Origin of the sequence: Aeromonas sp. HMWF016, from assembly GCF_963878195.1 — a bacterium.
Classification (GTDB): Bacteria; Pseudomonadota; Gammaproteobacteria; order Enterobacterales; family Aeromonadaceae; genus Aeromonas; species Aeromonas lacus.
Genome location: NZ_CAWNWX010000082.1, coordinates 139352 through 193271, shown reverse-complemented (window position 1 = coordinate 193271; position 53920 = coordinate 139352). Strand labels below are relative to the sequence as shown.

The following is a 53920-nucleotide window of genomic DNA, read 5'->3' as shown; positions in this document are numbered from 1 at the left end:
GGCACCTGCTGTGCCGGGATCTCCATCAAGGGATTGGTTGGGCGGGCTCTGTTATTGCCCGCTTTGGCGCAGTTTACCGAGGGGGCCCAGCACCAGCTTGGGGTTGGCATCGAACTTCAGGGCAATATCCTGCAGCGGGATGCCCTGCTGGTTGAGGTGGATAATATCGGCGGCCATCTTGCCCAGCAGTTTGTAGCTGCTGATGGTACCGACAGTGCAGCCGTGCTGGACGAAGAGCTCGGCGCTGCAGATGGTGGGGATGCCCGCTTCGTTCAGGGCGCTCAGCAGACGGGGAGCGATGGAGAGCAGGTAGCTGTCTGCCGCCAGAAAGACGATGTCGTTTTTGGCATCTCCTTGCAGTCGCTTCAGCTCGCTGTCGAGCCGCTTGGGATCCGGGGCAATCCGCCAGGGGACCACCTGCCAGTCGTAGCGTCTGGCCTCGGAGATGAGCATGTCGGTGACGAGGCGGGTGTTCTGCTCCCGCGGGTTGAAGGGGACGAGGAGCCGTTTACCGGCGGGCAGGTACTTGCTGGCATTGGCCAGCTGCAGCGCCATCGGCACCATGTTGCTGGTGCCTGCCACCATCTTGTTCAGGTTTTTGTCCTTTGCCAGAAAACCGGCACCTGCCGGATCCGAGACCACGCTGAAGATGAGGGGTTTGCGATCGGCCAGCAGACTCTTGGTCATGGCGGTGGCAGTGGTGCCGAAGGTATAGATGTAGTCGTAGCTGGCCAGCTTGGGCTCAATTTGCTGGCGCAGCATGGCCGCCAGAGTGGCGCGATCCTGCGTTGCATCGAAGGTGGTGAAGGTGGGTTGATAGCCAAGGCGCAGCAGCTCTTCGCGAAAACCGGCTTCGGCCGCAGTCTCGCCGCGCCAGAGCACCATGGCGATCGAGAGTGCATGTGCCGGCAGAGCCAGCAAAAGCAGGAGTGCTGCAAGCTGTTTTAACATCATCCAGCCTCGTTTCGTACAAACATCACCTGTTGAGCCTAGGCCAGTTTGCCGCTGCGTGAACAAAGCAAAAAGCGCGATGGCATGCCATCGCGCTTTTGGTATCCATCCTGACCCGATTAGAAGTCGTAACGGGCAGCCAGCTGGAAGTCATCCTTGTTGGCGGTCGCAGAACCGGCCACGCTGTCCAGATTGTTGATGCGGTACTCGCCGATGACGCGCAGGTTCTTGTTGAACTTGTACTGGGCGCCCAGGGTGTAGTAGTCCACGTTGTCCTTCTTGACGCCCGCCTTGTCCTGCTCCTGCTTGTTCCACAGTGCCATCAGACCGAAGCCGTTCTCGAAGTTGTAGCCCAGCGCGGCTTCCCAGCCGGTGTGGTCGGTGCCGGTGGCCAGGAAGTCGCTGCCGTCGGCATAGCTGAGGGCGGCGTAGGCGGCCTTGTTGTCGTACTTGGCAGAGATGATCCACAGTTTGGCGTCACTCTCGCCGCTCTTGTCGCGGATGCCGACGTTGTAGGCAGTACCCAGCGACAGATTGAACGGGAAGGTATAGGCCACGGCAGCACCGTAGGCGGCGTCGCTATCCTTGCTGGTGGTCTGTTCGGTATCGCCGCCGTCGAACTTGTAGCTGGTGTCGAGCTGGAAGCCGTTGAACAGACCGGAGTATTTCAGCACGGAACCGGCACGGTTGGTGGCGAAGGTGTCGGTCTTGGCACCCAGCGCATCGTTGCCGTAGCCATCGGAGAGGGATACGTCGGTCCAGTCAGCCAGGAAGCCGGGAGCCCCTTTCTGACGGCCGAAGGTGACGCTACCCCAGTCTGCACCCACACCGGCAAAGGCCAGACGGGTACGCAGGTTGTCGGAGTTCTCGCTGATGGTCTTCTCGCTGTCGTTGATATACATCTGCACTTCGTACTGGGCCAGCGCTTTCAGACCGCTCTGGATCTGGGTTTCGGCCTTGGCCCCGAAGCGGACAAACTGGTTGGCGCCCTGCTTGGCACTGTAATCCTGAGTGCCGTTAGGGTGGGTGGCATCGACGCCTTCTTTCTTGTCACCGAAGAACTGACCGGCATAGATGCGGCCATAGAGATCCAGCAAAGAGGTGTCGTTTTTATACACTTCAACGGCTTGAGCCTGGAAGGCGGCAGTCAGCGCTAGTGCCACTACAGTCAGCTTTTTCATCTTAATCCCTTGTGTTGCAAGCTTTTGTTTGGAAGACGGGGCCATCCTAGGGAGGGGGGATGACAGCGGGGTGACAGTTGGATGAAGAGTCGATGGCAGTTGGATTGCAATTGGATGAATTGGCTACATTTATGCACCTGTCAGCTACTTTTGTGCGCAAAGGTTTGCCCTTGTGGTAGAATGCCGCCCGTTTTCGAGCTCCATAGGTTGGATATGCGATGAGACGTGAACTGGCAATCGAGTTTTCCCGAGTGACGGAAGCGGCTGCACTGGCTGGCTACAAGTGGCTCGGACGTGGTGACAAGAATATCGCCGATGGGGCGGCCGTTGCGGCCATGCGCCACATTCTCAACCAGATCGAGATCGATGGTGAGATTGTGATCGGCGAAGGTGAAATTGATGAAGCGCCGATGCTCTACATCGGCGAGAAGGTCGGTACCGGGCATGGCGACGCGGTGGATATCGCGGTCGATCCCATCGAGGGTACCCGCATGACCGCCATGGGTCAGGCCAATGCGCTGGCTGTGCTGGCGGTGGGCGACAAGGGCTCCTTCCTGAAAGCGCCAGACATGTACATGGAAAAGCTGATCGTCGGCCCCAAAGCCAAAGGCGCCATCGACTTGAATCAGGCTCTCGAGCTGAACCTCAAGGCCGTGGCCAAGGTGCTGGGCAAGCCGCTCTCCCGTCTGACCGTCATTACCCTGGCCAAGCCGCGTCATGACAAGGCGATCAAGGAGATGCAGGGGCTGGGCGTGCGCGTTTTCGCCATTCCCGATGGTGACGTTGCCGCCTCCATCCTCACCTGTCTGCCGGACAGCGAAGTGGACATGCTGTACGGCATTGGCGGCGCACCGGAAGGGGTAATCTCCGCTGCGGTGATCCGCGCGCTGGATGGCGACATGCAGGCCCGTCTGGTGCCGCGTCACCGGGTCAAGGGCGACAGCCCCGAGGTGATCGCGCTGGGCGAGCAGGAGATTGCTCGCTGCGAAGCGCTCGGCATCGACGTCAACAAGGTGCTCAAGTTGGAAGACATGGCGAAGAATGACAACGTCATCTTCTCCGCCACCGGCATCACCAAGGGTGATTTGCTGGACGGCATCACCAGCGATGGCGTGATGGCGACCACCGAGACCCTGCTGATCCGTGGTAAATCCCGCACCATCCGCCGTATCAAGTCGATCCATTACCTTGAGCGCAAAGACAGCGTGGTTCGCGACATCATCCTGTGATGATGGCTCTGCCCGCGATGCGGTAGTGAATCAAGCCCGATCGCCTCGCGGTCGGGCTTTTTGCTGCTTGCCCTCTACGTTTGTCATCTGGCCTGGGCTATGGTGGCAGAGAGTCCGACAGTGCAGGTTGAGCCTGTGACAGGAGTGGGTTGTATGGAGTGTCGTTCCGGTTGCGGTGCCTGTTGCATCGCTCCCAGTATCAGCAGTGCCATCCCCGGCATGCCTGATGGCAAACCGGCTGGCGTCCCCTGCATCCAGCTTGATGCGCGACTTGGCTGCAAGATCTTCGGCCAGCCAGAGCGGCCGGCGGTATGTGGCGGCTTTCGTCCGATGGTGGATGTGTGCGGTAGCCACCGCGCCGAGGCCATCTGGCTGATTGGCGAGCTGGAGCGGCTCACCACCTGACGAGGGCTGGGCAAAGAGATAAAAAAGAGGCCGCATTGTGCGGCCTCTTTGTCTTTTTGCTGTTTGCAGTCTGAGGATCAGATCCCCGCCAGATCCAGCGCCTGACGGTAGTACTCGTTGGCCTTGTTGGTAAGGCGGCGCTTGTCCATCACCTGACCGAGCGCGTGGTAGACGGCGGCACTGGGCGCCTTCTCCACCTGCTGTTCCAGCAACTTCTGGGCCTCGTCCAGCTGGCCGGCCAGCAGATAGAGTTGGGCCAGCGCGTTGTCGACCTCCGGCTGCCCCTGCTGTTTTTGCAGCAGTGCCAGCAGCGGCTGGTAGTTGTCGAGTTTCAGCTTGGGCAGACGGCTCAGCAGCTGCGGAATGACCTGCTTGCGCAGCGCCTCCTGCCAGAGGCTGGCCGCTTCGCTGTCGGCACCCAGCCCGCGCAGCAGATCGCCGTAGCTGGCCAGCAGCTCAGGTTCGAGGCGCAGTTTGCGCGGCAGCTCCTGCCACACCGCCTTGAGGGTCTCCAGATTGCTCGCTGCCTGCTGCAGACGGCCATTCCACGCCTGTTGCAGCAGCTCCTCTTCCTGTTTCGGGGTCAGCTTGCCCACCTTGTGCAGGATGGGGATAAGGTCGCACAGGGCCGCCCAGTCGTGGCGGGCCAGATGCACCTGACGCAGCTGATCCAGCACCATGGGATGGCGCGGGTTGAGGGCGTAGACCGACTCCAGCATCGCCAGCGCCGTGTCATACTGGCCCTGTTCGATCTGCAGCTGGGTCTGGGTCAGGGTGAGCGCGAGCTCGGCCTTGGGATTCTCCTCCTGCGCTTTTTGCAGGTATTGATCACGGCGGACATCGTCACCGCGCGCTTGGGCCGCTTTGGCAGCGCTCAGGTAGTTGAGCAGCGGGGTGTCGCTGTTGCTGGCGCCCTTGAGCATCAGCTTTTCGGCCTGGCTGTAGTGACCTTCGGCCATGGCCAGGGTGGCGGCCACGGTTTGTTGGTTGGCCTTGCGACGACGACGGGAGCCGTACCAGCCGAGGGTCTTGCGGCGCAGGCCGAACACCCTGCCCAGCAGCCACTCGACGATAAGCAGCGCGCCGTAGAACAGCACAGCCAGGATCACCGCGCTGGTGACGGAAGATTCGATGGTGTAGTTGCCGAGTGCAATCAGGACATAGCCCTTGTTGCCTGACGCCTGCGGGCCGAAGATCAGCCCTGCGACCATGACGGCAACCAGAATGATAATGCGGATCATAGTGCCCCCTTAGCTGCTGGCCAGAATGCGTTGCAGGCGTTCGGTCAGCACCTGCTCCAGCATCGCCTGGGTCTTGAACTGCTCCGGATAGCTGATCTGGATCTGCTCGCCCTTGAGCTTGTCGAGCTCACCCTGCATGTAGTGGGTGGCGCTGTTGTCGGTATCGAAGTACTGGGTCAGCCAGCGCTGAGCCTTGTCGATGCTGTCCTCATAGAGGGACTGCTGTTCGCGGTAGACGGCGAGTTGCGCCTGCAGCAGCTTGGTCTTGAGGTTCTCGCGCAGGAAAAATTCCTGCTGTGGCGAGAGCAGGGCCTCCACGGCGCCATCGCGGCGACGGATGGTGATGAAGTTTTCGGTGAACTTGACCCAGTTCTTCTTCAGGTTGCTCTCCCACTCGTCAGGATTGGTGCTGACCGCCTGATCCTGCTCTTGTTTGGCTTCCGGCATGTTGACGGCGGAGAGCGGGAGCAGCTCGATCTGGTCTTCGAGGGCGGCAAGCTTGAGAGTAAGCCCTTCACGGTCGATGCGCGGCATCCCCTTGAGCTTGGTGATATCTTCGGCCAGTGCCTTGCGGATCGGCATCAGGCTGGGGTCGTTGAGGGCGGCAATGCGCTCGTCGGCGTTACCGAGTAGGGTGATGGCAGAGACGAGGTCATGTTCCAGCCAGAGCTTGCGGCCCGCCATGCGTACCAGATACTCGGATTCGGCCAGCATCCAGTCGTTGGGGCGCTTGTCGTTCAGATCCAGTACCCGGTTCTGCAGCCCCTGCATCTCGCCCTGCAGCCGTTGCTGGGTCTGGCCCAGAGCGGCCAGTTGTTCGGCATCCTTGCTGTTGCTCTGGTCAATCTTGCTCATGGCGCTGGCCAGCTGCTGCTTGAGCTGGGCCAGTTCGGCCTGCTGGGCCACCGCATTCTGGTGACCATGCAGATAGAGACCACCGGTCAGGCCAAGGGCCAGCAGGATGGCGACCCCTCCCAGAACGGCACCGGAGCGGCTCTTGCTGCCATTGACCACCGCGGTCGGCTGGGGGGTGACCTGGGATTCTTGTTGTGCTGTCATTCCATCTTCCTCAGTTCCAGTGCGGCCATCAGGGCCTGGTTGGATGCACCTTGGGCAATCGTGATATGGATAAAGCCCGCAGCGCTGGCCATCTCGGCCACGCGCGGACTGGGGACCACCAGCAGGCGGTCAAAAAGCCAGGGCTGCTGGCTGGCGGGAACCAGCTCCAGCAGGCGTTGCAACAGTTCACCACTGGTGATGAGCAGGCTGTCGAGTCCGGCTGCCTGCCAGTGGCTGGTCAATGCTTCCCCGTCAAACTCGGGGTAGTGGCGCTCGTAGGCGGCACAATAGTGCACCAGAGCACCGCGTGAGGCCAGCGTGCTGGCGATGAGATCCCGCCCTCCATTGCCGCGCAGGATCACTACCCGCTTACCGCTCACCTGTTGCAGTTCGGGCAGGGCCAGCAGTCCCTCGCTGCGCGGGTCGTCAGGACAGATCGCCTGCACGCCCACCTCGGCAAAGGCATCGGCACTCGCCTGACCCACTGCGAAGTACTCAATATGTGGCCAGGTCAGACCAGTTTGCAACAGAAAATCGTGTGCAAAATGAACGGCATGGATGCTGACGGCGATAACGATGTCAGCGTCTTGCAGCATGTCGGCCAAGCGGGGGAGGTCGCTGCCCGCGACCGTTTCCAGCAGCGGGCAGCAGAGTGGTGCATGACCGTGCCGGCGCAGCAACTGCGCCAGCTCGGTGGCCTGGGCGGCCGGACGCACCACCAGCGGGATCATGTGCGGTAGACCTCGGCCAGGATTTCGTCGGCGCCAGCTGCCAGCAGGCGCTGTGCCAGCGTCTCTCCCAGCGTTTCGCCTTCGCTCACCGGGCCGCGTATTTCGTCGCGGATGACGCGGGTGCCATCCGGGCTGCCCACCAGACCGCGCAGCCAGATCTGCTCGCCCTCGACCAGTGCATAGGCACCGATAGGAACCTGACACCCCCCTTGCAGGGCGCGGTTCATGGCTCGCTCGGTCAGCACCCGGGCGCGGGTCTCGGCGTGCTCCAGCGGCGCCAGCAGGGCGTGTAGCTCATGATCGTCGAGGCGGCATTCGATGCCGACAGCCCCCTGACCGTTGGCTGGCAGGCTCTGCTCCGGCTCGATAAAGGCGGTGATGCGGTGCGCCATCTCCAGTCGTTTCAGACCGGCGGCCGCCAGAATGATGGCGTCGTATTCACCGGCATCGAGCTTGGCGAGGCGGGTGTTGACGTTGCCGCGCAGATCCCGGATCACCAGATCAGGGCGGGCTGCGCGCAGCTGGCACTGGCGGCGCAGGCTGGAGGTGCCGACCACGGCCCCTTGCGGCAGCTCGGTAATGGCTTTGAAGCGGTTGGAGACGAAGGCATCGCGCGGATCTTCCCGCACGCAGATGGTGTGCAGACCGAGCCCCTCGGGGAACTCCACCGGCACGTCTTTCATTGAGTGGACGGCGATGTCGGCACGTCCTTCCAGCATGGCGGTCTCCAGCTCCTTGACGAACAACCCCTTGCCGCCCACTTTGGCCAGCGGAGTATCGAGGATCTTGTCACCCTGAGTGCTCATCGGTACCAGTTCGACCTGCAACTCTGGATGCAGGGCTTCAAGCTGGTCTTTTACAAAGTTGGCCTGCCACAGGGCCAGCGGGCTCTTGCGAGTGGCAATTTTCAGGGTTCGGGCTGCCATATCAATCAGTTGTTTCATTTTTAGAAGGAAATCGATATTACCACCCTTTGCCCGGGCTTTCATGGCGGAGCCGGCAAAAGCGGGCTCAAGCTCAAAAATGGAGGCTGAAAATGATTTTCATTAAGTTGAAGCGATTGATTAATTCATTGAAATTATTGAAATTTAACCGTTTCTCCTGATACTTCCTGTGGTCGTACCAGAAATAATCCGGTGATTCGCTGTCGGCTTGTTTACCACTGCTGTTTGCATTGTTAACATGATCACACTTTTTTGACGTATCCCGCTTTTGGTGCGTCATTTTCACCTTGGTGATAGGCAGGGCATTGCTGGAAAAACTCGACACGCTGGTTGCGCGTTATGACGGGATTACCCGTCTCAAGACGCAACGGGCGCTGGGCCTCATGAGTCGCTACGGGCAGCAGGTATTTCAACTGCTGCCGGTCATGCTGCACTTCAATCATCCCCTGTTGCCTGGCTATGTCTCCGGTGATGTCCCTCATGGCATCTGGAGTTTCAGCACCACCCCGGAACAGCAAGCCTTCATCGATGACCTCTGCCAGAATGCCAATTGCCTGAACGGGCTTGCGACCCATGATCGAGCCATTCAAGGGCTCTACTCCATGGGCAGTACCTCCTCCATCGGTCAGTGCTGTCACTCGGATCTCGATATCTGGGTCTGCCACGTAGCCGGCTTGTCGCAGGCGCGGCTCGATCTGCTGGAGCAGAAGTGCCAGCAACTCTCCAAGTGGGCGGAACAGCGCGGGGTCGATCTCAACTTCTTCCTGATTCCGGAAGACAAGTTCCGCCAGACCAATGATGCCGAGATGCAGGGGGAGAGCTGTGGCAGCGCCCAGCACCTGCTGCTGCTCGACGAGTTCTACCGCAGCGCCATGCACATCGCCGGCAAGCGGCTTATCTGGTATCTGGTGCCCGTCGAATATGACGACCACTACGACGAGTATGTGAACGGGCTGTTCGAGAGCGGCCAGCTCGATCAGGATGACTGGCTCGATCTGGGCAGTTTTAACCGGATCCCGGCCGAGGAGTATTTCGGCTCGGCCCTGTGGCAGCTCTACAAGGGGATCGACTCTCCCTATAAAGCCGTGCTCAAGTCGGTACTGATGGAAGCCTACTCCCACGAGTACCCCAATACCCGCCTGCTCTCGATGATTGGCCGCGACTGGTTCCAGCACAACGAGGGGATGCACTACCGGCTCGACAACTACTGCCTGATGCTGGACAAGGTGACCAACTACCTCAAGTCCATCGGCGACATGGCGCGGCTCGATCTGGTGCGTCGCTGCTTCTACCTCAAGGTGTGCGATGGCCTAAGCCACCCGAAGGACGATCATTCTCCCGAGTGGCGTCGCGAGCAGATGAGCCAGCTGGTCTCTTACTGGGGCTGGAGTCAGGAGAAGTTATACCACCTCGATCACCGCCATGAGTGGAAGGTCGAAGAGGTGAAGATCGCCCATGCCGAGTTGCTGGAAGCCCTGATGCAGAGCTACCGCAACCTGATCCAGTTCGCCCGCCGCAACAACATCAGCGAGTCGATCAACCCGGAAGATATCGGCATCCTGTCGCGCAAGCTCTATGCCGCTTTCGAGAGCCTGCCGGGCAAGGTGCAGCGGGTGAACCTCAAGATCGCGCCGGATCTGAGCGAGCCGGATCTCAGCTTCGTGCAGGTGCCGCACGGTCGGCTCAACCGCGCTGGCTGGTATCTCTACAAGCATTCGCTGGAGCCGGTGGACATCATTGGCCGCGCGCCGCTCGAGTTTAACGGTTACATCAGCAAGCTGGTCTCCTGGGCCTATTTCAACGATCTGCTGACGCCCCAGTCGCGGGTGCACCTGTTCAATCAGGGGTCGGATCTGCACATCGACAATCTGCACCAGTTCTGTCGCGATCTCTCAGGCTGCTTCCCCGAGAAGTACCCGCTTGCTACCAACCTGGCGCTCAGTCGGCCGTGCGAGATCCGTCAGCTCTCCATCTTCCTCAACCTGGAGATGGATCCGACCAGCCACTGGGTTGGGCAGGTAATCGAGTTCGATGCCAACACCGTGGATGTCTTCTCGTTTGGTCGTAATCAGGAGTGTCTGGTCGGCTCGGTGGACCTGGTCTATCGCAACTCCTGGAGCGAGATCCGTACCCTCCATTTTCAGGGGGATGAGGCGGTGGTCGATGCCCTCACCACCATTCTCGGCAAGATGCATCAGGATGCCGCCGCTCCCGAGATGATCGAGGTGTTCTGCTACAGCCAGCACTTCCGCTCTCTGGTGCGCTCCCGCTTCCAGACGCTGGTGGCGGAGTGTATCGACCTGCGCCTGGCCCGCGACAAGCAGCAGTTGGTCAAGACCATGGCGCTCGGCCGCGAGAAGTACGGCATCTTCTTCGAACGGCGCGGGGTGTCGGTGAAGAAGCTGGAGAACGCCATCGACTTCTACCGCCACATCTCCCACAACAAGCTGGATCACCTGCCGCTGCGGCTCGACAAGACCCACAGCCAGCATTTGCCGAGTATCGTCGATGCCTATGCCAGCGAGGGGTTGGTGCAGTTCTTCTTCGATACCCGGGATGCGGGCACCAACATCTATATCCTCGATGAGGCGAACCGGGTCGAGATCTACCAGCACTTTGCCGGCAACAAGGATGAGCTGGTCTCCGGCGTAAACCGCTTCTACACCTCCAATCACGAGCGCTTCAGCGACGACGGTCAGTTCATCAACTTCAACCTGCCCCAGTACTACGAGATAGTGCAGCACAATGGCGAGCTGGCGGTTATTCCCTACCGCAGCCAGGGGGCGGGGCGTGAACAGATACCGCCGACCCGCGATGTGGGTTAGCCGCTGCGGATTGAGAGCCCAGCAATAAAAAAGGCCTGCAGTTGCAGGCCGTTTGCTTTTGCGCTTGCTCAGGCGCCGAGGCGGGCCAGCAGCCAGCAGCGAATATCGCCCAGCTGCGGGCGGCAGATCTCGTGGCGCATCGGGTACTCGTGCCACTCCGGGGCGAGCCCCATCTCTTCCAGCTGGTTCTTGGCATCCCAACCGAGCGACAGGCTCACCACATCGTCGTAGATGCCGTGCATGTAGCAGATGGGCAGGGTGCGAGCGGCCTCGCTCATTTCGTCTGCCAGCTTGTCGGGGGCGGCCAGATAGGTGGACATGCAGAGCAGGCCCGCCAGCGGCGCCGGATAGCGCAGCGCGGTGAAAGAGGCAATCACTCCGCCTTGGGAGAAACCGGCCAGTACGATCTGTTCGGGAGCAAACCCTTCGGCGACCAGCTGATCCAGCAGAGCGCTGATCTGGCTGGCTGATTCACGGACATGGGACTCCACGGCCCGCTCGGCGGGATCCTCGAAGCTTTTGATGTCGTACCAGCCGCGCATCTTGTAGTCCATGTTGATGGTGATTGGGCGCTCCGGCGCATCCGGCAGCAGGTGACGCACCGGTAAGTTGGCGGGCAGATCCAGCGCATCCACCAGCGGGGCGAGGCCGGCACCGGAATCACCCAGCCCGTGCAGCCAGATCACCGCATAGCGGGCGCCTTGCGGATGGATATCAATCATGGGAACACCACGGGTTCACCAGCCTGAGCGGTGCAGGATTTGCTCAGCAGTGCCTTGAGCTCATGGCCGAAACGGTTGTCGATCCAGGTTGCCCCCTGCAGTTCGAAGTGGAAGCCGTTCTCGCGAGTAGCGACCCAAATCTGGTGCAGCGGCTCCTGCTTGTTGATGATGACCTTGGTCTTGTTCTCGAACACGAGGGTCAGGACACCCCCGTTGCGCTCGCAGTCGATATCCGGATACCCCTCGTCGAGCGTGTCCTCCACATACTGGAAAAAGGCGTCGGTCAGGGCGTGATACTCGTGATCCTTCATCGGTTTATCCTGTTGCTTTTAACAATGTGAGTGCGATTATAGAGGGCCAAAATTTTTTTCGCAGCGAACCATTATGATTACCCAGTTCACCAAGTGTCTGCTTGCTACTCTTCTTTCCCTCGGGTTGGCCGCCTGCGGTCTGAAGGGGCCGCTCTACATGCCGCCTCCCGAGCAACCCCAGAGCCAGAGTACACCGCAAGCGGCACAGCCTGCGACCCCTGCGGCAACCAACGAGGCCGCGCCGCAATAATGCCGCACCCATTCTAGGAAGGAACCGCCCCCTTGGATCACTTTAACTACGATGCCTATGGCCAGCTTCAGGCCGAGCAAACCTCGCTGCAACAGCTTGCCGAGCAGTACGGTACCCCGCTTTATGTCTACTCCCGCGCCACCCTTGAACGTCACTGGCACGCTTTTGACAAGGCCGCGGGCGATATTCCCCATCTGATCTGCTATGCGGTCAAGGCCAACTCCAACCTGGCGTTGCTCAACCTGCTGGCCCGACTGGGGTCAGGGTTTGACATCGTCTCCGGTGGCGAGTTGTCACGGGTGCTGGCGGCGGGCGGCGATCCGCGCAAAGTAGTCTTCTCCGGGGTGGCCAAGAGCGAGGCCGAGATGCGCCTCGCGCTGGAAAAAGAGATCCTCTGCTTCAATCTGGAGTCGGAAGCCGAGCTGGAGCGCCTCAACCGGGTGGCGGGCAGCATGGGCAAAAAGGCGCCAGTATCGGTGCGGGTCAATCCGGATATCGATGCCGGTACCCACCCCTATATCTCGACCGGCCTCAAGCAGAACAAGTTCGGCATCCCCATCGAGCTCGCCCCTGCCATCTATCGCAAGGCGGCTGCGATGGAACATATCGAGATCGTCGGGGTAGATTGCCATATCGGCTCGCAACTCACTGAATTGAATCCCTTTATGGAGGCGGCGGACAAGCTGCTGCGGCTCATCGACGGGCTGGCGGCGGAAGGTATTCATATCCACCATCTGGATGTGGGTGGCGGCCTTGGAGTCAACTACGGTTCCGAGCAGCCACCGCACCCGACCGAGTATGCCGAAGCGCTCAAGCAGAAGCTGGCGGGGCGGGATCTGACCCTGCTGTTCGAGCCGGGCCGCGCCATCGTCGCCAATGCCGGCGTATTGCTGACCCGGGTTGAGTATCTGAAACCGGGCGAGACCCGCAACTTCGCGCTGATTGATGCCGGCATGAACGACATGCTGCGTCCCTCGCTCTATGGCGCCTGGATGAACATCATCGAGGTGGATAGTCGTGCCGGCCATCCCCCTGCGCTCTATGACGTGGTGGGGCCGGTGTGCGAGACCGGTGACTTCCTCGGCAAGGAGCGCACCTTGGCCATCGCCGAGGGTTCGCTGCTGGCGGTGCGCTCGGCCGGTGCCTACGGCTTTACCATGTCATCCAACTACAACACCCGTCCCCGTGCCGCCGAAGTGCTGGTGGACGGTACGCAATCGTTCCTCATCAGAGAGCGCGAGCAGTTGACCGATCTCTGGCGCGGTGAGCACTTGCTGCCTTAAGCTGCTTTTAAAAGTGCCTTGAGCGCGCGCCCAAAAACAGGAACGCACGATGTTGATAGATTTTTCCAAGATGCACGGGCTGGGAAACGACTTCATGGTGGTGGACGGTGTCACCCAGAAGATCTTTTTCAGCAACGACGTCATCAAGAAGCTGGCGGATCGCCACTTCGGGGTCGGTTTTGACCAGCTGCTGCTGGTGGAGCCCCCCTATGACCCCGAGCTCGATTTTCACTACCGTATCTTCAATGCCGATGGCAGCGAGGTGGAGCAGTGCGGCAATGGTGCTCGCTGTTTCGCCCGTTTCGTGCGTCTCAAGGGGTTGATCAACCGGGATCGCATCGCGGTCAGCACGGCGCGCGGTCGCATTGTGTTGCAGCTGGAGGGGGAGAATCAGGTCACGGTCAACATGGGAGTGCCCCAGTTCGAGCCGGGCAAGATCCCGTTTCGGGCCCAGAAGGCGGAGAAGACCTATCTGCTGCGGGCACAGGAGCATACGGTGATGTGCGGTGCCGTCTCCATGGGCAACCCCCACTGCGTCATCGAGGTGCCTTCGGTGGCCGATGCGCCGGTGGCGACTCTGGGGCCCATCATGGAGCGTCACGAGCGTTTTCCCGAGCGGGTCAACGTCGGCTTCATGGAGATGGTCAACGCCACCGAGATCAAGCTGCGGGTGTTCGAGCGCGGGGTGGGGGAGACTCTCGCCTGCGGTACCGGAGCCTGTGCGGCCGCGGTCATCGGCATGAGCCAGGGCAAGCTCAAGGAGCGGGTCACCGTCAGCCTGCCGGGCGGCAAACTGACCATCGCCTGGAAGGGGCCGGGCCAGCCGGTCTATATGACCGGGCCGGCCGAGCATGTCTTTGACGGCCAGATCGACGTATAAAGCAGTTATTCCGATTGATAGCGGTTCAGGCGGCAGGAGCCATACTCCCGCTGCCCATGATGTCGGGGCCAGTCCCCTTTCTCTGATGGATCAACCAAGTTATGAGTGAACTCAAACGGCAGGAGCAACTGGTGGACGAAGCCGCCGTGCTGGAGTACCTGGCCCGTTACCCCGAGTTTTTCCAGCGCCACGGTGCCGTGCTGGACAGGATCCGCATTCCCCACGAGCGCAAGGGATCGGTCTCGCTGGTCGAACGCCAGCTGGATCGCCAGCGCGAGCGGATCGAACAGCTGGAGCAGGAGATCACCGAACTGATGGGGATCGCCAGCGAGAACGAGCGGATCTTCCGGGTCTATGCCGATCTCTATGGCGAGCTCTATGGCTGCCAGACCCTGTTCGAGGTGAGTGCCGTGATGGGCAAGGCCTTCGTCCAGCGGCTGCGGCTGACCGGTCTGCGGCTCTGGCTCAACCCGAAAAAGTTTCAGTTAAGCGGCCCTGAGGCGCGCTTTCTGGCCGAGGGCAAACAGCTGGAACAGCTGCTGGGTCAACGTTTGCCGGGGCAGGATTACTACTTCGGCCGTCTGAACCAGAGCGAGAAGCAGGCGCTGTTTGGTCACGACGTGCTGGTCAACTCGGTCGCTCTGATGCGGCTCGGCGATCTCGGTGTGTTGGCCTTTGCCAGCTCGGATCCCAGCCACTTCACTCCGCACAACGACACCCTGTTGCTGGGCCAGCTGGGCCGACTGCTGCAACTGCGGCTGCCAGAGCTGGCGCATGGCTAGGGCGCCCGCCAAGGCGCCTCCTGTTGCCGAGCCACTGCCGTCCGGATTGGCTGACGATCTGGCGGCATTCATCGAATATCTGAGGGTGGAGCGCCAGCTCAGCCCTCACACCCGCAGCAACTATCAGGCCCATCTGGAGGCGATGACCGCCGCGCTGGTGAAGCTGGGGCTCGAAACGTGGAGCCGGCTCGAGGCGGGTCAGGTTCGGACTCTGGTGACCCGGATGCACAAAGAGGGGCTGGCGCCCCGTTCGCTCGCTACCAAGGTCTCCGCTCTGCGCAGCTTCTGTGACTGGCTGGTGCGGCAGGGGCGGCTGGTGGCCAATCCGGCCCGCGGCATTGTGACCCCCAAGCAGGGGCGGCCACTGCCGAAAAACCTCGATGTGGACGAGATGCACCAGCTGCTCAACATTACTGACGAGCAGGATCCGCTGGCGGTGCGGGATCGCGCCATCATGGAGCTGATGTACTCCTCCGGCTTGCGCCTCGCCGAGCTGGTCGGGCTCAATCTGGTGGATGTGAAACTCGACGACCGTCAGCTCAGGGTGACCGGTAAGGGCTCCCGCGAACGGGTGCTGCCCATCGGCCGGATGGCGGTGGAGTGGCTGCACAAGTGGCTCAAGGTGCGACCGCTGCTGGCGGGCACCGAGAGTGAGGCGCTGTTTGTCTCCAGCCGTCAGCAGCGGCTGTCGGCCCGTTCGGTACAGGCCCGCCTCGATGGCTGGGGCAACAAGCAGGCGCTCAATGCCCATGTCCATCCCCACAAGCTGCGCCACAGCTTTGCTACCCATATGCTGGAGTCCTCCGGCGATCTGCGGGCGGTGCAGGAGCTGCTGGGCCATGCCGATCTCTCAACTACCCAGATCTACACCCACCTCGACTTCCAGCATCTGGCCAAGGTCTACGACAACGCTCACCCGAGGGCCAAGCGGGATCCCGAATCGCAGGAAGATGAATAACGGGCCGTGCGCCCCCGTTGCAGAGGAGAGTCCATGCACTTCTATCGCCGCTGGCAGCCGGTTGCCGCCATCTCGTTTGATCTCGACGATACCCTCTATGACAACGGCCCTGCCATCGAGCGGGCCGAGCAGTGGATGCTGAGCCACCTGCGCAGCGAATATCTGGCCACCGCCATGCTCGACAAGCCGCGTTGGTTGGAGCTCAAACGCGCTGTGCTACTGGCTCGACCAGAGCTGCGCCACGATGTCAGTCTGGCGCGCCAGCAGACCATCTGTACCGCCATGATTGAGGGGGGGATGCCGGTTGCGCAGGCCGGGCGCGCGGCCGAAGAGGTATTTGCCGCCTTTCTGGCCGAGCGCTCGAAAATCGAGGTGAGCGATGCGACTCATGACCTGCTGGCCCGGCTGGCGGCACGCTATCCGCTGGTGGTCATCACCAATGGCAATCTGGATCTGGCTCAGGCAGGGCTTGAACCCTATTTCACTCTGGTCTGCAAGGCGGGGATGAATGCCAGAATGAAGCCGGCATCGGATATGTTTGAGCAGACCCGCAGCGCCCTCAAGCTGCCTGCGGAGCGGATCCTCCATGTGGGGGATCATCCCGAGACCGATGTGCTGGGGGCTCGTCTGCACGGTTTTCGCGCTGCCTGGCTCAACGAGCGGCAGCAGCCATGGCAGCAGTTGCTGCAGCTGCCGGACGTGGAGCTGAGTGTGTTGGGAGAGCTGGCTGAGCTGCTGTTGTGATGGTTGCCGCGCTGGTGGAAGAGGGAAAGGGAAGTAGTATGGCGGAGCTGTCGTCACAACTCCGCCCGAGGTTGCCTTATCTGCCGCCAAACAGTTTCATCAGTTTGTCGAGCAGATCCAGCTGTTGTGGTGGATGCTTCATGGACTCCGCCTCCCGCGCCAGCAGCGCCTGCTGCTCCTGCTGACGATCGCTCAGCACCCGATAAAGGGGCTCGACCAGCGATTCGCGTTGAGCAACCAGCGCCTGGAACATCGCTTGGTTTATGCGATAGGTCTCCACCGTGGCGAGCGCCCGTACCGTAAAGGTGCTGGGCTCGCCGGTGAGCAGGCTCAGCTCGCCAAAGAAGTCACCCGCCCCGAGCGTGCCGAGTTTCAACTCTTTTCCCTCCGCATTGACCAGCATCTCGGCCTCGCCCTTGACCAGCACGAAGAGCCAGCTTGACACCTCTCCCTGCTCCAGCATGACGTCACCGCTGACGAAGGGGGCGAATTTCACCTGATCGGCCAGCTGAAGCAGCTCGTTCTCCTGCAACATGGCAAACAGCGGTAGCTTGCGCAACGTGTCGGTACGCTCGGCGGTATGGCGTTTGTGGCGCGCATCCAGGTGTTGTTTCTCCTTGGCCATAAAGACGTTGAATATCGGCGGAGTGAGGCGCCTGTCATTGCGACGCAAGGCGGCATCGATGAGGCTGCGTACCATGGAGTCGGTAGGATCGTCGCGGGCCAGGTCGGTCAGCCAGTAGCGCACCGCATAGCGGGCGATCCCCCCTTCGACGTTCATCAGCAGGCAGTCCGGTTGCGGGTGCTTGGCGACGCAGGGCAGCTTGGTCTCCCGCAGGGACTTCTCGATCAGGGCGATGATCTGGGTCGGCAGGGTATCCAGCGTCAGATCGAACCAGACCCAGCGTCGCCACTGGAGCGGTTCGCCACGGCGACGGCCGAGCACAGTGAAACGCTGCTTGAGCAGGTGACTGTTGGGGATGACCACTGTCTCCCAGTTGCGGGTCTCGATGGTGGTGGCGCGCCAGTTGATCTCGACGACGCGCCCCTGGGTGGTGTCCACCTGCAGCCAGTCACCGATGGAGATGGAGCTGTCGAGCTGGATCGAGACACCAGCCAGCAGGTTGCCAAGGGTGTCCTGCATGGCAAAGGCGATGACGGCGGTGATCACCGCCGAGGTGGTGACTATCTCCCCGAGCGCCATGCCGGAAGCGTAGAGGCGAAACAGCCCCCAACCGATGTAGCCGATGGTGATGACGATGTCGGCGATGATCCGCGGGATCTTCACGTGGCAGAGCGGCAGCAGGAATTCGAACAGCAGGATCCCCCAGATCTTCACCATCACCAGCCCTGCCAGCAGGGTGGAGATTTCAACCAGCAGATGGTGGGGGAGCGGCAGCTTGAACCAGCCACCTTCCAGCTGGATCAGGACGATGACCACAATGCTCATCATCACGAAACCAAGCTCGGAGAGCAGCTCCCGTCGTTCGCCGGGGCGGCGCCAGAAGTGCACCAGCATCAGCGACAGGGTGAGCAGGGTCCAAAACGGGTGTTCACCGATCCAGAGCAGGGTCGGTAGCGCAGTGAGGTTATCGCCAAACATAGCAGCCCCTTGGCATTGTTTACCTCCAGCATAGCTGTTCCATGGCGGAGAAATGGTGCGCCGATGCGCCATTTTATTTATGCTGCACTCAATTGCTTCAGGGAGGTCTTCCAGTGCAATTTTCAAAGAAAATCATCTGCTTGATGGCGCTCTTGCCGTTGGCAGGCTGTGACCTGCTGGTGGAGCGCTATCGGGTTGAGTTCAGGGATGGATCCTGGCGCGAGATTGCTATTACCCCCTTCTCCAGCGAGGCGCGCTGGCGCGAGGGGTGTGCGACCGGCGAAGTGCTGAGCGACATGACGGTGCCCATCAAGCGTGGCGACAAGGTGAATGGTCGTGAGCAGCTGTTGATTGGAGGGGAGAAATTCGAGCTGGATGACAGCAATCTCTATCGCAGCAATGGCATGGTATTCGGCCAGTCGCCGGACCATATCCAGCGCGGCCTGAAAGGGCTGGATGCCTGTCGTGGCCTGCGCCTCGAACGAGGGGGGATGCCCAAGCTCAAGGCGCGCGGGTTTGGCGAGTGATTACGTCTTGCTGGTGACCGCCTGGCGCTTGCGGCAGGCATCGCCAAAAGCCTCGAAGATCTTGATGGAGTAGGGGTTTTCCCTCGCTCTCCACTCCGGATGCCACTGCACTGCCAGCAGGAAGGGGGAGATGACGGGGGCGTGGATCGCCTCGATCAGACCATCCTCGGCATGGGCCAGCGGTTCCAGCCCGCTGCCCAGCGTCTTGATCCCCTGTCCGTGCAACGAGTTGACCGCAATGCTCTCTTCGCCCATCAGGTCGGCAAACCAGCTGCCGGAGACCAGATGAATCTGGTGGCTCTCGCCATACTGCTCATCTACCGGATCGTCCGAATCTTCCCGATGATCGTCATATCCCGGCTCGCTATAGACTTTCTGGTGGATATCCCCACCCAGCGCCACGTTGATCTCCTGCATGCCGCGACAGATGCCGAGGATCGGTAGTCCACGCGCCAGCGCCCCCTTGATGAGCGGCAGATCGAACAGATCGCGATCCCTGTCCTGCTGTTTCTCCGGAGTGAGATTCTCCTGACCATAGAGGGCGGGGTCTATATTGGAGCCCGCGCCGCTCAGGTAGACGCCATCCGACAGATCCAGATACTGCTCCAGGTCGGCTGTGCCGCAGCAGGTGGGCACCAGCAGCGGGACGCAGTTGCTGATCTCCACCAGCGGCGTGATGTATTTGTGGGTCATCACCTGATAGGCGTGGCCGTTGCGGGGCTGGGCGCCCATGGTCATCAATACGACGGGTTTACGGTTGGGAGGGAGTGAAGGCGTTGGCATAGGGCACCTGAGTTATCCTTGGCGTTGAATTCGCATCCTGCGCCTTGGGCAGACCCTTGCACATAAACCGGACAAGGGCATGCCTCAAAGCATGGTCAAGGGATCCCGTGTCGGCCCGGGGGCAGAATCGTCGGTCAGCCTCGGCAACGACAGCCTGGATCCTGCTTCCAGTCTGCCAAGGCCGTTCAATATGTCAAACAAAATGATGCGAAAATGTTAATGGCCATGGCTTGCATCTTCGCCAAATAGCCTATTTGTGGCCATTCCAAGCCATCGCTTTGCATAAAACTGCTGCATTGTGGTGGATATATTAAACGAGGTGTGTGTTGTGATGCGGGCGGGAGTAGCGGGGCGTGCATAAAAAAACGCCTCCACAAGGGGAGGCGTTTTTCGGGGATCACAGCAGGTCTTCGATCTCGCCGCGCAGATACTGGTACATCTCGCGATAGGCGACCGGCGGCTTGTTCAGCTCCCGCTCCTTGTTGGCATTGCGGATCAGCTGGCGCAGCTTCTGGCGATCCAGTTCGTGGAACTGGGACATCAGCTCGTTGAGGGCGCTGTCTCCCTCGCTGATCAGCCGCTCGCGCCACTGCTCCAGGCGATGCAGACGTGCATTCACGGTGGAGTGACGGTTCTTGATGATGGAGAGCGCTTCGGCAATCGGCTCTACATCCCGGCTGCGCATCAGGCGGCCGATGAACTGCAGGTGACGGCGGAAGGACTCATCCTTCTTCGGCTTGAGCTTGCGGCCCAGCTCGACCGCTTCTGCCAGCTCTTCATCCAGCGGGATCTTCTCCAGCTCGCTGTGGCTGAGGGAGACAATCTCTTCCCCCATCTTCTGCAGGGCTTCGGCATCGCGCTTGAGCTGGCTCTTGCTGGGGCCCCAATCTTCCCACTCGTTGTCGTCTTGATGGTGACTCATCGGTCTCTTGATTCCTGTCATTCACGTTTGGTGGATATGTTACCAGCTTCTCCCGCTGGGCGCAGGGGTCTGATATGCTTAGCCCCTTTCCTTCCTTCATACAGATGTGAGTTATGGATCAGCAAGACCAAATCCGCCAGGATCAAGCCCATCTCGAGGCCGTGGTTGCCGAGGCTCTGGATATTGCCAAAGGACTGGGCGCTTCGCTGGCCGAAGTCTCCATCAGCAAGCAGACCGGACTGTCGGTCAACACCCGCGGTTGTGAACTGGAAAGCATTGAATTCAACAAGGACGGCGCGCTCGGTATCGCCGTCTATCGCGATGGCTGCAAAGGTTCCTCTTCCACCACAGACCTGAGCCGTCCCGCCATCCGTGCCGCCGTTGAAGCGGCGATGGAGATTGCCCTCCATACATCACCCGATGCCTGTGCCGGTCTGGCAGATGCCGAACTGCTGGCCTGGGATGCGCCCGATCTGCAGCTGTGCCACCCGGTGGCGTTGGATCCCCAATACGGTATCGAGCTGGCTACCGAGTGCGAGCGCTTGGCGCTGGGTCGCGATGCCCGCATCAAGCACTCCGACGGGGCCGGTTTCTCCAGCCACCTCGGAATCAAGGTCTATGGCAACAGCCACGGTTTCGTCAAAGGCTACGCGGCGTCGCGCAACTCCCTGAGCTGCGTGCTGATTGGCGAGCAGGATGGCGACATGCAGCGCGATTATGGCTACTCCTCCAGCCGAACCCTCGACGGGCTCTGGAGCCCGCAGCGTATCGCCGACGAGGCGGTGGAGCGTACCCTCTCCCGCCTTGGCTCCCGCAAGATTGCGACCTGCCAGGCTCCGGTCATGTTCCATCCCGATACCGCCTCCGGTCTGTGGGGTCATCTGGTGATGGCGATCAGCGGGGGCAACCTCTATCGCAAGTCGAGTTTTCTGCTCGACAAATTGGGCAAGCAGATCCTGCCCGAGTGGCTCACCATCCAGGAGTTCCCCCACCTGCTGGGCGGCCTGGCCAGTACCCCGTTTGATGGGGAAGGGGTGCGCACCCGCGATATGGACATAGTGCGCAATGGCGAGCTGATGAGCTGGCTGCTCACCTCCTACTCCGCCCGCAAGCTGGGGCTGACCAGCACCGGCCACGCCGGTGGCATCCACAACTGGCAGGTCTCCAGCACAGGTCAGGACTTCAATAGCATGCTCAAGGAGATGGGCACCGGTCTGCTGGTGACTGAGCTGATGGGGCAGGGGGTCAACATCGTCAATGGCGACTACTCCCGCGGCGCCGCCGGCTTCTGGGTCGAGAATGGCGAGATCGCCTATCCGGTCGAGGAGATCACCATTGCCGGCAATCTGGCCGAGATGTTCAGCCACATAGTGGCGGTGGGTAGCGACGAAGATGAGCGTTCCAGCCTCAAGACCGGCTCGGTACTGGTGGAGAGCATGAAGCTGGCGGGTCACTGAACCCCGATTTCTGCCGAGCTGAAACAATGAAAAAGGCCCCTCGCAATGCGAGGGGCCTTTTTGTTAGCCAGTGCTCAGGGGCGGCAATCAGCCCTTGATGCGCTCGATGCGACCACCCAGACCTTGCAGCTTCTGCTCGATGTTCTCGTAGCCACGGTCGATGTGGTAGATGCGGTCGACGATGGTGGAACCTTCAGCGACGAAGCCGGCCAGAACCAGGCTGGCAGAGGCGCGCAGATCGGTTGCCATCACCTGGGCACCCTTGAGCTGAGCGGTGTCGCGGCAGATGGCCACGTTGCCCTGCAACTCGATGTCGGCACCCATCCGTACCAGCTCGGGAACGTGCATAAAGCGGTTCTCGAAGATGGTCTCGGTGATCATGCCGGTGCCTTGGGCCACCGCGTTCAGCACGGTGAACTGGGCCTGCATGTCGGTCGGGAATGCCGGGTAGGGGGCAGTCTTGATGGTGACCGGCTTGAGAGTGCGGCCAGTCATGTCGAGGGTGATCCAGTCTTCACCCTTCTCAATCAGGGCGCCAGCCTCTTCCAGCTTGACCAGAACGGCTTCCAGCAGGGTCGGGTCGGTGTTGCGACAGGTGATCTTGCCGCCGGTAACCGCAGCGCCCACCAGGAAGGTACCGGTTTCGATACGGTCAGGCTGGACGCTGTAGCTGCCGCCGTGCAGACGCTCGACGCCGTCGATGATCAGGGTGTCGGTGCCTGCGCCCTGGATCTTCGCGCCCAGCGCGTTGAGGAAGTGGGCCAGATCGACCACTTCCGGCTCGCGCGCGGCGTTTTCGATCACGGTACGGCCTTCAGCCAGGGTGGCGGCCATCATCAGGTTTTCAGTACCGGTGACGGAGACCATGTCCATCAGGATGTGGGCACCTTTCAGGCGACCGTCGACACGGGCCTTGATGTAGCCATCCTCGATGGTGATCTTGGCGCCCATCAGCTCCAGACCGTGGACGTGCAGGTTGACCGGACGGGCACCGATGGCGCAGCCACCGGGCAGGGAGACATCGGCAGCACCGAAACGGGCGGCCAGCGGGCCCAGCGCCAGAATGGAGGCGCGCATGGTCTTCACCAGCTCGTAGGGGGCAACGTGGTTGTTCACAGCACCGGTCAGCACGGTCACATTGCCGTTGACCTTGGTGGTTGCTCCCAGCATCTCCAGCAGCTTGATGGTGGTACCCACGTCTTTCAGGCGCGGCACGTTGGAGAGGTGCACCTCTTCATCACAGAGCAGGGTTGCGAACAGGATCGGCAGCGCGGCGTTTTTGGCGCCGGAGATGGTCACTTCGCCGTTGAGAGTACAACGACCATCGATTTTGAATTTGTCCATTTTCTACTTGGTTACCAAATCAGGAGGGCATTAGGAATTTACGTTCGCGTTTCCACTCGGCGTCGGTGAACGCCTTGATGGAGAGGGCGTGAATGGCATTGCTGGCGATCTTGTCCATCAGCGGGGCATAGATGGCCTGCTGTTTCTTGACCCGGCTCATGCCGTCAAACATGTCACCAACGGCGATCACCTGATAGTGACTACCATCCCCTTTGACATGGACTTCGGACAATGGCAGAGCCTCGAGGAGTATCGCTTCAATTTCAGAGACTTGCATTATGCGTCCTCAGTTGTGAGCGGAGTTGACTGAAACAAACCGGCCACCCCATAGAGGTTGGCCAGGGTATAGAAATCACTGGAGGCGCCCACCAGTTGCGGTGTGGCGCCTCGTGCGAAAGCGGCTTTAGCCCATTTGACCAGCAGTGCCAGCCCGGCGGAGTCGAGGGTGGTAACCCCGCCCAACTCGAGCCGGTCATCCTGCCACCACTCGTCGCGGCGTTGCCACAGGTCTTTGACCTGTGGCGCTTGCAGATCACCGCTCAGGATCATTTCTTGAGCACCAGCGGCTTGGCATTGTGCTCGTTGAGCTGCTTGATCACGGCATCGATGCCGTTCTGGCGGATGAGGCCGCCCAGCTCGCTCTGCTTGGCGGAGAGCAGGCTGATCCCCTCGGCCACCATGTCGAAGGCTTTCCACTCGCCGGTCTTGTTGTTCTTGCGCAGCTTGAACTCGAGGAAGATGTCCGGCTTGCCGGCCTCTTTCACACTGACGTTGACTGCGGTGATGTTGCTGGTGCCCGGTGCCTTGCCCGGCTCGACCTTGACGGTCTGCTTGTCGAAGTGGGCCAGCGCGTCGGCGTAGGAGCTCACCATGTACTCGGTAAAGGCGGCGACGAAGGCGTCACGCTGGGCCGGAGTGGTCTCCTTGATCTGGTTGCCCAGCACCTTGTAGGCGGCAAAGCGGTTGTCCACATAGGGCAGCAGCTCTTCGCGGATGATCACTCGCAGGTGGTCCGGATTGCTTTTGACCTGAGCCTGATCGGCTTTCAGGCGGGCAAAGGTCTGTTTGGCCGCCTGATCCACCAGCGCGTAGGGATCGGTGGCATCAACCGCCTGAGCGGACAGGGAAAAGAACATGCTGGTCATCAGACCCAGCAGCAGGGCAATTTTCTTGAACATGGTTACTCCTTCTTGCTGTCTGACTTGCTGTCGGAGGACTGGCTGCTATAGAGGAACTTGCCAATCAGATCTTCCAGCACGATGGCGGATTTGGTGTCTTCAATCAGGTCGCCATCCTTGAGCATGGTGGTCCCCATCTCCTCATCGGTAAAGCCGGGGGCCAGACCGATGTACTGCTCGCCGAGCAGACCGGAAGTGAGGATGGAGAGGGTGCTGGTCTCGGAGAACTCGCCGGCACTCTTTTCCATCTGCAGGGTGACTTCGGGAACCTGGGTTTTCGGGTCGAGCACGATGTCGCTGACCCGGCCAACTACCACGCCACCTACCTTGACCGGCGAACGGACTTTCAGGCCGCCGATATTATCGAAATGCGCGCGCAGGGTATAGGTTTCTCCTTCCGGTTTGAAGCTCAAACCGGCCACTTGCAGTGCCAACGCCAGAATGGCACCGATGCCGGCCAGCATGAAGGTGCCAACCAGGAATTCTACTTTGCTGAACTTCATCTTTACCTTATCCAAACATGACTGCAGTGAGAATAAAATCCAGGCCGAGTACGGCGAGGGACGAGTGAACCACGGTACGAGTCGTGGCCTGACTGATCCCGGCCGAGGTCGGCTTGGCATCATAGCCGTTGAAGAGGGCTATCCAGGTAACCACCAGAGCGAAGATCAGGCTCTTGATGGCACCCTGCATGATATCTTCATGCCAGTCGACAGAGGCCTGCATGGCAGACCAGAAGCCCCCTTCGTCGACGCCAAGCCAGTCAACCCCGACCAGCTTGCCGCCAAAGATACCGATCAGGCTGAACATGAAGGCCAGCAGCGGCATGCTGATGACCCCGGCCCAGAAGCGGGGTGCCACCACCCGGCGCAGCGGATCGACAGCCATCATTTCGAGGCTTGAAAGCTGTTCGGTCGCTTTCATCAGACCTATTTCAGCGGTCAGAGCCGAGCCGGCGCGACCGGCAAACAGCAGCGCGGTTACCACGGGGCCCAGCTCCCGCAACAGGGAGAGAGAGACCAGCGGGCCCAGGCTCTGCTCGGCACCGAAATCCTTCAATACGTTGTAGCCCTGCAGCGACAGCACCATGCCGATGAAGAGCCCCGACACCAGAATGATGGCGACGGACTGCACCCCGACCACATAGAGCTGCTGCACCAGCAGCGGGAAGTGCTTGCGTGGCTCGGGTTTGCCTGCCAGCGCATGGAACAGCATGATGGCTGCCCGACCCAGAGAGGTGATGGCGCGAATGCCGACCCGCCCCAGCTTGCTTATTTGACTTATCAACATCAGAGATCCTGTAGCAGGTCGCCTGCCGGAAAGTGAAACGGAACAGGACCATCGGGCAATCCTTTAAGGAACTGCTCGACTTCGGGATTGTGCTCCTCGCGCAGCTGTTCCGGCGTACCGTGCGCCACCACCTTGCGGTTAGCGATGATGTAGGCGTAATCGGCGATGCTGAGCACCTCTTTCACATCGTGTGTGACGATGACGGAGGTGATACCAAGGGCATCGTTCAAATCCTTTATCAGCTTGACCAGCACCGCCATGGTGATGGGATCCTGCCCGACAAACGGCTCGTCATACATGATGAGGTCGGGATCGAGGGCGATCGCCCGAGCCAGTGCTGCCCGGCGGGCCATGCCGCCGGAGAGCTCGGAAGGCATCAATTTTGCCGCGCCGCGCAGACCTACAGCCTGCAGCTTCATCATGACAATGGTGTGGATCAGCTCTTCCGGCAGACCGGAGTGTTCCCGCAACGGGAAGGCCACGTTGTCGTAGACCGTCATGCCGGTAAAGAGGGCGCCGCTCTGGAACAGCATGCTCATCCGCTTGCGCACCTCGTAGAGGCGCGAGCGGGAGAGGGCGGGGATATCTTCCCCGTCAAACAGGATATGACCGGACTCGGGTTTGAGCTGGCCACCGATCAGCCGCAGCAGGGTCGTTTTGCCGATGCCGCTCGGGCCCATGACGGCGGTGACCTTGCCACGGGGAATGGTCAGGTTTATCCCGTCATATAGCAGCCTATCTCCGTGACTGAAGGTCAGATCGGAGATGGTGATCAGGTCATTGTTCAAACAATTGTCCATTCGGTGTAAATGAGGTGCGAATTTTATGGGCTAGTCTAGGTCTAAGCAACAGCAAGGAACAACTATTGAGCAGCCTTCAGCGCGGTTTGCGCGACAGTTTTATGTAACAAACTGCGTCATGTGTTACGGGATTTGCCATCCGATTCGCTTATCAGAGCAGACTTTTTTATAATCCCGCAGCTAAATTCGCCCCGGAGCTGTCTCTTTATGTCTGCAACCCCCGAGAAAGTGTCTGAACTGTTCGATTTCCGTCGCAGTGCCCGTGCGGTGCTGGACACAGAAAAGCAAGCCATTGATGGACTCTATCAGTATCTGAACGACGCCTTCGACAAGGCGTGCGAGATGGTGCTCCGTTGCGGTGGCAAGATAGTGGTCACCGGGATGGGCAAGTCGGGCCATATCGGCAGCAAGATTGCCGCCACCCTGGCCAGTACCGGTACGCCGGCCTTTTTTCTGCATCCGGGTGAGGCCAGCCACGGCGATCTGGGGATGATTTCGGCAGGTGATCTCATCATCGCCATCTCCAATTCCGGCGAGAGCGACGAGATCCTGGCCCTGCTGCCGGTGCTCAAGCGTCGCGGTATCCCGCTCATCTGCATGACCGGCAACCCAGCTTCCACCATGGCCAAAGAGGCTAACGTGCACCTGTGCATCAAGGTGGAGAAAGAGGCCTGTCCGCTCGGGTTGGCGCCCACCTCCAGCACCACGGCGACACTGGTGATGGGTGATGCGTTGGCGGTTGCCCTGCTGGAAGCGCGCGGCTTTACCGCCGATGATTTCGCTCTTTCTCACCCGGGTGGTTCGCTCGGCAAGCGGTTGCTGTTGCGAGTGGGCGATCTGATGCACAGTGGCGAGCTGTTGCCCCGGGTGGGGATCGATGCCACCATCAGCGAAGCGCTGCTGGAAGTTAGCCGCAAAGGGCTCGGTATGACCGCAGTGGTCGACCAGCGCGGGCTGCTGGCGGGACTCTTCACTGATGGTGACCTGCGCCGCATTCTCGACCAGCAGGTCGATATTCATCGCACCCCCATCAGCCGCGTCATGACGGCCAACTGTGTTACCGTAGGGCCGGAGATGATGGCGGCAGAAGCCGTCAAACTGATGGAAACGAGAAAAATCAACGGATTACTGGTTGTGGATGGCGACAAGCGCCCGCTGGGTGCCTTCAACATGCATGACCTGCTGAAAGCCGGAGTTATTTGATGCAAAACGTACCGACCCTCTATGGTCCGGTGACGCGCAGCCAGTTCGACAAGGCGGCGCAAATTCGCTTGCTGGTGTGCGATGTGGACGGGGTGCTCTCCAATGGCCTCATCTACATGGGAAACAACGGCGAAGAGTTGAAAACCTTCTGTACCCGCGATGGCGCCGGCATGCGGGCACTGCTCAATGCCGGGATCGAGATCGCCATCATTACCGGGCGCAACTCCCGTATCGTCAGCGATCGGATGAAGAGCCTGGGGGTGGCCCATGTGGTACAGGGTGCGGACGAGAAGCTGCCTCATTTTGAAGCGCTGCTGGCCAAGCTGGGACTGACACCCGAACAGGCCGCCTATATGGGAGATGACACCATCGACCTGCCGGTGATGGAGGCCTGTGGTCTCGGCATTGCCGTTGCCGATGCCCATCCGCTGGTACTGAGCCGTGCCGATATGGTGACCCGGCTTGGCGGTGGTATGGGGGCGGTGCGCGAAGTATGCGATCTCATCCTGCAGGCGCAGGGCCATGACGATTATCAGCCCGAGGTATCGGCATGAGCAGACAGACCCTGTTGTTTGGCCTGCTGTTTCTGGTCGCTCTGGTGGCCTGGCAGCTTGGCAAGGTGGAGCTGGTGCCCGAGGCCAAGGTCAAAACCGAGCACTATCAGCCGGATTTTGTCGCCAGAGATCTGGTGACCACCCGGTTCGATGTCAACGGCAAGCGTACCGAGCGGCTGGAGTCCCAGTATGCGGAGTATTTCCAGATCCTCGAGCAGGCGACCTTCGAAAAACCGGTGGTCTACATGTTTGACGAGCAGGGACAGGCCGAGTGGAAGGTGACGGCCGAGACCGGCGTACTCAATACCGATGACAACGTGATCCTGCGGGACAAGGTGCATCTGGACGGGTTGCTGCCGGACTCCTTTATCTCCAAGCTGGATACGCCCTATATGGAGCTGGATCTGGTGACACAGGACGTACGCAGCAATCGGCAAGTGAACATTTTGGGTCAGGATTTCCAGACCGAAGGGGTTGGCCTCAAGGGCCATCTGGACCGCAAATATTTTGAGCTACTGGATCAAGGTCATGCCATCTATTTCAATGAAAAACGTTAATCTGGCTCTCGCCGCCCTGATGCTCTGCGGCACAGTCAACGCCAAGGAGTCCGACTTCACCGAGAAGGTCTATGTCGACGCCATCAAGCAGGTGGCCGAGATGCAGGACAACCGCATCACCTTCGAGCAGGATGTGACCATCAATCAGGGCACCATCAGGATCAAGGCTGACAAGGTTGTGGTAACCCGTTCCGGCGAGAAAGGGGCCGAGGTAATGACTGCCTATGGCAAACCCGCTACCTTCTTTCAGATCCTGGATAACGGCAAGCCGGTCAACGCCCATGGCGACAGCATTCGCTACGAGCTGAAGAAGCGCCTGGTGACCATCACCGGCAACGGTCAGCTCAAACAGGAAGATAGTCAGGTCAACGGCGACCTGATCCGCTACGACATCGTCAAACAGAAGATGATTGCCGAGAGCAAGACCCCGAACCAGCGGGTCAAGACGGTATTCCTGCCCGACCAGGTCGAGAATTTCGACAAGCCCGCCGACCAGAAGAAGCAGGGAAAATAAGCCATGGCAGTATTGAAAGCAGTCGGCCTGCAGAAGAGTTACAAGCGTCGCATGGTGGTTAGCGACGTGAGCCTTGAGGTGGGTACCGGCCAGATAGTCGGCCTGCTTGGCCCCAACGGTGCCGGCAAAACCACGTCGTTTTACATGATCGTCGGGTTGGTACAGCGCGATGCCGGTCTCATCACCATTGACGATCAGGACATCAGCCTGCAGCCCATGCACGTGCGCGCCCGCAACGGCATCGGTTACCTGCCGCAGGAAGCCTCTATCTTCCGCCGCCTCACGGTGTATGAAAACCTGATGGGAGTGATGCAGACGCGCAAGGAGTTGAGTCGCGAAGAGCGGGAGGACAAGGTTCAGCAGCTGCTGGAAGAGTTCAATATCACCCATATCCGCGACAACCTGGGGCAAAGCCTCTCCGGTGGCGAGCGGCGGCGGGTCGAGATTGCCCGGGCGCTGGCAGCGGAACCGCGCTTTATCCTGCTGGATGAGCCTTTCGCAGGGGTTGACCCGATTTCTGTGATAGACATCAAGAAGATCATCCAGCACCTGAAAGATAGGGGGCTTGGCGTCTTGATTACCGACCACAACGTCAGAGAGACTCTGGACGTATGCGAGAAGGCCTATATCGTCAGCCACGGCCAGATGATTGCCGAGGGTGCACCGGCCGATATCCTCGCCGATGAACAGGTCAAGCGCGTCTATTTGGGCGATCAATTCAGTCTATAGTAAGGGGGCAGCCTTCATTCTCTGTGACAGTGCCTCGCTGAACATAAGGATATCCCGACGTAGATGAAGCCGACATTACAGTTGCGTCTCGGTCAGTCCCTGACCATGACGCCGCAATTACAACAAGCGATTCGTCTGCTCCAGCTCTCCTCTCTGGAACTCCAGCAGGAAATTCAGCAAGCGCTCGAAAGCAATCCTCTGCTGGAGCAGGAAGAGAGCGAAGTGCAGGAGACGGCCCCGCAAGAGGCTGTCGATGCCAGCCAGCTCGACTCCAGCGATGCCATGGCTCAGGAGCAGATGCCTGACGAGTTGCCGGTAGATACCACTTGGGATGAGGTTTACTCCGCCGGTACCGCCCAGAGTGCAGGCCCGATCCACGACGGTGAAGACAGCGTCTATCAGGGTGAGACCACCGAAAACCTGCAGGACTATCTGCTGTGGCAGATGCGTCTAACACCATTCAGCGATGTGGATGCCGCCATCGCGCTTGCCATCATCGATGCCATCGACGAATCCGGGTATCTGACCGTTGCACTGGAGGATATCCAGGCCGCCGTCAGCAGTGACGAAGTAGAGGTCGAGCTCGACGAGGTGGAGGCTGTTCTCAAGCGGGTGCAGCATTTTGACCCGGTCGGTATCGCCGCTCGCTCGGTGCAGGAGTGTCTGCTTATCCAGCTGGAACAGTATGCCCCCGAAACTCCCTGGCTCAACGAAGCCAAAGAGGTGATCCTCGAGCACATGGATCTGCTCGGCAACCGCGATTATCGCACTCTGGCCCGCAAAACTCGCCTCAAGGAGAGCGACCTCAAGGAGGTGCTGGATCTGATCCAGCTGCTGGAGCCCCGCCCCGGTAACGGCATCATCCAGAGCGACTCCCAGTATGTGATCCCCGATGTTTCGGTGGTAAAGCGCCAGAACCGCTGGGTGGTGGAGCTCAACCCCGATTCCGCCCCGCGCATCCGGGTCAACGAGACCTATGCCGCCATGGCCCGCAACGCCCGCAGCAGCACGGATACCCAATTCATCCGCTCCCACCTGCAGGAGGCCAAGTGGTTCATCAAGAGCCTTGAGAGCCGCAACGATACCCTGCTGAAAGTAGCCAGCTGTATTGTCGAGCAGCAGCAGGGCTTTTTCGAGTATGGTGAAGAGGCGATGAAGCCAATGGTGCTCAACGACATTGCCGAAGCGGTGGAGATGCATGAGTCGACCATCTCCCGGGTGACGACCCAGAAGTACATGCATACCCCCCGCGGTATCTTCGAATTGAAGTTTTTTTTCTCCAGCCATGTGAACACCGAAGGAGGAGGAGAGTGCTCATCGACCGCAATTCGCGCGCTCATCAAAAAGCTGGTAACGGCAGAGAATCCTGCCAAGCCGTTAAGTGATAGCAAGATCGCGGATTTGCTGGCCGAACAGGGTATTATGGTGGCTAGACGCACGATCGCTAAGTACCGCGAATCCTTGTTTATCCCACCTTCCAATCAGCGCAAACGCCTGGTTTAGGCAAAACAAAAGGATGATGTTATGCAAATTAACCTGACCGGACACCATGTCGAGATCACCGAAGCTCTGCGTGATTATGTGAATAACAAATTTGCCAAACTCGAGCGTCATTTCGACCACATCAACAACGTGCATGTGGTGCTTAGCGTAGAGAAACTGAACCAGATTGCCGAAGCCAAACTGCACGTCAGCGGTGGCGAGGTATTCGCCAACTCCGAGCATGCCGATATGTATGCCGCGATTGATACCTTGCTCGACAAGCTGGACAGGCAGATCATCAAGCACAAAGATAAGTTAAATAAAAAATAACTATGCAACTTGAACACATACTGAGTCGGGACTGCACCAAGAGTGCAGTCCCATGCACCAGCAAGAAACGTGCCCTTGAAATCATCAGCGAGCTGGCCGCCGAACGCCTCGGCACCTCCCGCCAGGCGCTGTTTGAATGCTTGCTGGCCCGCGAGAAAATGGGTAGTACCGGGATCGGTGCCGGTATTGCGATCCCCCACGGTCGAATTGACGATGAGTTCCCGCCAACCGCGATCCTGATGACCTTTGCCGAACCCATCCCTTTCGACTCCATCGACAATCAACCGGTTGACCTGCTGTTTGCCTTGCTGGTACCGGAGAGCGAGTGCAAACAGCATCTCAAGACCCTTTCCCTGATGGCTTCCAAGCTGGGCGACAAGGCGGTCTGCCGCCAGTTGCGTCAGGCTACCAGTGACGAAGAGCTCTATCAGATCATGACCTCGGCCTGATGTGCAGGCCCTGATGACACACCCGTTTTGGCGTGAGGGAACAAGATGCAGTTAATCGTGGTGAGTGGACGTTCGGGCTCCGGCAAGACGGTAGCCCTGCGGGTGCTGGAAGATCTGGGCTACTACTGCGTAGATAACCTGCCGGTCAACCTGCTGCCCCAGCTGATCGTCTCGGTCGAGAGCCAGTATGACAAGCTGGCGGTCAGCATCGACGTGCGCAACCTGCCCGGTGACCCGGAAAAACTGGAGAACCTGCTGGCTCAGGTTCGCAACGAAGGGCGGGTGGAATTTGCCAGCTTCTTCTTCGATGCCGATAACGGCACCCTGCTCAAGCGCTACGGCGAGAGCCGCCGTCTGCACCCCCTGTCGCGCAACAAGCTGTCGCTGGATGAGGCGATCCGTCAGGAGACCCACCTGCTGGCGCCGCTCTCCTCTACTGCCGACCTGCGTATCGATACCACCAACCTCAGCATTCACGACCTGAGCGAGCTCATCAAGACCCGGGTGCTCGGCAAGAAAGAGAACGAGCTGGTGCTGGTGTTCGAATCTTTCGGCTTCAAGTACGGCATTCCCAAGGATGCCGACTTCGTGTTCGATGCCCGTTTCCTGCCCAACCCGCACTGGATCCCGGAACTCAAGCCTTTTACCGGCAAGGATGAACCAGTCGCCAACTACCTCGCGGCGCAAGCTGATGTGATGCTGTTTACCCAGCAGATCGAAAACATGCTGGCGACCTGGTTGCCTCATCTTGAGCGCAACAATCGCAGCTATGTGACGGTCGGCATCGGTTGCACCGGCGGTCAGCACCGTTCGGTCTTTATCGCAGAGCGGCTGGCTGCGGCCTTCAGAGCGCTGGGCAAGAACGTGCAACTTCGCCACCGTACCCTCGACAAGAACCCATCCCACTCCTGATGACGCAATAGGACGGCCAAATGACAGTCTCTGCTTCGGTTGAAGTGAAAAACAAGCTGGGCATTCACGCCAGACCGGCCATGATGCTGTTCGAGCTGGTACAGGGATTCGATGCCCATGTGTTGCTGCGTAATGAAGATGGGGTCGAGGCCGATGCCGACAGCGTGATTGGCTTGCTGATGCTGGACTCCGCTCAGGGCAAGCAGGTGGAAGTGCAGGTTGAGGGCCCCGAAGAGGTTGAGGCCCTTGCCGCCGTAGTGGAGCTGTTCACCTCGGGTTTCAACGAGGAGTAGTGGCGACGCTCAGGGCGCTACTCTTGCCAGCGCCTTGAAATCGGCAAAATCGCGACAAGCCAGCAGACTCCTGCTGGCTTTTTCGTTCATCAGCGCCAGGAACAGATCATAGAGCCCCATCGCCTCCTCATAGTCTGCCTTGCTGATGGCCAGCACGAAGATGAGGGTGGCGTTTTCGCCATTGCCCCAGTCGATACCCTGTGGTGCCAGTACGGTATAGACCAGCGTCCGATGTGCCAGCAGGCCAAGGGAGTGGGGCAGGGCGATACCCTCACCCAGCATGGTGGAGACTATTCGCTCCCGCTCCTGCAGGGAAGCCCTGAATCCGCTCTCCACCAGATCCTCAGCCTCCAGCTGGCTGCAAATGCGATCAAATAGTTCCGCCTGGGTAATCGGCTCGTTGACCACCATGAAATGGTCTGCATCGAAGTACTTGTCGAGCATATAGGGGCGGGTACGGTCGATCAGCACCAGCTTGCCAAGTTGCTCCAGTTGGTACTGGGTCGGGAAGGGGTCGACCTGCACCACCGGCACATCCTTTTCGCTCACCTTGACGGTATTGATGACAAAATCCTGCTCGATCCGCTCCAGCCCTTCGTAATCCCGCACCGATTCAAGCGTGGTCAGCTGCAACTGGGGATACTCTCGCTTGATGCGGGCCTCCAGTACCCTGAAAGTGGCATTGCCCGCATCGCACAGCAGCAGTGCCTGCGGGCGTCTGGTGTAGCCGATATCGTAGTGGCGCTCCAGCCCGACCCCGATATGGATCACCAGATAGCCGATCTCGTGGTGGGTCAGCCGGTAAGGGGTCTGCCTGATCCACTCCGAGATGGCTGCCAGCGTGATGTCGTAGGCGAGGGGGTAGTACTGCTTGATGTGGTCTGCCAGCGGATTGTGGCTGCCGATCTGGTACTTGACCCGCAGCAGCATGGCGCTGATGTGGGTCTGCAGGTCGGCTCGCAGCTGCAGGTCGCCCCGCAGATCATAGGGGTAGTGCTGGTGGATGTACGTGAGCAGATGTTCCACCAGCTGTTCGCTCTCGGCCGCCATGGCCGGGCTAAGCTGAGGCGCTTCGGCAATCAGGCGCGCCTGGATCTGGATAGCGAGGCAGGCTATCTCCTCTTCTCCCGGCGGGGTGAGGGTCGGCAGTTCGCCATAGATGTCACGAGCGACTGCCAGCAGGGGGGCAGTGAGATCCTCGCTGGCGAATTGGCGCAGCTCGTGGCCAGCGGCCTGGCGCAGCAGAGCGACGGCGCAATAGATGGCAAGCTGCTGCAAACTCTCGTCGGCCAGACGCAGCTGATGACGGCTCAGCTGGGCGTGAATGTGGTTGCCCACTACCTCCAGGGTTTTGCTGGGGCAGAGGTTGGGTAGCAGGGTTTGCAACTGATTGTTGTGCAGCAACTCCTGATAGAGCAGCTGGGTCAGGCAGGCACGGATTGCCGTCTCGCTCCCCTGTATCCGCATACCCACCCGTGGTTTGCTCTCGACCGCGAGGCCAAAGTGAGCAAGCTGTTCCCGCACTTCCGCCATATCGCCCTGCAGCGCCGTCCGGCTCAGGTACCAGGTATCGGCCAGCTCATCGAGCTTGATCCCCTGCTCTGCCGTCAGCAGCAGGATCTGCAGATGCAGCACCCGTTCGCGACTGGTGCGCGGCAAGGTACTCTCCTGTCCCTGCGCTGCCAGCAATGCCTCAAACAGCGTCTGATTGTAGATCTTCAGCTGGTAGCCGCTGCCACGCTGGTGGATCAGGTGGGCGCCGTGCGTGGCAATCAGTTCGTTGAGGGTCGCCACATCGGTGCGTACGGTGCGGGTGGAGACATTGAGGCGCCGTGCCAGCTCCTCCTGCGGCAGCGGTTCGGCATGAAGTTGGGTCAGCAGCTGGTGCAGTCTCGGGTGGGGCAGCTTGATCATGTGGGGATGAGCGTCTCCTGTCGCACGATAAAAGGGCCGATGTTAACAAGCATGTCACCAGCAGGCCAGGCACCGGTCAGTGATTAAACCGGTGCCCGTGACTGCCATCACGCCAACAGTCGTTTCACCATGGCCAGCAGAGTCCGTACATCATCAGGACGGGTCTGACCGCTCACGCTGTCGATGATGGAACTGTAGACGTGAGGGATCACCTTCTCGACCCCGGCATCCAGCGCGATTCGCACAATCTCTTCAAAGTTGTCCAGATCGATGCCGCCGGTGGGCTCCAGCCAGAAGCCGTGGCGGGCACACGCCTCAGCCACCGCCTGATACTCGTCGCGGCAGGCCAGCCCGCCCATGGGGAAGAACTTGACCGAGCTGCCACCCATGTCCTTGAGCAGGGCGATGGCGGTATCGATGGGGACAATACCGTCCGGCTGCCCGGCGCTGAGCGGGCCGGTGGAGATCTTCACCATGCCCGGCATGCCGGTGGGGGAGATCAGGCCGTTGACCAGCGTCTCTGACTGGCCGAGCAGCGCCCGGCTGGCGCCAACGCCAGTGAACACCTGGTTGACGTGCTGGGGCTGCAGCTGGCAGGCCAGCTCGGCCACCATGGCGGATTGGCGTGGATCACCGGCTCCCAGTCCGATGGAGAGGGCGTTGTCGATAAGCTTGGCGTAAGCCCGCATGTCGGCCACCGCGGAGGGGATATCCGGGTAGTTTTTGGAGAGCACTCCGACCAGCACGTGGCCTTCGGCTGCGTCGTACACCTCGACGGCATTCTCTTTGGAACCTGCCAGCACGTTGAGACAGATCCGATCACGGTAGTAGTTGGGGGTAAGGGACATCAGCGATTCTCCTGAACGAGGTTGGCAATGGCAAAGTGGATTTGGTCGAGCTGGGGCACAGTGACGCTGCGCACATCGATCTCGATGTGCCCCTCGTTGGCCTTGTAGCCGCGGCAGTAGATGGCAGGCGTGCCCTGTTGCAGACGGGTGACGACCTGCACCGTGGTCATGCCGATCTGCTGGTGGTTGAAGGCGATATCGGTGCGGGCGATATCGCGCCCTGCGCTGTCCCACACCACTTTGGCTGTGACGCCGGGCAGCTGGTTGAGGCGCTCGATGAAGGGGGTCATCTTGGCGACCATGGCGGCGCCGCTCTCTTTCTCTTTGGCCAGATAGCGCTCGATGGCATGGGTCAGGCCGAGGATCCCCTCCTTGCCCACCTTCATGGCGCGGCCGATGCCGTTGGCTTGCTGCTTGACCCACTCCACGTACTGACGCTTGCCAAGTACCAGCCCGCTGGTGGGGCCTTCAATGGCCTTGGCGCCGCTGTAGATGACCAGATCCGCCCCCTGGTTGTAGTAGAGGCGCAGATCCTCTTCGGCGGCTGCATCAACGATGAGCGGGAGCCCGTGGGCCTTGGCGACCTCGGCGGCTTCGGCCACCGACAGAATGCTCTTCTGCACGCAGTGGTGGGACTTGATATAGAGGATGGCTGCAGTGTTGGCATTGATGGCAGCGGCCAGCTGGGCGGGGGAGCACTCGTTGGCGTAACCGGCTTCCGCTACCTTGCCGCCACCCAGATTGACCATGGTACCGACCGGGGCGCCGAAGTTGACGTTGTGTCCCTTGGCCAGCACGATTTCGCTTGGCACATCGTGGGTATGGGCGTGCAACTGCTCGAGGCGGTAGGGGTCGCCGCGTACGATCACGGCGGCCACCGACTGGGCGATGCCGGCGCTGGCGCAGGAGACCACCACCGCATCTTCCACTCCCAGCAGGCCAGCCAGATAGGCGCCGGTCTTGTTGACCAGATCCTTGACCTCGAAGTAGTGGCCGAGGCCGAAGTTGACCGCATCGACCACCTCCTGCTCGGGGGTAGATACGCCGAGAATGGTCATGCGCCCGGAGGCGTTGATCACCGGTTTGAGCTGATATTTCTCATAAACAGAAGGCATGGTGTGATTTCCCATAGTGAGTCAGAACCAGTTCGCCCCCTACCAGGGCGGCGAGAGGCTGCAGTTGTTGGTCACCGCTGCGGGACTGGGCTTCGGTATCCATAAACAGGGTCGGGCCGCTGGCGACCTCGAACAGGGTCAGATCGGCATCGGCGCCCACCTCAAGCCGCCCCTTGCCGGAAAGGTGCAGGGCATCGGCGGCCTGATGGGTGACACAGGCGAGCACCTGCTCCAGCGTCATGCCGATGGCGAGAAACTTCGACATCACGTGAGCCAGACTGTAGACCGGCCCCTTGATGCGGTTCTTGCAGTAGATGTCGGAGCTGATGGTGCGGGGCAGGATCCCCTGCCGGATAGCCAGCTCCGCCACCTCGAAGCTGAAGCTGGCGCCGCCGTGGCCGATGTCTAGCAAGAGGCCCCGCTGCATCGCCTCGCGCACAGCTTGGCGCAGCTCGCCAGCCGGGGTCAGGATGCGGTTGGGCTTACCATTGAAGCAGTGGGTCAGCAGATCGCCATCTCCCAGCAGGGCGACGATCTCGTCCAGATCCGGCGGCGTGTTACCCACATGCACCATCAGCGGTAGCTGGCCGTGGGCCTGTTGCAGCGCCTTGGCCATGCGCAGCGGTTGCAGACCGTTTTCTCCGACTACGCTGCCGCTCATCCGCGCCTTGATGCCGACGATAAAGTCGGGGTGGCGGCGAATGGCTGCCGAGGCGAGATCCATATCGAGGTCTCTGCTATCCGCCAGCTCGTTCTGGCGTAGCAGACCAATACGGGAGATGTTGAGCAGGGCATGCACCCGGGTCTTGCAACCTGCAGCGATCTGCTGGAAGTCATCCACATCGTCGGCTCCGGTGCTGCCGGCATCGATGACGGTGGTGACGCCTGATTCGACTCCAACCTTGTCCGGTTCATCGTGATAGATGGGGGAGGCGGGGTAGCAGTGGGTGTGGCCATCGATCCAGCCGGCGCTGACGTGGATCCTGCCTGCAAGATCCAGTGTCCGCCGCGCCGTTGCCGTCCCCGGCAGGGAGCCGATGGCGGCGATTTGGCCCTCCCTGATGGCGATATCGACGAGCTGGCCATCTCCCTGGCGCCCCGCTTTGATGATCGTGTCGTACATGCTGATAACCTCTGGCGAGCCGCCCCGCAGGGCGGCTGGTACTTACACAAGGGCGACCGGGAAGAAGGTACCCAGCAGCATGGCTCCCAGGATGGCACCGCCGGTGATGGGCTTGCCCCACACGTAGAACAGCAGGGCACCCAGCAGGGAACCGATACCGATGGGGATCGAGGCACCCATGGCGGAGAGGATGATGAGGGGGCCGAGGAAGCGGCCAGAGCTGTTGCCAGCGCCCATCATGACGTCGGCTCCGTAGGTGGAGTTGCTCTGGTTGATGGTGAACTTGCGCGCCAGAATGATGACGTAGCCGATGGCCAGACCAATCCCCATGCCGGTTGCCAACGAGGCACCGAAGTTTTCCACCGGATAGACGATGCCGGCACCCAGCAGCAGGGCTGGCACACCGAGGCCGACCCCAGTCTGGATGGCACCGCCGATATCCAGGATCCCCACCAGGGATCCCTCGATGATGCGGGCGAACAGGAAGCTGGCGCCGAAAGCGGCTACCGCGCCGTAGGCACCCGTGTCCATTCCGGCTTTCAGCATGGCGACGAAGGCTACCTCGTTGAAGGCACCGACCCCGTACAGATAGAACATATGGGTACCGGCAAAGACCCCGGCCGAGAGCAGGCCGACGAAGATGGGGAATGACCAGTCGGCATACCAGAAGTTGTTTTTCAGTTTCTCATCCATGGTGTGACCCCTTATTTGCCGCTCAGCAGGTTATGGACGTTTTCCAGCCACAGGGGGACACCCATATGGAAGGATTCAATCAGTTTCATGTCGAAGCCGCGGAAGAAGCCGCTCAGCACGAACAGCAGGACGATGGCCGCCATCATCACCTTGGTGACGTGGTTCCAGCCGCTCTCTTCAACCCCTTTGCCGATCAGGATGCCGAGCACCAGACCCGGTACCGCGTTGCCCATGATGAGCTGTGCCAGACCGCCGAAGATGGTGGCCCAGAAACCGGATTTCTTGCCCGCTTCGATGGCTGCCAGCCAGAAGATCACCGGCATGACGGTGTTGACCAGCAGGTTGGCGGCCGGCACCAGTACCTTGACTGCGGTGACCTGCAATGCAGCCGGGACGGCTGCGGCCGTGCTGTTGAGGAAGGCGACCACGATGGCGCCAATGATGCCGCCAGCGATGGCCATCTTTTTCGGGTCGTGCAGGGTGGTGGCAAGATCCCGGTTCTTGAACAGCAGTGCCGCCGTGGCCCAGTGCGGGATGATGCGGTGATCCACATCCTGGGTGAAGGCGCCAGCCGCCACGGTGGAGGCCCAGGCGTTGAAGAAGAAGCCCAGACCAAACGAGAAGTGGGAAGCGGGATCCCCTTCGCAGGAGTTGAGTTCGCCCAGGGTACGGAAGGCGCCCATGCCTTGTACGGTCGGGGCGTGGAACATCCGCGCCGCGCCGGCCCCCACCCCGACGCCAACCAGGCCGCCAATGATGAGAGACTTGATAAATATGATTAGAAACATCCAACGTATCCTTCTTGTGGGGTGGTGCCGGTCAGGAGATCACACCTGGGTGAACGTCACCCTGGCGACGTCGAGACTGGTGACCTGAACCGTGATCTCCAGCTGGACGCGGTATTCGCGGCGCTGGCGCGGCAGGAAGAAGAACAGGAACTTCTCCACCCGGACCGACTCCTCGGCTTTGAGCACCTGTACATCTACCGGCTCAATGCGCAGCAGTACCTGCTGGTTGTCCTTGAGCAGTGTGGGTTGCACCTGGCTGAGGGCGGAGGCAAACGCCTGCTGACGGGTTGTTCCCTTGCCGCTGACGGTGACCCGGGTGGTGAAGTTCTCTTTCATCAGGCGTGTCCGTGTTTCTTGGCGAAGGCTTCAACCAGTTTCTGGCCCAGCTCTTCCTTGTCCATGAAGCCAAAGCCCAGCACGACGCAGCCTTCGTTGATGGCGGTGACGCCCTCTTCAATGGAGCGCATGCCGTAGCGGCACTTGTAGCCGTACTTGGTCTGGGCTGTGATGGCACCGGCGCCGCCGCTGCCGCAGAAGGAGATCCCCAGATCCGCCTGCTCCTTGTTCATCACGTCGCCGAGCTTCATGTCGGCGGCCATGCCGGGGATGATGGTCACGCTGGCTCCGGCTGCTTCCGCGCCTGCACCCACTTTCTGACCCTTGCCGAGACGATCTCCAATCACGAGTTTGATGGCAGTCATTTAGTTATCTCCTGTTACTGAGCTGAGTTCGTTTTCTTTGGCTACTTCAAAATGGACGGACAAGAGGTGTGCCTCTTCGTAGGCGAGTCGCTCCAGCCAGCTGACAACCTGCTCGGCGAGACGCAGGGAGAGGGGAGAGATCTCCTCAAACAGGCTGAGGTCAACTTCCGGCAGCGGTTCACCGCTGTGGGAGCGCCACACCATGGCTTTGACGTGTGAGGCCAGCATCTGCTGCTGCACCTCGTTGGGGCGGATGCCCTGATCGCCCAGCAGAATATGAATGCGTGCCAGGATCTGGTCGGTCTGGCGCAGCAGCGCCGGGCTGTCCGGGGTCAGGGTCTGGTCGTGGGTCTCTGTTTGCAATGTCTGCTCTCCAAGGCTGGCAGAAGGGATGGCTCTACCCTAAGCCGACACGAATAGAGAGAGGAGGCAGCTTTTTTCCGATTCGAAGCGGAAATTCCCGTCATTCGGGGTCAAAGAGAGCCCTTTGTTGGCAAAAGAGAGTGGAAAAGGTCTGAACGAGGCTGGATTAGTGTGAGCGGAGGCGCACTTTTCCGTTTTCAACGGGCAGCTGAGCCTTGGCGAAAAGTGTGAATTGCCTCACGCAGGCGGGGTGTATTCATGAAACAGCAGGCAAGAAAAAGGGCGGTTGGCCGCCCTTGAACGATGAGATGGGGGTCGAGGTTAGCTGGCGCCTGCCGCGCTGGCGGCAGCCCTGTTCTGGTAGCGCAGATCCTCTTCGATGGTCACTACCACCTCGAGCGGCTTGCCATCGCGGAAGACCGAGATGGAGAGCTTGGTGCCGGGGCGGCTCTCGACGATCTTGTCCATGGCGGCACGTACCCCGGTGATCGCTTCGCCGTTGATCTTGAGCAGCACGTCACCCCGTTGCAGGCCGCCTTTGGCCGCCGGACCGACCGGATCCAGACTCTCGACGATGAGGCCGCGCAGTTCGCCCAGATTCATCATACGGGCGACGATGGGGTTGATCTCGACACTGGAGATACCGAGATAGCCGCGAATGACGCGGCCGTTGGTGATCAGCTCGTCCATGATCCGCTTGGCCAGCCGGTAGGGGATGGCGAAGCTGATGCCGTAGCTCTCCTGATTGCCGTTGAGGTGATAGGTGGCGGTGTTGATGCCAACCAGGTCACCCCGGCCGTTGACCAGAGCACCACCCGAATTGCCGGCATTGATGGCTGCGTCGGTTTGCAGCAGATCCTGCCGGCCATTGCTGTCCGGCCCCATGCTGGAGAGACCGGTGCGGCCGGTGGCGCTGATGATCCCCTGGGTGATGGTCTGGCCGACGTTGTAGGGGTTGCCGATGGCAAGCACCACGTCGCCCACCTCGGGCTGGCTGTTCTGATCCTGCGGGATCACCGGCAGGTTATCCGATTCGATGTAGAGCACCGCCAGATCGGTGAGCTGATCGGTGCCGACCAGTTCGGCGCTGAAGACGCGGCCATCCTGCAGGGCGACGATGATCTGATCGGCATCGGCGATGACGTGGTAGTTGGTCAGCACATAGCCACGCTGGTTCATGATGACGCCAGAGCCCAGCCCCTGTGGCTGCAGCTGTCCGCGATTGCCCTGATTGGAGGCAAAGCTGCGGGTATAGATGTTGACGACTGCCGGGCCGGCGCGGTGGGCGGCGTAAGAGAAGCTCAGTTCGCGGGCATTGGTGATCAGGCCGGGCAGTTGAGCCCCGCCACGGAAATTGGGGAACAGCAGCAACAGCAGTGCCGCAACGGTCAAACCGAAACCGACAGACTTGCCCAAGTAACTGACTAAAGAGGGGATTTTCATGTCATTCTCATCCGTGCTGGCTGCGGGCAGAGAATAACACTATCGATGGATAAAAATCACCCGCGGCGAGTGCCGCGGGTGATGGGGGATTAACGGATTACCAGATAGAGGGAAGAGTCGCCGCGCTGGATGTTGAGAGCCAGTACGTCCGGCTTGCTCTTGAGCGCTTTGGTCAGTTCACCCAGGGTGTTGATGCGCACCCGGTTGACCCCGATGATGATGTCACCCTTCTGCAGGCCGGAAGCGGCTGCCGCAGAGCGGGGATCAATATCGGCCACCGCGACACCGGAGACCGGGTCGGTAGTGGTGCTCAGCTTGGCCCCTTCCAGTGCCGGATGCAGCGCGCTGGCGCGTACTTCGCTGTCATCGGCCTGCTTCAGGGTCACCTTGGCAGTTTGTGACTTGCCATCGCGGATCAGCCCCAGCTCGACCTGCTTGCCGGCGCCCATGGTGGCGATCTTGGCGCGCAGCTCGCCGAAGGAGCGAACCGGTTTGCCATCGATGCTGACGATGATATCGCCCGCCTTGATGCCCGCCTTGTCGGCTGCGGAACCCGGCATCACCTGATTGACGAAAGCGCCATCCTTCTTGTTGTAACCGAAGGTCTTGGCGATGTCGGAGGTGAGCTCGGTGCCGGTAATACCCAGCTGGCCGCGACGTACTTCACCGTACTTGACGATCTGGTCGGCCAGATCCCGCACCATGTTGGAGGGGATGGCGAAGCCGATGCCGATGTTGCCACCGTTGGGGCCCAGAATCGCGGTATTGATACCGATCAGCTCGCCACGCAGGTTGAGCAGGGCGCCGCCGGAGTTACCGGAGTTGATGGCTGCATCGGTCTGGATGAAGTTCTCCAGATTTTCGATGTTGAGGCCGCTACGGCCCAGCGCACTGACAATACCTGAGGTGACGGTCTGACCCAGACCAAAGGGGTTGCCGATGGCCAGCGCATAGTCACCGACCCGCAGCTCGTCGGAGTCGGCGAACTTGATCTGCACCAGATCTTCCGCCTTGATTTGCAGCAGGGCGATGTCGGACTGTTTGTCTTCACCGATCTTCTTGGCCGCATATTCACGACCATCTTTCAGGTTGACCTTGATCTCGTCCGCCTCGTGAACCACGTGGGCGTTGGTGATCACGTAGCCCTTCTTGGCATCGATGATGACGCCGGATCCGAGCGCCTGGAAGGGCTGCTCGCTCACCTGTTCGTCAGGCATGTTGGGGCCAAAGAAGAAGCGGAACTGCTCGGGCAGGCGCTGGCGGGTCACTTTTTTGCCTGAGACAGAAATGTTGACCACGGCCGGAGTGACCTGCTCCAGAACAGGAGCCAGACTCGGCATCTCCTGGTTGGAGCCTAACAGGGAAGGCAGTGCAGCCTGAGCAGGGGCCGCAGACATGGCGATACCGACACTGAGGGCTAGCACACTGAGCATGGAAAGAGGTTTACGCATATGAAAAACAGCTCCCAGAAAAAGTTGCATTGCAATCGTCAAGGTCAGACCACAGACGTTCCCGATTAGTTCCGCAAGGGACTGTGACCCGCTTACTTGAGCAGACCGGAAGAGGCGCCGGCATAGTCGCGAGGCGGTACGCCCTGCTCGGCTTCGGCCTTGGTCTCTTCCTCTTCCACCAAGACTTCGCGGAACAGCGGCTCCTGAGCCTTGGCCAGAAACTTGCTCTGATCTGCCATGTGGCGATAGAGGGTTTGATACTGCTCGGCCAGCTGCTCCATCAGTGCCGCACTGTCGGCAAAGTGGGTATTGATCTGGCCCTGATAGTTTTCGAGCTCTTTATGGGCCTTTTTCAGCTCTTGTTCCAAACGACCGGCGTCACGGCTGCGAACCGAAAAACGGCCGATGATGATCCCGACGATCAAGGCTGCGACAGCCAGCAGGATCCCAGTTGACAGACTCATAGATGCTCCTTGTTACAGCTAAAACAGTGTGTGTTCATACGGCTGGATGAACCGCCATGCCTTGATGGCACTATACCGTGCGTCCTGAGGGCGTGATACCATTTTGTCCTCTATTCAGGGAGTTGGAGAGGCCCTCAAGGATGACACCGCAGCAAAAATACCAGCAGGATCTGCTACGACCCGGCGTGCATGCCGACCCCGCTCAGGGGATGGCCATCAACAGGCTGGAGCGACTCTATCAGGATTTGCTGCATCGCCCGACTCCGACCAGATCCCGCGGGCTGTTTGGCTGGTTGCAAAAGCCCAGGGCGCAGGAGCCCATCCTGGGGATCTATATGTGGGGTGGAGTGGGCAGAGGCAAGACCTGGCTGATGGATACTTTTTTCGACAGCCTGCCGGGGACGCGCAAAATGCGCTGTCATTTCCATCGCTTCATGCAGCGGGTCCATGATGAACTCAAGGTGTTGAGCGGTCAGTCTGACCCGCTCAAGCTGGTAGCTGCCAAGCTGGCCGGCGAGACGGACATCATCTGTTTCGACGAATTTTTCGTCTCCGATATCACAGATGCCATGTTGTTGGGCACGCTGTTTCAGGAGTTGTTCGGTCAGGGCGTCGTGCTGGTGGCAACCTCAAACATTCCGCCAAAGGATCTTTATCGCAACGGGCTGCAGCGAGCCCGTTTTCTGCCAGCCATCGAGCTTATCGAGCGTCATTGTGAAGTACTTAACGTCGATGGTGGCATCGACTATCGCCTGCGGACACTGGAGCAGGCAGAGATTTATCATTGCCCGCTGGATCTGCAGGCAAAAACGAATCTTGATCGCTATTTCCAGCAATTAACCGGTGGGCACGAGGCCTCCGAGGGGCGTTTTGAGGTCAATCATCGCCAGCTGACGTCGCTGGGGATGGGGGAAGGGGTGCTCTATATGGATTTCGAGCAACTTTGCTGTACTCCCCGCTCCCAGAACGACTATATCGAGTTGGCCCGGCTGTTCCACACCGTGTTGCTGGCCAATGTTCAACCAATGGGCAGAGGCACGGATGACGCGGCCCGCCGCTTCATCGCCATGATCGACGAGTTCTATGAACGGCACGTCAAACTCATCATGTCGGCCGCCGTGCCCATGACGGAGCTCTATGGTGAAGGGCTGCTGAATTTCGAATTCCAGCGCTGTCTTTCACGGCTTCAGGAAATGCAATCGCACGAATACCTTGCCAGAGTGCACCTTCCTTAGTCACAATACCGCGCCTGCCAGTCGGATGGGCATCTGCGGCAGGTAGGGCCGGGCGACATTTGCTAGCTTCATGGCAGTGAAATTAGCAGGTGATATTTAAGGCAACTTCACTTATAATCGCCCGGCCCACGTTACAGCTGTCGATAAGACAGCAACACTTTAAGCTTTACTTGTATTCGAAGGGGTACAGGTAGGCCATCGTTTGTTGTTTGTGGGAGAGCCCCCATAAACAATTGGGTCTGTAACAGGTAATTGGGTTTAACTTAATGAAAACTTTCGTTGCCAAGCCAGAAACCGTAAAACGTGACTGGTACATTGTGGACGCAGAAGGTAAAACTCTGGGTCGTATCGCAACCGAGATCGCTGCTCGTCTGCGTGGTAAGCACAAAGCTGAATACACTCCGCACGTTGACACCGGTGATTACATCATCGTTGTAAACGCTGAGAAGGTACGTGTAACCGGTAAGAAAACTACCGACAAAATGTACCACGCTCACTCCGGTTTCCCGGGTGGTATCAAGTCCATCAGCTTCGACAAGCTGATTCAGCGTAAACCGGAAATGGTAATCGAAGCTGCTGTTAAAGGCATGCTGCCGAAAGGTCCTCTGGGCCGTGCCATGTTCCGTAAACTGAAAGTTTACGCAGGCGCCGAGCACGCTCACGCTGCTCAGCAACCTCAAGTACTGGATATCTAATCGGGAACTGGCAACATGGCAGAAAATCAATACTACGGTACCGGCCGTCGCAAAAGCTCCACTGCTCGCGTATTTATCAAAGCGGGTAGCGGTAAGATCGTAATCAACCAGCGCTCCCTGGAGCAGTACTTCGGCCGTCCGACTGCCCGCATGGTAGTTCGTCAGCCGCTGGAACTGGTTGAGATGACCGAGAAACTGGATCTGTACATCACCGTTAACGGTGGTGGCATCTCCGGTCAAGCTGGTGCGATCCGCCACGGTATCACTCGTGCTCTGATGCAGTACGACGAAACCCTGCGTTCCGAACTGCGTAAAGCTGGCTTTGTTACTCGTGATGCCCGTAAGGTTGAGCGTAAGAAAGTCGGTCTGCACAAAGCTCGTAAGCGTCCGCAGTACTCCAAGCGTTAATTCGCTTCTGGTACTCACTCTTTCGAGTGTCAAAAAAGCCTGGCAACTGCCAGGCTTTTTTTATTGGTGATCTTTCCTGCCGCAATGCTAACCATACGTCACAAAAGACAAAAAATTGTATATTTATTGTTTTCTGGGACGACCTCTCTTTCTTGTCAAGTTGTTATCTTTTCTTTAAAATTTCCTCGGTTTTTCTGTGGCAATTGTAACTCCAGCTTCCGCCGCTGTTGTCACGGGAAAAGGGGAACAGGGACACAATAAGAATGTGCGGAGTCCACATGGGAGAGTTTTTGGATGAGCAATGCGCCAGTTGATAACGGTCGCCGCAGATTTCTTACCTGGTCAACGGTTGCCGTTGGCGGGGTAGGAGCTGCGTTTACCGCAGTGCCGTTTATAAAATCATGGAACCCGAGTGCCAAGGCCAAAGCGGCCGGCGCCCCGGTTGAAGTCGATATCAGCAAGTTGGAACCGGGTCAGCTCATCCGTGTCGAGTGGCGAGGCAAGCCGGTCTGGGTGGTGAACCGCACCAAGCAGACGCTGGATGCGCTCTCTGCGCATGACGACAAGCTGCGGGATCCCTCATCCGAAGAGCCGCAACAGCCTGACTATGCCCACAACGGGTATAGATCCATCAAGCCGGAAATTTTCGTCGCGGTCGGCATCTGCACCCACCTCGGGTGTTCGCCCTCCTATTTGCCGGACAGCTTTGGCGAGCAGGTGCAAGGGGTCACATCCGGCTTCTTCTGCCCGTGCCATGGCTCCAAGTTCGATATGGCCGGCCGTGTATTCCAGGGGGTGCCTGCACCGCTGAACCTGGTCATTCCGCCATACAAATTCATCAACGACACCACCATTCTGGTCGGTGCCGACGGCAAGGAGGCCTGATCATGTTGAGCAAACTGATGGGCTGGATCGACTACCGGTTCCCGCTCACTGCCATGTACAACGACCACATGGCCAAGTATCCGGCACCGAAAAACCTGAACTTCTGGTACTTCTTCGGCTCCCTCGCGATGCTGGTGCTGGTTAACCAGATCATCACCGGTATCTGGCTGACCATGAACTATAACCCCTCTGCGGAAGGCGCCTTTGCCTCCGTCGAGTACATCATGCGGGATGTGGATTACGGCTGGCTGCTGCGCTACATGCACTCAACCGGCGCATCCGCGTTCTTCATCGTGGTCTATCTGCACATGTTCCGCGGCATGATCTACGGCTCCTACCAGAAGCCGCGCGAGCTGCTGTGGATCTTCGGCATGCTGATCTTCCTCTGCCTGATGGCGGAAGCCTTCATGGGCTATCTGCTGCCGTGGGGTCAGATGTCCTTCTGGGGGGCTCAGGTCATCATCTCGTTGTTCGGTGCCATTCCGGTTATCGGTGACGATCTGACCCTGTGGATCCGCGGTGACTACGTTATCTCCGGCGCCACCCTGAACCGCTTCTTCGCGCTGCACGTCATCGCGTTGCCGCTGGTGCTGGTGATGCTGGTTGCGATGCACATCCTGGCGCTGCATGAAGTGGGCTCCAACAACCCGGACGGCATCGACATCAAGAAGCACAAGGACGAGAACGGCTGGCCGCTGGATGCGGTGGCATTCCACCCTTACTTCACCGTCAAGGACATGATCGGCGTCGCCGGCTTCCTGTTCTTCTTCTGCGCCATCATCTTCTTCAAACCGGACATGTGGGGTTACTTCCTCGAGAAGCCGAACTTTGAAGTGGCCAACGGCCTGAAGACACCGGCCCACATTGCGCCTGTGTGGTACTTCACCCCCTTCTATGCGATTTTGCGTGCCGTACCCGACAAGCTGCTGGGCGTTATCATGATGGGTCTCTCCATCGTGGTGCTGTTCCTGCTGCCCTGGCTGGATCGCTGCAAGGTGCGTTCGGTGCGCTATCGCAGCAAGCTGCACAAGCTGAACATCGCCCAGTTCGTGGTCTGCTTCATCATCCTGGGTGTTCTGGGGGTGCTGCCATCGACCCCGACCCTGACCCTGATCGCTCAGGTGTGTACCTTGGGTTACTTCGGTTTCTTTGTCCTGCTGTTCTTCTATAGCAAGAACGAAAGCACCAAGCCGCTGCCGGAAAGGGTGACATTTAAATGAAAAAAATAATATTTGCAGTGCTGACCCTGCTGCCATCTCTGGTGTTTGCCAATACCGGAGCCGTGCATCTGGACAAGGCCAACTATGACCTGAGTGACAAGGCGTCACTGCAGCGTGGTGCGGCCACCTTCATGAACTACTGCTTCGGGTGCCACAGCACCCAGTATCAGCGTTACAACCGGGTAGCCGAGGATCTGGGGATCCCGGCTGATCTGATGGCGTCCAATCTCATCGTCAACGGTGCCAAGATTGGTGACCTGATGGAAAACTCGGTGCACGACAAGGATGCGGCCAAGTGGTTTGGTGCGGCGCCTCCCGATCTGACGCTGGTTGCCCGTGTGCGTGGTGCGGACTGGATCTACACCTATCTGCGCTCGTTCTACGTGGATCCGACCCGTCCGTTTGGTGTGAACAACGTGGTGTTCCCGTCCGTGGGTATGCCCCATGTGCTGGAACCGCTGCAGGGCACTCCGCGCGCCGAGTTCGCCACCCACACGGTCGATGGAGTCGAGACCCAGCAGGTTGTCAGCATCAAATCTGACGGCAATGGTGAAATGAATAACGAAGAGTATGATCAGACGGTGCTGGATCTGGTAAACTTCTTGGTCTACTCGGCTGAACCGGTCAAACAGGAGCGCGAACGCATGGGCTTCTGGGTACTTGGTTTCATCGTGATCTTCTTCATCTTCACTGTGCTGTTGAAGAAGGAATTCTGGCGCGACGTTCACTAAGCGACCAGATCCGGGTAATATAATGCACGGCAATGAAGACCATAGAGGCTTCATTGCCGTTTCTGCTTTTAAATGACGGGAGGGTTCAATGGCTGTAGCTGCCAATAAGCGTTCGGTAATGACGCTGTTTTCCGGTGCCAACGATATGTTCAGCCATCAGGTGCGTATTGTCCTGGCGGAGAAGGGTGTTAGCGTGGATATTTGCCAGGTTGACCCTGCCAACTTGCCGGATGAACTGGCCGAGCTGAACCCCTACAACTCTGTACCGACCCTGGTCGATCGCGAGCTGGCACTCTATACCTCGCGCATCATCATGGAGTATCTGGACGAGCGTTTCCCGCATCCGCCCCTGATGCCTGTCTACCCGGTAGCCCGTGGTAACAGCCGTCTGATGATGCACCGCATCGAGCTGGACTGGTACTCGCTGGCTGACAAGATCATGGCTGGCACCGATGCCGATGCTGCACGCAACGAGCTGCGGGACAATCTGCTGGCCATCGCGCCGATCTTCGGTGAAATGCCCTACTTCATGAGCGAAGAGTTTGGTCTGGTGGATTGCTACATGGCTCCGCTGTTGTGGCGTCTGCCGAGCCTTGGCATCGACCTGACCGGTCGTGGTGCCAAAGAGCTGAAGGCCTACATGGTTCGCCTGTTCGAGCGTGAGTCCTTCCAGGCCTCCCTGACCGAGGCCGAGCGCGAGATCCGTGCCGGCGTATGAGCATGGAACCGACAATGACCCCGAGCCGCCCGTACTTGTTACGGGCGTTTTATGACTGGTTGCTGGACAATGACCTGACCCCCCATCTGGTGGTCAACGTCAACATTCCCCATGTGATGGTGCCGATGCAGTTTGCTCAGGATGGGCAGATTGTGCTGAATATCGCGCCACGTGCCGTGGTGCAGTATCACATGGATAACGAAGCGATCAGCTTCAGTGCCCGCTTTGGCGGTGTCTCCCAGCAGGTTTACATCCCGATGGCGGCCGTGTTGGCCATTCATGCCCGGGAAAACGGCGTGGGCACCATGTTCCCGCCCGAACCTGGCTATGACATCTGGCTGGAGCAGGCCGAGGCGCCGGTGGAGCCAGAGCCGGAACCGCCGCGTCCAAGCGGTCGTCCGACCCTGAAAGTGATCAAATAAAAAAACGCAGCCGGTTGGCTGCGTTTTTTATATCCGCTTCGCATCATCAGTTCTGAGCGTACTCGAAGGCCTTGATTACGCGCTTCACGCCGTTGACGTGGCGGGCGATCTCGACGGCTTGTTCCCCTTCCTGGCGAGTAACCAGACCGATCAGGAATACCTCGCTATCTTCGGTCACGACCTTCACCTTGGTGCTGTCGAAGTTCTTGGTGCCGAACATATCGGCTTTCACCTTGGAAGTGATCCAGGAGTCATTGCTGCGGGTGGTGAAGCTGGCTGGTTGACCAAGACGCAACTCGTTGTAGACGTGGCGAACCCCTTCGATGCGACCGACGATTTTGCCTGCCTCGAGTTTGTACACGTCAGAAGGTGTCTGGCCGACCAGCAGGACGCGGCCATTGTTGCTGTAGACGCTGATCTTGCTGGCCGCGCTCAGTGGTTTGTTGTCGGCCAGCAGGTTGGCTGCTTTGAGCTCTATGGCCTGATCGTCCCACTGGGCGCCCAGGGTGCGGCGATCGCCGGAGGCCTTGGCAGTACCGGCTGCGCCGCCAACTACCACTGCCGCACAGCCTTGCAGCAGCAGGGAACCGGCCAGCAGGCCAAGAATGAGGATCTGCTTGTTCATGGTTTCAATCTTCCTGTTGCGGGAAAAGAGTCTGGTCGATGAGATCACACAGGCAGTGCAGGGTCAACAGGTTCACTTCCAGAATGCGAGGCCGACGTGCGGATGGCACGCGGATCTCCACATCGTTCGGTCCCAGCAGGCCGGCCATCTCGCCACCGTCGCCACCACTCAGTACCACTATGGTCATGTCGCGGGAGAGCGCAGCTTCCGCCGCCTTGATCAGGCTGCGGCTGTGACCCGAGGTGGTGATCACCACCAGAATGTCACCCGGTTGACCCAGTGCCCGGATCTGCTTGGCGTAGACCTCTTCAAAGCCGTGATCGGTAGCGATGGCGCTGATGGTTGCCATGTCAGGGGTCAGTGCCATGCCGGGCAGAGAGGGGCGCTGGGTCTCGTAGCAGTTGACCAGCTCGGAGATAAACAGCTGCGCCAGTGCGGCAGAAGGACCGTTACCGCATGCCAGCACCTTGTGGCCATTGAGCAGGCAGATGGTGATCATCTGGGCTGCAGTATGGATGGCATCCGGCAGCGCCTCGGCAGCTGCGATCTTGGTCTGGATGCTTTCGGTGTAGTTCTCTTTGATGCGGTCTGTCATAGGGTCCTCTTAAAATGCGTTCCGGATCCAGTCTGGCTGGTCCCCCTCGAACGCGATCACATCGAATCGGCAGGCCTGGCTGGCCTCGTTGATGGCATGTTGCTTCAAATAGTGGCGCGCTGCCAGCATGATCTTGCGCTGTTTTGCCCGGGTAACCGAACTGGCCGCTCCACCATGGCTGGCAGAGGCCCGGTACCTCACCTCAACAAACACCAGGGTCTGGCCCTGGTGCATGATGAGATCGATTTCGCCACCCCGGCAGCGATAGTTGCGGGTCACCGGCTGCAGACCCTGGGCCTGCAGCCAGCGTTCAGCCACTAGCTCAAAGTGCTGTCCCTTGCTCGACGGGGGCGGGAACAGGTTCTGCAATTGCTGGCGCATCCGTGCTAACAGCTCCTTCATTGGCTGGCTCCTCCAGCTGCTGGACTGCATTCTCGTCGACCAGCTTGCCGTTCTGGTAGGTGGCCCAGCTCAGCATCCGCACGATATTGCCCTGGGCATCGACGCTCAGCTGACCACTCATACCGGACTGCTGCATGCCGCCCACCTTGCGCATCTGTTGCAGATTTTCCGCCAGTGCGACGGCGTCATAGCCCATAGCAAACAGGCGCAGCAGGTCGCCCTGGGTCTGCGGCCAGAGCAGGGCAATTTGCTCGCGCTGCTTCTCGTAACCATCGAGCAGCAGCGGCATATCGGCGATACGCATGCCGTTGAGTTCGGAGGTCACTTCGGTCGCGGCGCTGTCATAGCCGCGCGGGCCGGTGAAGATTGGCAGGCTGCCCATCGGATTGACGGAGATATCCACGTAGGGCTTGATCATCCGGGTTTCCAGCGGGTTGGCCACGATGTAGACGACATCGATGCTGCGCGGTGCGGCGTCGGAAAGCTGGACAACCTGGCCGGCACGGGCAGTAGAGCGGCCGCTCAGGGCGTTTTTAACCATGCCTTGCACTTCGTTGCGACCGCCAAAGGTGGCGACTACCGGCTTATCCTGGCTTACGGTTGCCCAAGCCTGTTCAAAGGCCTTGATGCTGCTGTAGCCGATCCGCCCCTGGGCGGCGATCAGCAGTGGCTTGCGATAGCCCTGGGTATAGAGGTACTGCGCAGCCTGCGCGGCATCGGCGGCGGCAGAGAGGGAGAAGTAGTAGGTGCTGTCGTTGACGATCGGCTTGTCCAGCTCGTTGAGCGCCAGAACCGGCACGGTCGGGTTGGCCTTGAGCAGCTCCTCGACCCGGTCTTTGAGCAGCGGGCCAATGATCATGTCCGCCCCTTCCTGAATCGCCTGCTTGTAGAGGTCGATGGTCGGTTTGCTCTGGGTGTCGTAGAAGTTCAGGGTAAATTGTCCCTGATTCTCCTTGTAGGACATCAGCATACCGTTGCGGATGGCGGCGCCCTGTGGCTCCAGATTGCCGGAGAGGGGGAGCAGCACCGCAATCTGCTGCACCGAGGTGCTGGCAGCAGTGGCAGTCAGATCGCCAAGACCCGCCGGCATGTCTTTCTGGGCCGGATGGTTGGGGAAGTCGCGCTTCCAGCCTGCCAGCTGGCGCGCCAGCAGGTTGGGCTGGGCACCGAACTCGTTGACCAGTGCCGCCAGACGCAGCCAGCCGGTGGTTACGTCAGGGGCCGGTGCCTCTTCCAGCGCCTGCAGGGTGGAAGGGGTCATGCTCTTGAGCAGTGACCAGATCTGCTGATGGTTGGTGGCCTGCTCGCTCTGGTTGAGGTAGGGCTCCAGTGCAATCAGGGACTTGGCGGCACCAAACTTGTTGTTGATGTCGAGCTGCAGTACCACGCGCTGACGATACCAATCCTTCTGGGTATCGGCATCCAGCGCAACCTCAGGCTTGCCTTCCAGCAGGATCAGCGCCTGATTGGCATGGCCTTGAGCCAGCAGCAGGTGGGCTTGCAGCAGCTGCAACTGCGCCTTCTGGGCTGGCTCCTTGGCCTGTTTCTGCAACTGTTGGAACAGCGCCGAGGCCGGTTTGGCCTGACCGAGCGCCAGATAGCTGCGCGCTGCCAGCATCTGCCAGGTAAAGGCTTCAGCCGGTTTGGCGGGATCGACC

63 protein-coding genes (1 of these 63 only partly in view) are annotated in these 53920 nt (G+C 59.7%); 29 read left to right on the top strand and 34 right to left on the bottom strand.

Translation table 11 applies throughout. The annotated features are described in order from the left end of the window. Positions 1-51 precede the first annotated feature (51 nt). Both AACS24_RS12920 and AACS24_RS12915 read right to left on the bottom strand, forming a co-directional pair. On the bottom strand, positions 52-954 hold the full coding sequence (locus AACS24_RS12920) for an ABC transporter substrate-binding protein (RefSeq protein ID WP_108570909.1): 903 nt from the start codon (positions 952-954) through the stop codon (positions 52-54). 116 nt (positions 955-1070) lie between these two features. Beyond that, positions 1071-2132 carry a porin gene (locus AACS24_RS12915; protein ID WP_108570908.1) on the bottom strand — a complete coding sequence of 354 codons (1062 nt, stop codon included), beginning with the start codon at positions 2130-2132 and terminating at the stop codon, positions 1071-1073. A gap of 218 nt (positions 2133-2350) precedes the next feature. Here AACS24_RS12915 and glpX point away from each other — a divergent pair, with 218 nt between their 5' ends. Both glpX and AACS24_RS12905 read left to right on the top strand, forming a co-directional pair. After that, entirely contained in the window at positions 2351-3361 is a 1011-nt protein-coding gene (glpX, locus tag AACS24_RS12910; RefSeq protein ID WP_108570907.1) for a class II fructose-bisphosphatase, read from the top strand. 153 nt (positions 3362-3514) lie between these two features. Further along, positions 3515-3766, top strand: coding sequence for a YkgJ family cysteine cluster protein (locus tag AACS24_RS12905; RefSeq protein WP_108570906.1), 252 nt, complete (start codon positions 3515-3517; stop codon positions 3764-3766). 77 nt (positions 3767-3843) lie between these two features. Here AACS24_RS12905 and AACS24_RS12900 read toward each other — a convergent pair whose 3' ends face one another. From AACS24_RS12900 to hemC, 4 genes are read right to left on the bottom strand one after another with little or no spacing between them, the layout of a single operon-like run. Beyond that, on the bottom strand, positions 3844-5007 hold the full coding sequence (locus tag AACS24_RS12900) for a heme biosynthesis HemY N-terminal domain-containing protein (protein ID WP_108570905.1): 1164 nt from the start codon (positions 5005-5007) through the stop codon (positions 3844-3846). 9 nt (positions 5008-5016) lie between these two features. Then, positions 5017-6066, bottom strand: a complete 1050-nt coding sequence (locus tag AACS24_RS12895) for a uroporphyrinogen-III C-methyltransferase (protein WP_108570904.1) — start codon at positions 6064-6066, stop codon at positions 5017-5019. After that, a complete protein-coding gene (locus tag AACS24_RS12890) occupies positions 6063-6797 on the bottom strand; it encodes a uroporphyrinogen-III synthase (protein WP_108570903.1) in 735 nt (244 codons plus the stop codon). The genes AACS24_RS12895 and AACS24_RS12890 overlap by 4 nt, the downstream gene beginning before the upstream one ends. Continuing rightward, on the bottom strand, positions 6794-7723 hold the full coding sequence (hemC, locus tag AACS24_RS12885; RefSeq protein WP_146181419.1) for a hydroxymethylbilane synthase: 930 nt from the start codon (positions 7721-7723) through the stop codon (positions 6794-6796). Before hemC ends, AACS24_RS12890 begins: the two co-directional genes overlap by 4 nt. Before the next feature lie 323 nt (positions 7724-8046). On the opposite strand from hemC, the gene AACS24_RS12880 reads away from it, so the two are divergent. Further along, positions 8047-10566 (top strand): class I adenylate cyclase, encoded by a 2520-nt coding sequence (locus tag AACS24_RS12880; protein WP_108570900.1) that lies wholly within the window; start codon positions 8047-8049, stop codon positions 10564-10566. A gap of 68 nt (positions 10567-10634) precedes the next feature. On the opposite strand, the gene AACS24_RS12875 is transcribed toward AACS24_RS12880, so the two are convergent. Both AACS24_RS12875 and cyaY read right to left on the bottom strand, forming a co-directional pair. After that, positions 10635-11288, bottom strand: coding sequence for an alpha/beta hydrolase (locus AACS24_RS12875; RefSeq protein ID WP_108570899.1), 654 nt, complete (start codon positions 11286-11288; stop codon positions 10635-10637). Beyond that, positions 11285-11599: an iron donor protein CyaY gene (gene cyaY, locus AACS24_RS12870; protein WP_108570898.1), complete on the bottom strand. Its 315-nt coding sequence runs from the start codon at positions 11597-11599 to the stop codon at positions 11285-11287. Before cyaY ends, AACS24_RS12875 begins: the two co-directional genes overlap by 4 nt. Before the next feature lie 73 nt (positions 11600-11672). On the opposite strand from cyaY, the gene lptM reads away from it, so the two are divergent. From lptM to AACS24_RS12840, 6 genes are all read left to right on the top strand, one after another. Next, complete coding sequence (gene lptM / locus AACS24_RS12865) at positions 11673-11849, top strand: LPS translocon maturation chaperone LptM (RefSeq protein ID WP_082035419.1); 177 nt, start codon at positions 11673-11675, stop codon at positions 11847-11849. A 32-nt stretch (positions 11850-11881) separates the two neighbouring features. Continuing rightward, on the top strand, positions 11882-13132 hold the full coding sequence (gene lysA, locus AACS24_RS12860; protein WP_108570897.1) for a diaminopimelate decarboxylase: 1251 nt from the start codon (positions 11882-11884) through the stop codon (positions 13130-13132). A 49-nt stretch (positions 13133-13181) separates the two neighbouring features. After that, positions 13182-14012: a diaminopimelate epimerase gene (dapF, locus tag AACS24_RS12855; RefSeq protein ID WP_033115478.1), complete on the top strand. Its 831-nt coding sequence runs from the start codon at positions 13182-13184 to the stop codon at positions 14010-14012. Between the two features lie 101 nt (positions 14013-14113). Beyond that, a complete protein-coding gene (locus tag AACS24_RS12850) occupies positions 14114-14794 on the top strand; it encodes a DUF484 family protein (protein WP_033115477.1) in 681 nt (226 codons plus the stop codon). Beyond that, positions 14787-15752 carry a tyrosine recombinase XerC gene (gene xerC, locus AACS24_RS12845; protein ID WP_108570896.1) on the top strand — a complete coding sequence of 322 codons (966 nt, stop codon included), beginning with the start codon at positions 14787-14789 and terminating at the stop codon, positions 15750-15752. Before AACS24_RS12850 ends, xerC begins: the two co-directional genes overlap by 8 nt. Before the next feature lie 33 nt (positions 15753-15785). Further along, a complete protein-coding gene (locus tag AACS24_RS12840; RefSeq protein ID WP_108570895.1) occupies positions 15786-16496 on the top strand; it encodes an HAD-IA family hydrolase in 711 nt (236 codons plus the stop codon). Between the two features lie 76 nt (positions 16497-16572). Here the strand turns inward: AACS24_RS12840 and AACS24_RS12835 are convergent, their stop codons facing one another. Further along, positions 16573-18099, bottom strand: a complete 1527-nt coding sequence (locus AACS24_RS12835) for a cyclic nucleotide-binding domain-containing protein (RefSeq protein WP_108570894.1) — start codon at positions 18097-18099, stop codon at positions 16573-16575. 143 nt (positions 18100-18242) lie between these two features. Between AACS24_RS12835 and AACS24_RS12830 the strand changes: the two genes are divergently transcribed. Continuing rightward, entirely contained in the window at positions 18243-18626 is a 384-nt protein-coding gene (locus AACS24_RS12830; RefSeq protein ID WP_108570893.1) for a hypothetical protein, read from the top strand. Here the strand turns inward: AACS24_RS12830 and AACS24_RS12825 are convergent, their stop codons facing one another. Together AACS24_RS12825 and yjgA are read right to left on the bottom strand one after the other, a co-directional pair. Then, a complete protein-coding gene (locus tag AACS24_RS12825; RefSeq protein ID WP_108570892.1) occupies positions 18627-19409 on the bottom strand; it encodes a gamma-glutamyl-gamma-aminobutyrate hydrolase family protein in 783 nt (260 codons plus the stop codon). It abuts the gene before it with no gap. Positions 19410-19806: 397 nt separating this feature from the next. Next, a complete protein-coding gene (gene yjgA / locus AACS24_RS12820) occupies positions 19807-20331 on the bottom strand; it encodes a ribosome biogenesis factor YjgA (protein WP_308810133.1) in 525 nt (174 codons plus the stop codon). 113 nt (positions 20332-20444) lie between these two features. On the opposite strand from yjgA, the gene pmbA reads away from it, so the two are divergent. Further along, the gene (gene pmbA / locus AACS24_RS12815) at positions 20445-21788 is read left to right on the top strand and encodes a metalloprotease PmbA (protein ID WP_108570890.1); all 1344 of its coding nucleotides are present in this window, start codon (positions 20445-20447) and stop codon (positions 21786-21788) included. An 87-nt stretch (positions 21789-21875) separates the two neighbouring features. Here pmbA and murA read toward each other — a convergent pair whose 3' ends face one another. The 7 genes from murA to mlaF are packed head-to-tail and all read right to left on the bottom strand — an operon-like array spanning position 21876 to position 26400. Continuing rightward, on the bottom strand, positions 21876-23132 hold the full coding sequence (murA, locus tag AACS24_RS12810; protein WP_041210116.1) for a UDP-N-acetylglucosamine 1-carboxyvinyltransferase: 1257 nt from the start codon (positions 23130-23132) through the stop codon (positions 21876-21878). Positions 23133-23151: 19 nt separating this feature from the next. Next, a complete protein-coding gene (ibaG, locus tag AACS24_RS12805) occupies positions 23152-23409 on the bottom strand; it encodes a BolA family iron metabolism protein IbaG (protein WP_033115468.1) in 258 nt (85 codons plus the stop codon). Further along, positions 23409-23681: an STAS domain-containing protein gene (locus AACS24_RS12800; protein WP_033115467.1), complete on the bottom strand. Its 273-nt coding sequence runs from the start codon at positions 23679-23681 to the stop codon at positions 23409-23411. The genes ibaG and AACS24_RS12800 overlap by 1 nt, the downstream gene beginning before the upstream one ends. Continuing rightward, positions 23678-24310: a phospholipid-binding protein MlaC gene (mlaC, locus tag AACS24_RS12795; protein ID WP_108570889.1), complete on the bottom strand. Its 633-nt coding sequence runs from the start codon at positions 24308-24310 to the stop codon at positions 23678-23680. The genes AACS24_RS12800 and mlaC overlap by 4 nt, the downstream gene beginning before the upstream one ends. Before the next feature lie 2 nt (positions 24311-24312). Next, positions 24313-24813 carry an outer membrane lipid asymmetry maintenance protein MlaD gene (gene mlaD, locus AACS24_RS12790; RefSeq protein ID WP_108570888.1) on the bottom strand — a complete coding sequence of 167 codons (501 nt, stop codon included), beginning with the start codon at positions 24811-24813 and terminating at the stop codon, positions 24313-24315. A gap of 7 nt (positions 24814-24820) precedes the next feature. After that, entirely contained in the window at positions 24821-25600 is a 780-nt protein-coding gene (mlaE, locus tag AACS24_RS12785) for a lipid asymmetry maintenance ABC transporter permease subunit MlaE (protein ID WP_033115464.1), read from the bottom strand. After that, positions 25600-26400, bottom strand: coding sequence for a phospholipid ABC transporter ATP-binding protein MlaF (gene mlaF / locus AACS24_RS12780; protein ID WP_033115463.1), 801 nt, complete (start codon positions 26398-26400; stop codon positions 25600-25602). Before mlaF ends, mlaE begins: the two co-directional genes overlap by 1 nt. Positions 26401-26607: 207 nt before the next feature. Between mlaF and AACS24_RS12775 the strand changes: the two genes are divergently transcribed. The 10 genes from AACS24_RS12775 (at position 26608) to npr (ending at position 33423) form a co-directional block, all read left to right on the top strand. Beyond that, positions 26608-27603, top strand: a complete 996-nt coding sequence (locus AACS24_RS12775) for a KpsF/GutQ family sugar-phosphate isomerase (RefSeq protein ID WP_033115462.1) — start codon at positions 26608-26610, stop codon at positions 27601-27603. Then, positions 27603-28157 (top strand): 3-deoxy-manno-octulosonate-8-phosphatase KdsC, encoded by a 555-nt coding sequence (gene kdsC, locus AACS24_RS12770; protein WP_108570887.1) that lies wholly within the window; start codon positions 27603-27605, stop codon positions 28155-28157. Before AACS24_RS12775 ends, kdsC begins: the two co-directional genes overlap by 1 nt. Beyond that, positions 28154-28714, top strand: coding sequence for an LPS export ABC transporter periplasmic protein LptC (gene lptC / locus AACS24_RS12765; RefSeq protein WP_043850961.1), 561 nt, complete (start codon positions 28154-28156; stop codon positions 28712-28714). Before kdsC ends, lptC begins: the two co-directional genes overlap by 4 nt. After that, complete coding sequence (lptA, locus tag AACS24_RS12760) at positions 28701-29228, top strand: lipopolysaccharide transport periplasmic protein LptA (protein WP_033115459.1); 528 nt, start codon at positions 28701-28703, stop codon at positions 29226-29228. The genes lptC and lptA overlap by 14 nt, the downstream gene beginning before the upstream one ends. Before the next feature lie 3 nt (positions 29229-29231). Then, entirely contained in the window at positions 29232-29957 is a 726-nt protein-coding gene (gene lptB, locus AACS24_RS12755; protein ID WP_033115458.1) for an LPS export ABC transporter ATP-binding protein, read from the top strand. Positions 29958-30020: 63 nt separating this feature from the next. Continuing rightward, complete coding sequence (locus tag AACS24_RS12750) at positions 30021-31460, top strand: RNA polymerase factor sigma-54 (protein WP_108570885.1); 1440 nt, start codon at positions 30021-30023, stop codon at positions 31458-31460. Between the two features lie 21 nt (positions 31461-31481). Continuing rightward, positions 31482-31769, top strand: coding sequence for a ribosome hibernation promoting factor (gene hpf / locus AACS24_RS12745; protein WP_005336323.1), 288 nt, complete (start codon positions 31482-31484; stop codon positions 31767-31769). Positions 31770-31771: 2 nt separating this feature from the next. Next, positions 31772-32218 carry a PTS IIA-like nitrogen regulatory protein PtsN gene (gene ptsN / locus AACS24_RS12740; protein ID WP_042030121.1) on the top strand — a complete coding sequence of 149 codons (447 nt, stop codon included), beginning with the start codon at positions 31772-31774 and terminating at the stop codon, positions 32216-32218. A gap of 45 nt (positions 32219-32263) precedes the next feature. Further along, a complete protein-coding gene (gene rapZ / locus AACS24_RS12735) occupies positions 32264-33130 on the top strand; it encodes an RNase adapter RapZ (RefSeq protein WP_041210126.1) in 867 nt (288 codons plus the stop codon). A gap of 20 nt (positions 33131-33150) precedes the next feature. Then, positions 33151-33423 (top strand): PTS phosphocarrier protein NPr, encoded by a 273-nt coding sequence (npr, locus tag AACS24_RS12730; protein WP_033115454.1) that lies wholly within the window; start codon positions 33151-33153, stop codon positions 33421-33423. Positions 33424-33432: 9 nt separating this feature from the next. On the opposite strand, the gene AACS24_RS12725 is transcribed toward npr, so the two are convergent. The 12 genes from AACS24_RS12725 to AACS24_RS12670 all read right to left on the bottom strand — a co-directional run bounded on the left by AACS24_RS12725 (position 33433) and on the right by AACS24_RS12670 (position 44326). Next, on the bottom strand, positions 33433-35337 hold the full coding sequence (locus AACS24_RS12725) for a BglG family transcription antiterminator (protein WP_108570884.1): 1905 nt from the start codon (positions 35335-35337) through the stop codon (positions 33433-33435). A 107-nt stretch (positions 35338-35444) separates the two neighbouring features. Next, positions 35445-36185 carry a 2-dehydro-3-deoxy-phosphogluconate aldolase gene (gene dagF, locus AACS24_RS12720; protein WP_108570883.1) on the bottom strand — a complete coding sequence of 247 codons (741 nt, stop codon included), beginning with the start codon at positions 36183-36185 and terminating at the stop codon, positions 35445-35447. After that, positions 36185-37300: a DgaE family pyridoxal phosphate-dependent ammonia lyase gene (locus AACS24_RS12715; protein ID WP_108570882.1), complete on the bottom strand. Its 1116-nt coding sequence runs from the start codon at positions 37298-37300 to the stop codon at positions 36185-36187. The genes dagF and AACS24_RS12715 overlap by 1 nt, the downstream gene beginning before the upstream one ends. Further along, on the bottom strand, positions 37284-38423 hold the full coding sequence (locus tag AACS24_RS12710; protein ID WP_108570881.1) for an amidohydrolase/deacetylase family metallohydrolase: 1140 nt from the start codon (positions 38421-38423) through the stop codon (positions 37284-37286). Before AACS24_RS12710 ends, AACS24_RS12715 begins: the two co-directional genes overlap by 17 nt. Before the next feature lie 42 nt (positions 38424-38465). Next, positions 38466-39116, bottom strand: coding sequence for a DUF4310 family protein (locus AACS24_RS12705; protein ID WP_005355144.1), 651 nt, complete (start codon positions 39114-39116; stop codon positions 38466-38468). An 11-nt stretch (positions 39117-39127) separates the two neighbouring features. Then, a complete protein-coding gene (locus AACS24_RS12700) occupies positions 39128-39904 on the bottom strand; it encodes a DUF4311 domain-containing protein (protein ID WP_005341754.1) in 777 nt (258 codons plus the stop codon). A gap of 39 nt (positions 39905-39943) precedes the next feature. Further along, complete coding sequence (locus AACS24_RS12695) at positions 39944-40240, bottom strand: DUF4312 family protein (protein ID WP_042030114.1); 297 nt, start codon at positions 40238-40240, stop codon at positions 39944-39946. Then, positions 40240-40605, bottom strand: coding sequence for an SFCGS family glycine-rich protein (locus AACS24_RS12690; RefSeq protein ID WP_033115447.1), 366 nt, complete (start codon positions 40603-40605; stop codon positions 40240-40242). Before AACS24_RS12690 ends, AACS24_RS12695 begins: the two co-directional genes overlap by 1 nt. Beyond that, positions 40606-40968 carry a transcriptional regulator gene (locus AACS24_RS12685; RefSeq protein WP_042030112.1) on the bottom strand — a complete coding sequence of 121 codons (363 nt, stop codon included), beginning with the start codon at positions 40966-40968 and terminating at the stop codon, positions 40606-40608. It lies immediately after the preceding gene. Between the two features lie 321 nt (positions 40969-41289). Continuing rightward, positions 41290-42411, bottom strand: coding sequence for an outer membrane-stress sensor serine endopeptidase DegS (gene degS / locus AACS24_RS12680; protein WP_108570880.1), 1122 nt, complete (start codon positions 42409-42411; stop codon positions 41290-41292). Positions 42412-42500: 89 nt separating this feature from the next. Further along, positions 42501-43862, bottom strand: coding sequence for a Do family serine endopeptidase (locus tag AACS24_RS12675; protein WP_033115444.1), 1362 nt, complete (start codon positions 43860-43862; stop codon positions 42501-42503). A gap of 92 nt (positions 43863-43954) precedes the next feature. Next, positions 43955-44326 carry a YhcB family protein gene (locus AACS24_RS12670; RefSeq protein WP_108570879.1) on the bottom strand — a complete coding sequence of 124 codons (372 nt, stop codon included), beginning with the start codon at positions 44324-44326 and terminating at the stop codon, positions 43955-43957. A 140-nt stretch (positions 44327-44466) separates the two neighbouring features. Here AACS24_RS12670 and zapE point away from each other — a divergent pair, with 140 nt between their 5' ends. From zapE to AACS24_RS12630, 8 genes are all read left to right on the top strand, one after another. Beyond that, the gene (gene zapE, locus AACS24_RS12665) at positions 44467-45561 is read left to right on the top strand and encodes a cell division protein ZapE (protein ID WP_108570878.1); all 1095 of its coding nucleotides are present in this window, start codon (positions 44467-44469) and stop codon (positions 45559-45561) included. Between the two features lie 266 nt (positions 45562-45827). Continuing rightward, complete coding sequence (gene rplM / locus AACS24_RS12660) at positions 45828-46256, top strand: 50S ribosomal protein L13 (RefSeq protein ID WP_005341737.1); 429 nt, start codon at positions 45828-45830, stop codon at positions 46254-46256. Positions 46257-46271: 15 nt separating this feature from the next. Continuing rightward, a complete protein-coding gene (gene rpsI / locus AACS24_RS12655; RefSeq protein WP_005336286.1) occupies positions 46272-46664 on the top strand; it encodes a 30S ribosomal protein S9 in 393 nt (130 codons plus the stop codon). 294 nt (positions 46665-46958) lie between these two features. Next, positions 46959-47549: a ubiquinol-cytochrome c reductase iron-sulfur subunit gene (petA, locus tag AACS24_RS12650; protein WP_033115441.1), complete on the top strand. Its 591-nt coding sequence runs from the start codon at positions 46959-46961 to the stop codon at positions 47547-47549. 2 nt (positions 47550-47551) lie between these two features. Then, entirely contained in the window at positions 47552-48769 is a 1218-nt protein-coding gene (locus tag AACS24_RS12645; RefSeq protein ID WP_041210137.1) for a cytochrome b, read from the top strand. Next, positions 48766-49500, top strand: coding sequence for a cytochrome c1 (locus AACS24_RS12640; RefSeq protein ID WP_033115439.1), 735 nt, complete (start codon positions 48766-48768; stop codon positions 49498-49500). Before AACS24_RS12645 ends, AACS24_RS12640 begins: the two co-directional genes overlap by 4 nt. A gap of 88 nt (positions 49501-49588) precedes the next feature. After that, a complete protein-coding gene (sspA, locus tag AACS24_RS12635; RefSeq protein ID WP_033115438.1) occupies positions 49589-50218 on the top strand; it encodes a stringent starvation protein SspA in 630 nt (209 codons plus the stop codon). Next, positions 50215-50640 (top strand): ClpXP protease specificity-enhancing factor, encoded by a 426-nt coding sequence (locus tag AACS24_RS12630; RefSeq protein WP_033115437.1) that lies wholly within the window; start codon positions 50215-50217, stop codon positions 50638-50640. Before sspA ends, AACS24_RS12630 begins: the two co-directional genes overlap by 4 nt. Positions 50641-50686: 46 nt before the next feature. Here AACS24_RS12630 and dolP read toward each other — a convergent pair whose 3' ends face one another. The 4 genes in view from dolP to AACS24_RS12610 are tightly spaced (at most 9 nt apart) and all read right to left on the bottom strand, a layout consistent with a single transcriptional unit that may run on beyond the window. Beyond that, positions 50687-51265, bottom strand: coding sequence for a division/outer membrane stress-associated lipid-binding lipoprotein (dolP, locus tag AACS24_RS12625; RefSeq protein WP_033115436.1), 579 nt, complete (start codon positions 51263-51265; stop codon positions 50687-50689). Between the two features lie 4 nt (positions 51266-51269). Continuing rightward, entirely contained in the window at positions 51270-51860 is a 591-nt protein-coding gene (locus AACS24_RS12620) for a D-sedoheptulose-7-phosphate isomerase (protein ID WP_005336275.1), read from the bottom strand. Positions 51861-51869: 9 nt separating this feature from the next. Then, positions 51870-52241, bottom strand: a complete 372-nt coding sequence (locus AACS24_RS12615) for a YraN family protein (protein ID WP_181364170.1) — start codon at positions 52239-52241, stop codon at positions 51870-51872. Continuing rightward, positions 52183-53920, bottom strand: partial view of a penicillin-binding protein activator gene (locus AACS24_RS12610; protein WP_258222927.1) — the 3' portion only. It continues 53 nt past the right edge of the window; 1738 of the gene's 1791 nt are visible here — the last part of the coding sequence; its start codon lies off the right edge, out of view; the stop codon is at positions 52183-52185. Before AACS24_RS12610 ends, AACS24_RS12615 begins: the two co-directional genes overlap by 59 nt.

Coding starts and splice junctions, on each gene's coding strand:
- lptB (WP_033115458.1), top strand. CDS start 29,232: ATGGCAGTATTGAAAGCAGTCGGCCTGCAGAAGAGTTACAAGCGTCGC.
- sspA (WP_033115438.1), top strand. CDS start 49,589: ATGGCTGTAGCTGCCAATAAGCGTTCGGTAATGACGCTGTTTTCCGGT.
- AACS24_RS12830 (WP_108570893.1), top strand. CDS start 18,243: ATGGCGCTCTTGCCGTTGGCAGGCTGTGACCTGCTGGTGGAGCGCTAT.
- AACS24_RS12850 (WP_033115477.1), top strand. CDS start 14,114: ATGAGTGAACTCAAACGGCAGGAGCAACTGGTGGACGAAGCCGCCGTG.
- mlaF (WP_033115463.1), bottom strand. CDS start 26,400: ATGGACAATTGTTTGAACAATGACCTGATCACCATCTCCGATCTGACC.
- AACS24_RS12750 (WP_108570885.1), top strand. CDS start 30,021: ATGAAGCCGACATTACAGTTGCGTCTCGGTCAGTCCCTGACCATGACG.
- degS (WP_108570880.1), bottom strand. CDS start 42,411: ATGAAAATCCCCTCTTTAGTCAGTTACTTGGGCAAGTCTGTCGGTTTC.
- yjgA (WP_308810133.1), bottom strand. CDS start 20,331: ATGAGTCACCATCAAGACGACAACGAGTGGGAAGATTGGGGCCCCAGC.
- AACS24_RS12825 (WP_108570892.1), bottom strand. CDS start 19,409: ATGCCAACGCCTTCACTCCCTCCCAACCGTAAACCCGTCGTATTGATG.
- AACS24_RS12905 (WP_108570906.1), top strand. CDS start 3,515: ATGGAGTGTCGTTCCGGTTGCGGTGCCTGTTGCATCGCTCCCAGTATC.
- pmbA (WP_108570890.1), top strand. CDS start 20,445: ATGGATCAGCAAGACCAAATCCGCCAGGATCAAGCCCATCTCGAGGCC.
- AACS24_RS12835 (WP_108570894.1), bottom strand. CDS start 18,099: ATGTTTGGCGATAACCTCACTGCGCTACCGACCCTGCTCTGGATCGGT.
- rpsI (WP_005336286.1), top strand. CDS start 46,272: ATGGCAGAAAATCAATACTACGGTACCGGCCGTCGCAAAAGCTCCACT.
- AACS24_RS12725 (WP_108570884.1), bottom strand. CDS start 35,337: ATGATCAAGCTGCCCCACCCGAGACTGCACCAGCTGCTGACCCAACTT.
- lptM (WP_082035419.1), top strand. CDS start 11,673: ATGATTACCCAGTTCACCAAGTGTCTGCTTGCTACTCTTCTTTCCCTC.
- AACS24_RS12695 (WP_042030114.1), bottom strand. CDS start 40,240: ATGAAAGAGAACTTCACCACCCGGGTCACCGTCAGCGGCAAGGGAACA.
- dolP (WP_033115436.1), bottom strand. CDS start 51,265: ATGAACAAGCAGATCCTCATTCTTGGCCTGCTGGCCGGTTCCCTGCTG.
- AACS24_RS12615 (WP_181364170.1), bottom strand. CDS start 52,241: ATGCGCCAGCAATTGCAGAACCTGTTCCCGCCCCCGTCGAGCAAGGGA.
- AACS24_RS12775 (WP_033115462.1), top strand. CDS start 26,608: ATGTCTGCAACCCCCGAGAAAGTGTCTGAACTGTTCGATTTCCGTCGC.
- hpf (WP_005336323.1), top strand. CDS start 31,482: ATGCAAATTAACCTGACCGGACACCATGTCGAGATCACCGAAGCTCTG.
- AACS24_RS12895 (WP_108570904.1), bottom strand. CDS start 6,066: ATGACAGCACAACAAGAATCCCAGGTCACCCCCCAGCCGACCGCGGTG.
- ibaG (WP_033115468.1), bottom strand. CDS start 23,409: ATGCAAGTCTCTGAAATTGAAGCGATACTCCTCGAGGCTCTGCCATTG.
- murA (WP_041210116.1), bottom strand. CDS start 23,132: ATGGACAAATTCAAAATCGATGGTCGTTGTACTCTCAACGGCGAAGTG.
- xerC (WP_108570896.1), top strand. CDS start 14,787: ATGGCTAGGGCGCCCGCCAAGGCGCCTCCTGTTGCCGAGCCACTGCCG.
- AACS24_RS12915 (WP_108570908.1), bottom strand. CDS start 2,132: ATGAAAAAGCTGACTGTAGTGGCACTAGCGCTGACTGCCGCCTTCCAG.
- kdsC (WP_108570887.1), top strand. CDS start 27,603: ATGCAAAACGTACCGACCCTCTATGGTCCGGTGACGCGCAGCCAGTTC.
- lptC (WP_043850961.1), top strand. CDS start 28,154: ATGAGCAGACAGACCCTGTTGTTTGGCCTGCTGTTTCTGGTCGCTCTG.
- dagF (WP_108570883.1), bottom strand. CDS start 36,185: ATGTCCCTTACCCCCAACTACTACCGTGATCGGATCTGTCTCAACGTG.
- petA (WP_033115441.1), top strand. CDS start 46,959: ATGAGCAATGCGCCAGTTGATAACGGTCGCCGCAGATTTCTTACCTGG.
- mlaC (WP_108570889.1), bottom strand. CDS start 24,310: ATGTTCAAGAAAATTGCCCTGCTGCTGGGTCTGATGACCAGCATGTTC.
- AACS24_RS12710 (WP_108570881.1), bottom strand. CDS start 38,423: ATGTACGACACGATCATCAAAGCGGGGCGCCAGGGAGATGGCCAGCTC.
- AACS24_RS12640 (WP_033115439.1), top strand. CDS start 48,766: ATGAAAAAAATAATATTTGCAGTGCTGACCCTGCTGCCATCTCTGGTG.
- AACS24_RS12840 (WP_108570895.1), top strand. CDS start 15,786: ATGCACTTCTATCGCCGCTGGCAGCCGGTTGCCGCCATCTCGTTTGAT.
- AACS24_RS12620 (WP_005336275.1), bottom strand. CDS start 51,860: ATGACAGACCGCATCAAAGAGAACTACACCGAAAGCATCCAGACCAAG.
- AACS24_RS12800 (WP_033115467.1), bottom strand. CDS start 23,681: ATGATCCTGAGCGGTGATCTGCAAGCGCCACAGGTCAAAGACCTGTGG.
- dapF (WP_033115478.1), top strand. CDS start 13,182: ATGTTGATAGATTTTTCCAAGATGCACGGGCTGGGAAACGACTTCATG.
- AACS24_RS12920 (WP_108570909.1), bottom strand. CDS start 954: ATGATGTTAAAACAGCTTGCAGCACTCCTGCTTTTGCTGGCTCTGCCG.
- AACS24_RS12690 (WP_033115447.1), bottom strand. CDS start 40,605: ATGACTGCCATCAAACTCGTGATTGGAGATCGTCTCGGCAAGGGTCAG.
- AACS24_RS12630 (WP_033115437.1), top strand. CDS start 50,215: ATGAGCATGGAACCGACAATGACCCCGAGCCGCCCGTACTTGTTACGG.
- AACS24_RS12875 (WP_108570899.1), bottom strand. CDS start 11,288: ATGATTGATATCCATCCGCAAGGCGCCCGCTATGCGGTGATCTGGCTG.
- mlaD (WP_108570888.1), bottom strand. CDS start 24,813: ATGAAGTTCAGCAAAGTAGAATTCCTGGTTGGCACCTTCATGCTGGCC.
- AACS24_RS12890 (WP_108570903.1), bottom strand. CDS start 6,797: ATGATCCCGCTGGTGGTGCGTCCGGCCGCCCAGGCCACCGAGCTGGCG.
- mlaE (WP_033115464.1), bottom strand. CDS start 25,600: ATGTTGATAAGTCAAATAAGCAAGCTGGGGCGGGTCGGCATTCGCGCC.
- AACS24_RS12900 (WP_108570905.1), bottom strand. CDS start 5,007: ATGATCCGCATTATCATTCTGGTTGCCGTCATGGTCGCAGGGCTGATC.
- rapZ (WP_041210126.1), top strand. CDS start 32,264: ATGCAGTTAATCGTGGTGAGTGGACGTTCGGGCTCCGGCAAGACGGTA.
- AACS24_RS12645 (WP_041210137.1), top strand. CDS start 47,552: ATGTTGAGCAAACTGATGGGCTGGATCGACTACCGGTTCCCGCTCACT.
- AACS24_RS12715 (WP_108570882.1), bottom strand. CDS start 37,300: ATGCCTTCTGTTTATGAGAAATATCAGCTCAAACCGGTGATCAACGCC.
- cyaY (WP_108570898.1), bottom strand. CDS start 11,599: ATGAAGGATCACGAGTATCACGCCCTGACCGACGCCTTTTTCCAGTAT.
- zapE (WP_108570878.1), top strand. CDS start 44,467: ATGACACCGCAGCAAAAATACCAGCAGGATCTGCTACGACCCGGCGTG.
- AACS24_RS12675 (WP_033115444.1), bottom strand. CDS start 43,862: ATGCGTAAACCTCTTTCCATGCTCAGTGTGCTAGCCCTCAGTGTCGGT.
- glpX (WP_108570907.1), top strand. CDS start 2,351: ATGAGACGTGAACTGGCAATCGAGTTTTCCCGAGTGACGGAAGCGGCT.
- AACS24_RS12700 (WP_005341754.1), bottom strand. CDS start 39,904: ATGTTTCTAATCATATTTATCAAGTCTCTCATCATTGGCGGCCTGGTT.
- hemC (WP_146181419.1), bottom strand. CDS start 7,723: ATGGCAGCCCGAACCCTGAAAATTGCCACTCGCAAGAGCCCGCTGGCC.
- npr (WP_033115454.1), top strand. CDS start 33,151: ATGACAGTCTCTGCTTCGGTTGAAGTGAAAAACAAGCTGGGCATTCAC.
- lptA (WP_033115459.1), top strand. CDS start 28,701: ATGAAAAACGTTAATCTGGCTCTCGCCGCCCTGATGCTCTGCGGCACA.
- ptsN (WP_042030121.1), top strand. CDS start 31,772: ATGCAACTTGAACACATACTGAGTCGGGACTGCACCAAGAGTGCAGTC.
- AACS24_RS12670 (WP_108570879.1), bottom strand. CDS start 44,326: ATGAGTCTGTCAACTGGGATCCTGCTGGCTGTCGCAGCCTTGATCGTC.
- rplM (WP_005341737.1), top strand. CDS start 45,828: ATGAAAACTTTCGTTGCCAAGCCAGAAACCGTAAAACGTGACTGGTAC.
- AACS24_RS12705 (WP_005355144.1), bottom strand. CDS start 39,116: ATGGATGAGAAACTGAAAAACAACTTCTGGTATGCCGACTGGTCATTC.